The following is a 57,671-nucleotide window of genomic DNA, read 5'->3' as shown; positions in this document are numbered from 1 at the left end:
TTTCCTTCTTCGTGCAGTCGAACGTGGTTGCGATGCAGCTCAGCTGAAAGCTATTGGCGAGCAATTCGACCGCCCAATATGGTCCAGTGCAGCGGCCTTTCTAACTGAATATAGACAGGTTATGGCTCTTTCTGGCGCGCATGTGGTGAGTGCCGCTGAGCTTATGCATAAAGTGCTTGCCCACGATCTTTCCTCCACAGGCGTCAAAGTGCTGTTGGTTGATGATGCTCAGCATCTTGATCCGCAATCTGCCGCCTTTTTACAGGAATTACGCTTGCATACTCAGTTTTCTGTAATTGCAGGTAATCTTGAGCATTCCATTTATCATTTCCGCGGCGCCCGACCTGAGTTTTTGCAAGATTATCAGCCTGAGCACCAGCTGCATCTGACCCAATCATTCCGCAAGCCAACGAGCACAACGATTACGACGTTTTCGCGCGAGCAAGATCTTGCAGTTGGCGTCGCCGATGCTTTACGACGCGCTCACCTAGAACAATCTCTCCCGTGGAATCAAATGGCCGTATTGGTGCGCCACACCGGCCAGCGTGAGGAGATCCGGCGAGCCTTACTTGCCGCTGGAGTGCCAGTCACCACTGAAACAACTGCACGTGTGCTCCAAAATAATCACTTGGTTGAAGCGCTAATCACCGCGATTGAAAGTGCACGTCATGGCGGAAGTATAAGCCAGTTTGAGGCTCTCTGTATCAGCCCAATCGGTGGTGCTGATCCAGTGATTTTACGCAGGTTGTTACGAGGATTACGCCTTGCTGAATTGCGTCGAGTGCGTGCACATGGTGATGATACATCTGATGCACCACTACGTGTAGCACTTGAGGTGTTGGCGAGCTATGCGCGTGAAGCAACCATTGATTCTGAGCTGCAAGCTTTGTTGGAAGAAACCATCAGTGAACGTGAGTATCAGATTCTCGAGCGGATTCGCGCAGTTATCCAAGCAGCCCAAATTGAGGGCAGCGTGGAAGAAATCTTGTGGAATACCTGGGATGTAACTGGTCTGGGGAATCACCTCTTAGCCGTGAGCTTAAGAGGCGGATCAGCTGGTTCACAAGCAGATCATGATCTTGATGCCATGATGGCATTATTTGATGCTGCTGGTGATTACGCTGAGCGCCAGCCACATGCCGGTATTGATGCGTTTATTGAGCATATTCGCGCCCAAGAAATTGCCACCAATGTGCGTGATCGTCGACTTGTTGCGCCAGATGCCGTCACCTTAATAACTGCGCACAGCGCCAGTGGCTTGCAATGGGATACAGTAATTGTTGCTGGTGCCCAAGAAGGCCTGTGGCCTGATTTCCGTGAAACGGGCGATTTATTCCAACAAGAAGAATTATTGGAATATTTAGATGAACAGATTCCACCTGGCACCCCAGTTTCGCGTAACCACGAGCGTTTAGCAGAAGAACGACGACTGTTCCGGATGTGCTGTTCACGCGCAACCGGATCATTATCGGTAATGGTGGTTTCTGCACCAGATAGTGATGAAGCCATTGAGCCTTCTCGGTTTGTTCATGAATTGCAGGTCGCAATTACTCAAGCAGAACCAGAGGTAGAAGAAGCTCGCTTCGATGGCACTGTAGAAACACCTTCACTCCGGCTACTTGCGCCTGAGACGATCATTGCTGAGCTGCGTCGTGTTGTACAAGATCCGACACAAGATGCCACCACCCAAGAACAAGCGGCACGCCAACTTGCGCGCCTTGCGAATGCCGGTGTCCCAGGTGCACATGTTGAGCAGTGGTGGGGTTATGGTGGAGTTTCTACCGAAGAACCATTACAGGTACGTGCATTATCACCATCAAAAATTAACCAGGCTTTGCAGTGTCCACTACATGCCGTACTGGGGCAAGCGTTTGAAGAGTTTGAGGCATCAGATACATTACTGCGCGGTAGTTTATTGCATGCTGCGGCTGAAGCCTATGGCAATGGTGCAGATCCAGAGGTCGTGCGGCTCCTTGTTGCGCATACGTACCAGCGCTTATTCAATAATCCTGCATGGCAGCAAGATGCAAAATTTCAGGAGTTTATGCAAACCCTTGAGCAGTTGGAACAATGGGTAAAAGAGCGTGAGTCCTTCGATGCGGTTGCCAAAAACGAAATCATGCTAGATGTCAGCATTTCGGAGAAGGTGCACATTCAAGGCCGAATTGACAGGCTTGAGCAAAATAGCAACGGCAGTTGCCTTATCATTGATTTCAAAACTGGTAAGTCTGCCATAACCGCACCAAAAGCGGAAGAGCATAAGCAGCTATTGGCATATCAGTTGGCGCTCCACCACGGCCAGATGCGAGAACATGAAATTGTCACTGGTGAAGGGCTCAAAGTTGAAGCTGCTGAGTTAGTGTATCCAGAGATCCTGGTATACCGTGCCGTTAAGGTACTCAAGCAAAACGCGAAAACTCCTGCTGAACTTGCAGAATTTGCCGAATCTTTAGAACAACTATATGAGGACTTAACAGGTCCTACACTTCGGACACAACGATCAGAACTGTGCGACCACTGTACGTTGACCCATGTGTGCCCAACGCAACAAGGATTGCGATTAACGCCACTTCCAACCACTGAGGAGCAGCTATGAGCATGCGCGCTGAATCACCAGTCTCACCTGAAGAATTATCGCGATGGTTGGGGCAAAAATTTCCACCGACGCCGCAACAAGCATCAGTGATTGAACACCCACTGGAACCTTTATTGGTGGTTGCTGGTGCAGGTGCTGGCAAAACCGAAACAATGGCGGCAAGGGTCGTCTGGCAAGTCGCAAATGGCATGCTCGATCCTGATCGCGTCATCGGTCTCACCTTTACCAGAAAAGCTGCCCAACAATTGGCGCAACGTATGCGAACACGTTTAGTCCAACTTGCGGGTATTCCGCAATTGCAGCAGTTGGATCCAACTGGGCAATTAGCCCAACGATTACGTTCAAGTCAGCCGCAGGCGATGACCTATGACGCTTTTGCCGGTCAAATCGTTGCAGAATTTGGTCTCTTATTGCCGGTGGAACCGCAGTCACGCATTATTTCACAGACTGAGCTGTATATGATTGCCTCCGATGTGGTTCGGGAATATCAAGGCCCACTGCATTCGGATAAAGCATTCTCAACGGTAGTTGAGAGGTTAGTGGCGTTATCCTCTGAGATGGATAATCACATGGTTGATGCAGCCGATATTCTGGAAGAATCACGAGCATTCGTGGAATATATTGATGAGCGTCCACGTCGTTCAAACCAGGGTAAAAAGTTGAATGGTGACATGATGCAATATCGTACCGCTCAACTTGTACGTGCTGAATATCTACCATTGGTGAAGAAACTCAAAGAAACCTTGAGTGAACGTAATTTGATGACATTTGGCGAACAAATGAGCATTGCGGCACGGTTGGCTCAGGAACATCCGCTGGTGCGTAAGCATTTTAGGCAGCGCTATGATGCAATTTTCCTCGATGAATATCAAGATACTTCGCATGCACAGCGCATCTTATTATCGAGCTTATTTGCAGGTTGTGCGGTGACCGCAGTGGGCGATCCAATGCAATCTATTTATGGTTGGCGTGGTGCAACAGCGGCTAATCTTGATCGGTTTATGACTGACTTCGTCGCACCGTATGAGCCACCAGCGCAGAAAAAAGAATTGACCATGAGTTTCCGCAATCCATCTGCGGTATTGGAAATGGCAAATACCGTCGCTAATGCTGTTTTAGGGCCACCGACGGATAGCCGTCGACCAGTGCAACCTTTAGTGTCCGTGCCGAATCGCGAAGCAGGCACTGTGGAATTGGGATTCTATGCCACCAAAGAAGAAGAAATCGCTGCGGTGGCACAAAACGTAGCCAAGGTTTATCAGCAGCGTGATCGTACTGAGCCGTTTACTGCTGCAGTATTGGTGCGAAAAAATTATCATATGGCGCCGATAGCAGCGGCATTGCGGATGGCTGGTGTACCAGTGGAAATTGTGGGATCAGAAGCATTACTGGATATTCCAGAAATCGCTGATCTCGTGGCTATTGCTACGGTGCTGATCCGACCATATGATTCCCCTGCGGCTTTGCGTGTCCTCACCTCGCCAATGGTGGGATTAGGCATGGCAGATATTTTGCAGTTAGCCCGCCGCAGCAAGCAATTGAGCAGGCAGATGCAAGATCCGCATGATACCAACGGTGACACAGCGGATGTTGAATCGCTGAGCCCAGAAGATCAACTGCGCGCAAGCTTAGAAGCATTAATCCCAACCCGACCAGACTTGATGGTGGGATTAGGCGATGTACTAGCAGATCTTGGCGACGCCGCAGGGTATTCTCCTACAGGACTTGCACGTTTGCGGAAGTTAGGAAGCCAGTTACGCGAATTGCGTACCTACGCGTTGGGCTATAATTTGCCAGAATTATTTGTTGCCATTGAACAAGTCATGGGTATCCGCACGGAGATCCTGGCGCGCGAAAACCCTTATGCAGATGGAGCTGCCGGACTTTCCCATCTGGAACGCTTCTATGAAGAAGTTCAACAATTCGCTGCGATTCCGGGAGCCAGCCTGCCAAAATTCCTAGACTATCTCACACAAGCTCGCACGCACGATAAAGGCCTTTCCGCTGGCGAAGTACGCGTAAATGCTGAGCGAGTGCAGATTATGACGGTCCATAAAGCCAAAGGTTTGGAGTGGCAGTATGTCTATGTCGTGCATGCGGATAGCTCTACCTATGACAATAAAACTACGACATGGGTAAAAAATGAAGCCATACTACCGTCTACGTTGCGCGGCGATGCACGAGAAAATGATGAAGGTTTAGGTATGCCGGTATTTGAACCCGATGACGCTTGGGATCGCAAAGAGCTGGAAGTAGAATTAAAAGCGCATATGGCGGAGTTCAAAGAGGTTGCTGGAGAAGAAACCATCCGGCTGTTTTATGTTGCCCTAACGCGCGCGGAAACATATTTAAGTATTACTGGTTCGGCAGATCCGACGAAGTCAAGGACAGTGAAACCGTATCAGCAGTTGGAATTGCTCAAACAGCACTACCCAGCATCGGTAGTTGCGTGGGCAGAATCTGGCGCTGCATCAGACGATGTTGATGAAGCAGCTGCAGCATCGGCGAATAAATATTTCCCATCTAAGGGGCTTGAACTCGTCGCAAAGCGCCTTGCACCTGCGGTAACAAAGGTCAAGGCTGCGTATGAGCAACTGCCTGAATATCGAGATGAGAAAGAAATTTATCAGCTCTGGGAACGCGACGTGACGGCATTAATCGAAGAGCATGAACGCCACGCTGCCGCAACGGTGAATGTGCCTTTGTCGAACCAACTCACCGCGACTGATATTGTGGCATTCCAGACCAATCCAGAGCAGTTCGCCCGCCGACAACGTCGTCCAATTCCATTTAAGCCAAATGCATATGCCAAGCGTGGCACAGGTTTCCATGCGTGGTTGGAACATCGTTTCGCCGCACAGGATTTATTCGCCGACACCGTGGATGAGGCAGCAGTCGAAGATCCTATCTTGATTGAACTGCAGCAAAAGTTCCTCGCAAGCCCGTGGGCAGATCGCACGCCTACGTATGTGGAGCATCCATTTGAAGTGCTCATTGATGGCGTAATGATCCGCGGACGCATGGATGCGATTTTTGCGCAGCCTGATGGCAGTTGGCTGATTGTCGACTGGAAAACGGGTAAATCGCCAAATGCGCGAGAATTACATGATGTGCGAGTGCAGTTGGCCATGTATCGCATCGCGTGGGCAAAAATGCAGCAATGCGATCCTGCGAATGTGCAGTGTGCATTTTATTATGTGCGCGATGAGAAGTTGCTTGAGGTGGCGGATCTTCCTGATGAGGCAGAAATCGCCAAGCTGATGCGGCTGAAGGCAGAAGATTAGAGAGCCAGACTCATACGCCTAGGTTAGACTATCGTAAGAATACATATTTTCGGGTTGAAGGATCTTCATGCTACAGCGATTACCGGATCGGTTCCGTAACGATGCACCGCATATCGACATTCCGGATCATATTTTGTTAAATGTGATCCGAATGCCGACAAGCGAACAGGCGAGTCCAGTTCGTTTGATTGCGCGGCGCTTCGCCATAGCATTACTGCTGCTGCTGGGCGTGACGCTGTTGGCGTATTTAGACAAAGGCGGGTACTCCGAGCCTTTGACCTTCATCGATGCTTTGTATTATTCGGCAGTTTCGTTGTCTACCACAGGTTATGGCGATATCACTCCGGTGACTCAGTTCGCCCGCCTGGTCAATATTTTCATTGTGACCCCGCTGCGCATAGCATTCGTGATTTTGCTGGTCGGTACCACCTTATCGGTGCTGACAGAAGAATCACGTAAAGCATGGCAAATTCAACGTTGGAGGAAAAAATTGCGGAACCATACCATTGTGATTGGTTACGGCACCAAGGGGCGCTCTGCCGTGGCGGCATTGCTTGCCGACGGTGTCTCGCCGAAAGAAATTGTGGTTATTGACACCGATCGCTCGGCTTTAGATGTTGCAGAATCACAAGGTTTGGTAACGGTGATCGGTTCCGCAACTCGTTCTGATGTGCTGAAACTAGCAGGTGTTTCCAAAGCGAAAGCTATTGTCGTCGCTCCTTCGATTGACGATACAGCTGTGCTTGTGACCTTGTCAGTTCGTGAATTAGCACCTTCTGCTTGGATCGTTGCCAGTGTGCGCGAAAGTGAAAACCAGCACCTCTTAGAGCAATCTGGTGCCGATTCCGTGGTGATTTCCTCCGAAACAGCCGGTCGCATGTTAGGTCTGGCAACAGTAACACCATCAGTGGTGGAGATGATGGAAGATCTGCTTTCTCCAGACGAAGGTTTCTCGGTTGCCGAACGCCCAGTTGCTGAAGATGAAGTTGGTGCCAACCCACGTCACTTGGCCGATATTGTTCTCGGCGTTGTGCGTTCTGGAGAACTGTTCCGTATTGATTCTTTAGAAGCTGAAACCGTTGAACCTGGAGATCGTTTGCTCTATGTGCGTCGCGTGTTTAGCGAGGAATACAAAGAGCAAGCCTAAATGGCTGGTATCGGTGAGCAACGAGCAGTTGATATTCACCGAGTGAGAATACGCATGATGATCAGTGCCAATGAATACGTGCATGCACACTGAAGTAACGCTCTGGCATTGATCCTGCTGATTCAGCATGCGTATTAATCGTGTTCTGTGAGGTCAGCATTCGCATATACCACAAGCTCCTCGTGTATCTGATGCCACGATATTGTCAATTCTTGCAGCTTGTGGCATTGACGAGCGCATGGAACATAGTTGGCGTAGGCTCATAACTTTGAGATAGACGAGAAGGATATGGGAACCATGATTGATCTCAGCCACCTAGATGACGATCAGCGTCTGGCTGCAACCGCGCCACGCGGGCCAGTTGCGATCTTAGCTGGTGCAGGTACTGGTAAAACACGTACCATCACCTATCGTTTGGCCTATCTGATTGATCAGGGGTTCACCAGCCCACAGCGAGTCATGGCCGTAACATTTACCAAACGGGCTGCTGCTGAGATGGTTCAGCGTATTCGGCAGATGGGTATTGGTGGGGTACAGGCGCGAACATTCCACGCTGCTGCTTTTAAGCAGTTAAGCTATTTTTGGCCTAAAATTGCAGGCAATAATCTTCCGTGGCGATTAGTGGATAAAAAATTTCCGCTGATTCGCCAAGCCGCACACGAAGTGGGGATTCGTACCACACCGGAACACCTACGCGATTTACTCAGTGAAATTGAATGGGCCAAGTCTTCGCTTGTGCTTCCTGAAACATATGCGGAAAAAGCAAGTCATCGTAGCCTGCCGGATGATCCGGATACCATTGCGAAGGTCTTTCAACGCTATGAACAGCTCAAAACTACCCCTGAAGGCATGCTGCTGGATTATGATGACTTACTTATTCACGTTGCAGGGGCATTGACGCGCTCACCAGCAATCGCAGAGGAATTTCGAGAACAATATCGTACCTTTGTCGTTGATGAGTATCAGGACGTGACTCCACTGCAACAGCGCGTATTAGAGGCATGGCTTGGTGATCGCGATGATCTGACCGTTGTGGGAGATGCCAACCAGACCATTTATTCGTTCACCGGTGCAACTCCTGACTACCTGCTTAATTTCGAGCGCACCTATCCGCACGCCACCGTCGTCAAGCTGCAACGTGATTACCGTTCCACCCCGGAGGTCACAGAGCTGGCCAATACTGTGATCGATCAGGCAACTGGGCGCATGGCCAAAACGCGTTTGCGACTGCAAGGCATGCGTAAATCTGGACCGAAGCCGGTCTTTACTGCCTATGATGATGAATCTGCCGAAGCTCGCGGTGTGGCGCGTCGCATTCAGCAGCTGTTGCGCGATGGGGTGCCTGCCAGTGAAATCGCGATTTTGTACCGTATCAATGCTCAGTCGGCGGTATTCGAGCAAGCCTTGGAATCGGCAGGCATTATCTACCAGGTGCGCGGCGGCGAGGAATTTTTCCAACGCAGGGAAATCCAGCAGGCCATGACTGCGTTACGCAACCTTGCTCAGCGCGATGACCTGCCACCAGAAGCAGTTGGGCCAGAGATTCATCGCTTGGTGCGCGCTGCACTCGCGCCACTTGGGTTTGGTCCAGAAGAACCAACTGGTACTCAGGCACGCGAGCGTTGGCAATCGTTTCAAGCGTTAGTGTCATTAACGGAACAATTAGGCCATACCATTCCAGATCTGACTCTGCCTGGATTATTGCTCCAATTGCAGCAGCGTGCCGAAGCAAAACATCCACCTGTGATGAATGGTGTCACGCTTGCCTCATTGCATGCGGCAAAAGGTTTGGAATGGGATGCAGTATTTTTAGTGGGCTTAACTGAAGGATCGTTGCCAATTAGTCATGCGATTAAAGCAGGAGATGCTGCCATTGAGGAAGAACGTCGCCTGTTTTATGTTGGTGTGACGCGTGCGCGAGAGTACTTATTCCATTCGTGGGCGTTTGCGCGTCAAGAAGGTGGACGCAAAAGTCGCAAGCGCACGCGCTTTTTAGACACAATTGTGGCGGATCCGCCAACGCGCGAGATACCTGCGAAAGTCGTGCATGCGCACGTCTGCCAAGCATGCGGGCAAATGCTGACGACTCCTGCGCAACGTGTGGTGAAGCGCTGTGATGATTGTCCATCACCTGCACGTATGGATGTCTATGAAGCGTTGCGTCAATGGCGCAGTGCTACTGCACAGGAACAGAAAGTACCGGCTTATATTATTTTCACCGACGCTACCTTATTAGCGATCGCAGAACAGCTGCCAACAGATGAAGCGGGATTGTTGACTATCTCTGGGATTGGTCCGGTCAAAGTGGAACGCTTTGGTGCTGAACTGTTAGCAGTTATTGCAGCAACTACGTCAGTAAATGAGGCCGGATCGGATAGTTGAGACCAGGTGGCTCGTGGTGGTACGAATACAAGTGCTGGTGATTGTGCCACCACTTTCCTTGTACTTTTTCGCCGCTGAGTTTTAGGTTACGTTCTGGTTACTCCAGCAGAAATAGCACAAGGAGTGTTGCTGGACTATTTGTTCGTGTTCGTAGCCATAGAATGGTGAAAATTCTATTGTGCGTCCTATTAAGGCAGGACCTAGTTCTGCTGTGCTGAAGAATCGGAGCAGGGTACTGGCAATCGCATAGTCGAGTACTGGGTTTGGACTGTAATCGTCGGCTAGTGCGTATGCAGCTTGTCGCCAGTAGGGATCTTCATCGGTATGGTGCAGATGGCTGCATTGCAGGCATGACCCTTGATGCTCCCAACGCACGGGCCCTACTATGGCAGATGTTTGGAATCGGGATACGGGGATAACACATGGATGTTGGTAGCATTGTTGCAACGCGTGCGGCGAATAATTGATCCTTCCAACTGGTATCAGCACAGTTTGCGCATCGAGTGTATCGAAGAGCGCTGAGAATTGATGAAGCGTGGAGCATCGTTGCACCTGATGTCCGGCACACCGTAATGCTTGTGCCAAAAGATTCACTACTACACCGCGTCCGAGCAGTACAACCGAAAGGCGCTGCGCGGGGATAAGCACGCCGTGGTAGCGCAGATCGTCGAGAAGCAGTTGGGCGGTGGCTATCGGCATCCCAGCGGTGACTAATTGTTGATGAATGCTGCTTACAGTGCTCGAATCTGACAGCGTATTGAAGATTTCGCACACGCGGGTTTGCAAGGCTGGCGCAATCGGGAACACACCGTCTGTCGCGGCATTGACACCGCATTGGATCATATCTGCACCGCGCGGGATAAGCTGTGCCGTCGGCCGCAAGCGTACGAGAGTATGATCGCCGTTCATAGTTATATTTCAACACAGCTGGCCAAGCGTGTCATGTGAACTTGCAAAATTTTTTCCCCACACCGCCTATGATGAGGTGATATGAATATCGATGGCGTTGAGGTTCGCATTATTACCAGTGCCCGCCGACAGAAAACTGTGCAGGCACGGTGGGAGAATGGCGCAATCATCATCCGAATGCCAGCGCATCTTTCGAGTGCTCGGCAACATGAGATCGCCGCTGATATGGTGGCAAAACTGCGCAAGCGGCAAGATTCCACTCGACGCAGTGATGCAGATTTAGCCGAGCGCGCAGCACAGCTAAATGCGGAAGTATTAGAGTCAAAAGCACGCTTGACGACGATTCGGTGGGTGCATAATCAGACCACCCGTTGGGGATCCTGTACACCTGCAACCGGGGAGATTAGGATTTCTGATCGGCTCCAGGAAGTACCCGATTATGTCCTTGATGCAGTAATTGTGCATGAGCTGGTACATACGTTCATTCATTCGGGACATTCCGCAGAATTTTGGGAGTATGCGAATCGCGCAGCTCATGCACAACGTGCAGCAGGATTTTTAGAAGCGTGGGGAAGATTCCACTGATCTATTAAGTACTCATCGCAATGAGTTCTTCGACAAATCCTGGTGCCGGGTGGTTGAGAATATTTTCGGGAGTATCAAACTGTTGAACTTTGCCGTCGTGAAGCACTAATACTTTCGAACTCATCGAAAGTGCTTCGCGAATATCATGGGTGATAAACACAATGGTCAGGCCGAGTTGTTGCTGCCATTTCTTTAAGTCTTTTTGCAGCTGATAGCGCGTAATTGCATCAACTGCGCCAAAAGGCTCATCCATGAGTAGGCAGCCTGGTTTGGAGGCATAGGCGCGGGCGATGCCAACGCGTTGTGCTTGTCCACCAGAAATCTCATGTGGGAAACGGTCCACGATATCTGCTGATAACTGGAAGGTTTCGAGAAGTTCTTGAATGCGTGTGGCTTTTTGCTCCGCTGAATACTCCATGAGGTCGAGTACATAGGAAATATTTTCACCTACCGTGAGGTGCGGGAATAATACGTTTCCTTGAATGCTGTAGCCAATTTTGCGACGCAGCTTCACGGCGTCTTGCGATTGCACGGATTCACCCTCAACCAGCACGTCGCCAGAATTAGGGATGACCAGGCCGTTGATCATTTTCATGATTGTGGTTTTGCCAGATCCGGAGGAGCCGACGATGCTGATGAACTCACCGGAGTTGATTATCAGAGAAAAATCTTCGACAATTTTCGTCGCGCCGTAGGCGTGGGAAACGTGATCAAAACGAATGGTTGTCATTACTGAGCTCCTAGTGAAGTGTAAAATTCTGCAGCGACATCACTGGCGGTGCGTTTGTTGATCTCAACCTCGTAGTTCAATCGTGCCATGGTTGGCTCGTCGATAACGTCTTCGAGTTTCTTTAAGGCTTCAGCAACTTCTGGGTGCGTCATCCAAAACTCGGTGGTGCCAAGCAAACCAGCACGGTAGGAAGGATAGAATTCAAGATCGTCTTTTAAAACCACCAAGTTTGGATCACTCGTTTGGCCATCGGTGGTAAAGACCGTGATGACATCGATGCGATTATCCAGCAGTGCTTGATATTTCAACCCGTTATCCATATCCACACGCTTTGCGAAGTTCATGTGGTAGAAATCGGTCAAGGCACGGTAGCCGTCTTCACGCTCGAAGAAGTCATATTCAGCGCCAAAGGAAAGCTTGGAAGATACCTTCTGCAAATCACTGAAGGTGCGAAGGTTATAGCGCTCTGCGGTTTCGCGAGAAACGCCCAGTGCATAGGTGTTATTAAAGCCGAACATTGGGCCATAGGTTTGGCCGAATGCTGCATCTAACTCTGTATTAAGGGTATCGAAGCGATCTTCGGAATAGGCATCTTCACGCTTTAATACAACCTGCCAGGTGGTACCAGTGTATTCCGGATAGAGATCGAAATCGCCAGCCTGCATGCCCTTTTGAATATTTGAGGTACCGCCGCCAACGCCATCGGTCACATTTACGGTGTAGCCAGTATTCGATTCGATGGTGCGCTTGACCAGTTGTCCAAGAATGAGTCCTTCAGTCATTGGTTTGGTGGCCAATTCAATGGTCTTGGTCGATTCCGTTCGCAGTGCGCTGGCGCCGGTTGCGATGAGGCTAATAATTGCGACTACTGCCAGAATCTTTGACGTGCGACGACGACGCTGCGTGGTGGTCGTCAAGCCACGTTGCACGATCGCTAAAACCGCGTCAGCCAAAATTGCCAACAGCGCTACTAAAATGGAGCCAGTAATAATTAACTGCTGGTTACCAGTGGTAATGCCACGGTAAATGACAACACCTAAACCGCCAGCACCCACAAACGACGCAATACCGGTTAATGCGATGGTCATCGTGACGACCAATCGAGCAGAGGAAATAATCGCTGGTAATGCCAGTGGGAATGCCACCGTTCTAAAAACTTGGGAAGGTGTCGCACCCATGCCTTCGGCAGCTTCGATCAAGGCAGGATTAATTTCTCGCAAACTGGTATAAGTGGTGCGAACAATTGGCATTAAGCCATAGACGACCAGCGCGATCACCGCGGTGGTATTACCGATACCAGTGAGGGTAATCAAAACACCAAGTAAGGCGATTGATGGAATGGTATAGGCAATATTGACCAAGGAGATGACACCTTGTGCAAGTTTTGGACGGTGCGAAAGCCAAATACCAACTAAGATGCCCGCAACCGTCGCGATTGCGGCGGAACCCAGTGCAAGTATTAAGTGTTCGGCAACGAGATGAGCATAAAAATTCATCAACGTTCCTTTCTAGTTTTACGAATACTAGTTACTGCAACAGGCTTGATGCTGGAATAATTCCCAAACTGCAACGCCGGATGGGCGGAATTGCGAGAATCTTGCTTGGGTGCGTTGGTAGGCATGTAAGGGTTTTACGAGGTCAGTCGCAATATGGCATGTGTGCATGCGGCTGAGATTGGCATGCGTTTCAGACAGGGGAGTGTTGCTGCTGGGCAGTGATGAGCCTGGAACGGCGAATGCCAATGCTCCTGAAGTACAACTGTTCCTGCGGCGTTCCCTGCGTCGTTCATGTTTTTGTGCGGTAAGTGCTAGGAGATGGTGCTGCCGTAGCTGCAGATCCATTGCGCGCAATCGGATGTTATGGGGTGCTATGAGCTGGCCTGTGGAAGTGGAGTGTTCTCGATGGACGGGCGCATGAGATGCTATGAGCTGGTGTAACCGCGTGGGTACTGTGAAGTGTCTGCGAAGCTCTCACGTACTTGAGATGAGAAAAGGGATGCAGCCAAGAGCGTTTGTGCGGGAATACGCTGCTTGCCAACAGCAACGGTTGACAAGCACGAAACCACACGAACAGGCTGCATCCCTGTGTGTTTCAATTAGGTATTTGGCTGAGAATCGTCCTCAGATGAAGATGCATCAGTAGCATCTTGTGGATCAGCATCAGGATCGCTTGCTGAATCCGCGCTTGCGGATTCAGCCTCTGCTGCTTTCTTCGCCAATTCTTCCTCTAATGCGGCAATTTCGGCGATTGGGTCGAAATCACGAATACTTGCTTCATCCAGCAAGGAATCAATGAAATCAGCCGGATTGTCGAGATGTGCTGCTTGTGGAATGAAATCTGGGTGTGACCAAATCTGGTCACGACGTTGCACACCAACTGCTTGGGTAATGCGGCTCCAGAGTTCGCGAGCTGCTTCCACACGTGGTTCTTGCAATTTAATGCCAATCACCTCGGAGAACAGCTGCTTGGCGGATCCGCCAGTTTCGCGACGACGCGCCCAGGCACGTGCGAGTGTTGCGGTTGCTGGAACACGTGGTCCCATAGCTTCATCAACGACGAATTCAACCCAACCTTCGATGAGCGCCATTAATGTTTCGAGACGCTGTTCTGCATTGGTATTTAAGGTACTCACCTTTGGATGCAGATTCAGCTCCAGCATGTCATCCATAGCTTGTTTCATGGCGGCAGGGTCACCTGCAAATTCAGATAAACCGTCCATGGCTTGTTCGATATGGGAAATATCAACTTTCAAGCCAACAGAATATTCTTCGGCAGATGCCACAATGAGCTCGCCTAACCAAGGAATATTCTTGTAGAGGCGCTGACGAGCGGCTTCACGAGCTGCGAGATACACTAAGAAATCTTGTTCCGAAACCCCAATTTCTTCACTGAGATTGTGAATATTCGCTGGCAGAATTGCAGTCACGCCAGCAGGGGCGACGTTGAGACCAAAATCAGCGCCACTTAAGACTTCGTGCGCAGTAGTCGCCAAGCTCTTGGCGAGGTGAGAGGCATTATTGCTGGCATTAATCAGATTGATCATGCCCATCATATCGTCTGGTGGAACAGGATGACCACCGTCGATGGTTTCTCCTAATTGAGCAAAGTGCATATGCTTTGCAAAAGGTTCAACCGTACGTTTCCAAGCAGGTAAGGTTTGTTTGACCCAGTCTGCAGCATTCCACGTGACGACAGTATTTAAGGAAGCCGGAAGATCAGTGGCGTCGTCAAGCCATAATTCAACCAAACGGACTGCATCTGTAACGGCTGCATGATCTGATTCGGAAACAGACGTATCGCCCTTAGTGCTTTGCAAGGCGCGGAGGGCAGCTTTTTCTGCGAGACGATAATTGACATACTCTTGTCCTTCGGCGGGAGAAGCGAATGTATTGCCGATGTCGGAGAGCATAGAACCGAATTGGCCAAGAATTTTGCCAATGTCATTTGGCAGATCACCGTTATCATCGTCGTCGGGATTAAAACCGAATGAGAAACCAAAACCGTTATTATTCATATTTCTACGCTACCTATTTTCTCAGTTTCACGCCAGAGTCTTTCACACGCTGTGAGCGAACATGTAAGCTGGATCATCGTGAAACCACGTTTGCGCACTTTGACACTTGGCCTACTTCCGTCACTGATTCTCGGCGTTGTGATGATAAGTGACCATATTCCAGGTACAAATATCTCTCTGACCGTGCCTTATGCTGCAGAAGGGCAAGGGCCAACCTTTAATACCTTAGAGCGCATCGATGGTAAAGATGTTGTCGAAATTCACGCACCAGTTGTTGATCACACTCGGGGGCACTTGAATATGACCACGGTCAGTGTGCGCACCGATATGACTTTTGTACAGGCGTTAGGGCGGTGGCTGTTCTACGGCGACACTATTGTGCCAATTGAGCAAGTAATTCCTCAGAATAAGACGAAAGATGAGATTCACGATCTTAATCAGCAAGCATTTACATCGTCTGAATCTTTGGCAACAACTGCGGCATTGCACTATTTGCAGTTGCCGTTGGCTGTGGAAGTTGTAAGTGTGGTGCCAAGCAGCCCTGCTGAAAATATTCTTCGCGCAGAGGATCGGATTCTTACGGTCAATGACCAGCCGGTGACCACGAGCACGCAACTACGTGAGATGATCGTGGGCCTTGCGCCTGGAACAGATGTACATCTTAAGGTCACCCGTGGTGGCGCAGCACAAGACGTGGTGGTCACGCTTGGCAAGCACCCGCATGATGCCAACAAGGGGTTCTTGGGCATTAATATGTCCACAGTTCCAGCTGATGATATTGAAGTTAACTACAACCTTAAGGATATTGGTGGGCCTTCTGCCGGCATGATTTTTGCACTAGCAGTTATTGATAAATTATCGCCTGGCGAATTAAATCACGGAAAGTTCGTCGCTGGTACAGGCACGATTACCGATGTCGGTGAGGTTGGTGGCATCGGCGGTATTCGGCATAAAGCTGCCGCCGCCGCGGAGGCAGGGGCTGAACTATTTTTGGCGCCAACTGCAAATTGTCGAGAATTGGCAGGCCGTAGCTTTGGTGAGATGAAAATCGCGGCTGTGCGCACCCTTGATGATGCCGTGCGGGCCATGGATGAGTATGCCGCCGGTCAACAGCCACGGAGCTGTGAAGACGAGTCATAATCGCGCACTGGTAGTTGCGGAGTGATAGAAAACAGCTTCGCGGAACGCATACAATTTTTTGATGCGGCCGATAGTGAATACGTATCGCGCGCATGGAGAGAAGTAAGCAGCGTGGAGAAGCAAGCAGCGTTGAGATCTTGGGTGCTGCTTGCCATTGCTGCTTGAGTAAGCAGTGCTTATTCTTGCGGCTTCTTGGCTAGGCCGAGCTCGTAAATGCGCTGGGTCGGATTGATATCATCGGTCGAAACCAACTGCTGCAGTACTAGACCTTCATCATTATCCACCACGGTAATAATGGCGGTATTGCCAACTGTTGACCACCCAATCACAAAGCGTCCCGTGTCTTCAATCACGCGTGAGCTGCGCAGACCAGTCAAAATCTGCGTGGTAGACGCTGCTTTAGCATCGGATGCGAAGAATTGGAACTGCCCTACAACTGGCCCCGAACATGCCATCGACTCACCGACGCCGTTTGGCGCGCATGAATCGAATTGGCTAAATAATGAATCCGGCGCTAAAGATTGGAAGCGCTGCCGCGTTTTGAGCACGTGTTCATCGAGAATCGGCGCCGCTGAGGTTTCAGGTTTTGGCGCTGGATCGGTCTTGCTCATGCTTGTCGACGTGCTGGTTGGTGCAGCGGTAGTGCTCTGCGATGCCCTTGTGCTTGTCGACGCTTGCGTGCTTGCCGTCTGAGACGCTGGCATTGTGGTGGACGAAGTCGCAGTGGTACTCGTTGCGCTGGTGGTGACCGTCACTGGGGCAAGCTGCGAGGTTGGTGAAGAAGGCGTGGTGGATGCAGTGATCGTTGATGCGGTATCACTTGTTCCGCAAGCAGCCAAAAGTGTTGCGCCTGCGATAACGACAGGTACGAGGCGAAAAGGTGCACGGATCATGAGGGAGAAGCCTTCTTCATTACGGAAAACGTGGTCAAGATATTTATTCTACTGAAAAGCCAGCTCGGAGGGTAGCGATAACCCCTGGGGCAACACCTGGGCCACCGCGCAATTCCACTTTATCTTCTGCAAATGGGCCTTGTGCAGCTAATTCTTCCTCAGTTGGGCGCAGTTGCAATAACGTTTGCTCCGCATCACCGCGCAAAACACCAGAGAAAAGACGCGCTGCACGTGGCGTTGGATCAGCAGAAGACGCATCTTGGAACATGATTTCTTGTGCTAATACCGCACCAAGGATTTCTTCTGGCCACACAATGCGAGAAATATAGTCGCCAAGTTCTTCTGTTCCTGGCAGTACGTGATCTGGCAAGGTGTCTTGGACGACCAATGCTAATGGTGCATCGTCGGTTTCATCGAGGACATCATGCACAAGGCGAGCTGGTACGAGTGCGAAAAGAGTTGGCGGCGCATCCCAGCCTTCAGCGTGGATAAAGTCTACTGCCTCGAGCATTGCGCGATTGAGAGCCTGTTGGGAAAGCTCAACTGAGTTTGCCGAAAACGTTGTATCGTCCATAGCTATCCTTTTGTAGTAGTTGTCTGCGCCAAAACTGCGTAGACTAGTAGATTACCTCAGCGTCCCAACAATATTGTGAGAAGAAAAGAGGAGATGGCGTTGGCAAAAGACCTAACACCTCCAAGTCCACGTACGGGTCGACCACCAAAAATCTTATCCAATCTGGTGGTGATCGGCGTGATTGCAGGCACCCTGCTGCCAATGGTGATCGGTTTTTATACGGATTGGCTCTGGTTCGGAGAAGTCGACTATCGCAGCGTATTTAATACCGTGTTGCTTACCCGTATCGCGATATTTTTAGTGTTCGGGTTGCTTGGTGCACTGATCATTGGGCTTGCAGCCTGGGCTACCTATCGTGGAGGCCCAGCTGCACTTTCGGTCTTTGGTCTCGATGATGAAATGCTGCAGTATCGCCAGAAGATTGAACAGTCTATTCGCAAGATCATACTGTTTGTGCCGCTTTTTATGGGTGCTGCCGTAGGATTCTATGCTCAGCAGCAGTGGCGCGTGGTACAGCTGTTCTTGCATCGTCAATCGTTCGGTGTGAAAGATCAGCAATTTGGCATTGATTATGGCTTCTATGCTTTTAGTTTGCCAATGATCGAAATGGTGTTGGGCGTATTGTCAGCACTGTTGTTGTTTGCCGGTGCGCTGTCGGTGATTGGTAACTATTTCCTCGGCGGTATTCGGTCTGGAAATCCATCTACCGGTGAGAAAATGACCATCTCACATGCTGCGCGTGTGCAACTGGCCGTAATTGCCGGTTTCTGGATGTTAGTACAGGCAGTTGAGTTCTTCTTCGATCGCTACAGCCTGCTGAATAATGATCACCAGACCTTCACTGGTGCCTCGTACACCGATGTGCATGCGGTATTGCCAGCGAAGTTGATCTTGACGGTCATTGGTATTTTAGTGGCGGTCAGTTTCTTTTCCGTGGTGGTGCTCAAGGATCTGCGTATTCCTGCTTTGACCACCGGTTTGATGATACTTTCTTCTTTGGTTATTGGTAATGCTTGGCCAATCATGATGGAGAAGTTCTCTGTTACTCCAAACCGTGCGGAAAAAGAAGCACAGTTTATTTCACGCAATATTGAATCGACTCGGTATGCCTACGGTTTGACCGAGGACACCGTCACCTACAAATTAGATTGGGGCTCGGAAGGAGCTTCGAAAGAAGCTGTTGCCGCGGATGTGGCAACGGTGTCGAATATTCGCCTGTTGGACCCTGAGATTTTATCGCCAACCTTCACGCAAAATAAGCAGTTGAAGAACTTCTACGGCTTCCCGAAGTCATTGGCGATGGACCGTTATGTCATTGATGGGGAACTGCGTGATTTCGTCGTCGCAGCGCGTGAAATTAATCCAAACTCTTTAAGTGAAAACCAGAAGAACTGGATTAACCGCCATACCGTCTACACGCATGGCAATGGTTTTGTTGCAGCACAAGCCAACCAAGTTGATGAGGTGGCACGTGATGTGGGATCTGCTCGTGGCGGATATCCGGTGTATACCGTTTCTGACCTCCAGACCACCGATGCTGAGGCAAAGAAGCTGGGCATCGTTGTCGACGAACCGCGTGTGTATTTCGGCCCACTGATCGCCTCTGCGCGTGATGGTCGTGACTACGCAGTTGTTGGCGACGACGGCAGCGGACCAGTGGAATACGATACTGATTCCTCCTCTTATACCTATGCGGGTAAAGGTGGCGTTGACATTGGCAATGTTGTCAATCGTTTGGCTTTTGCGGTGCGCTATGGGGAAATGAATCTGATTTTGTCGGAGCGCGTGAACAAAAACTCCAAGATTCTGTTCGATCGTGATCCACGCCAGCGTGTGCATAAGGTGGCACCGTGGCTGAGCACTGATAATACTACGTATCCAGCTGTTATCGATGGCCGAATCAAGTGGATTGTTGATGGCTATACGACGCTGAAATCATTGCCATATGCTAAGCGCGTCTCCATGTCGGAAACCACTCAAGACACCACTGCCGGTGTGGGTTCGAATGCGCGTGTGATTGTCAATGATGAAGTTGGCTATATCCGTAACTCCGTGAAAGCCGTGGTGGATGCGTACGACGGTTCGGTGGAACTGTATGAGTTCGACGAGAACGATCCTGTTCTTCATGCATGGAAGGGAATCTTCCCAGGTACTGTGAAGCCGAAGTCTGAGATTTCACCAGAGTTGATGAATCACGTGCGCTTCCCGCAGGATCTGTTTAAGATTCAGCGTGCGATTTTATCGCGCTACCATGTGGATGAGGCACGCGACTTCTTTACCAATGACCGTTTCTGGTCGGTACCGGATGATCCATCTGTTGCTGATGGCGATAAGTCACAGCCACCATTCTATGTGGTTGCAGCCGACCCAGAAACTGGTAAGCCTTCCTTCCAGTTGATCACCCCATTCCGTGGTTTGAATCGTCAGTACTTGGCAGCGCATATGTCAGTGAACTCAGATCCAGATAACTATGGCCGGATTACGGTTCGTGTGTTGCCAACTAATACCCAAACACTTGGCCCACAGCAGGCACAGGATATTTTGATGTCGTCTGACCAAGTTGCACGAGATCAATCGCTGTGGAAAGAAACCACTGAGTTAAAGAATGGTAACTTGCTAACACTTCCAGTTGGCAAGGGAGAGATCTTGTACGTGGAGCCAATTTATGCACAGCGTAAGGGGCAGGATTCTGCCTTCCCGAAGCTCTTGCGTGTATTGGTCAGCTATAACGGTCAAGTTGGCTATGCCCCAACTGTGTCTGAAGCACTGGCACAAGTTGGCGTGGATCCACGCGCAGCCCAAGACTTGGATGAGGCGAAGGAATTACCTACCACGCCTACCACTGCACCAAGTACACCTGGTGCGCAAGACAAGGCAGAAGCTGCAGTACCTGAAACAAAGCCAGAAGCAGCACCCGCAAAAACTCCAGCAGAAGCAGTGGCAAAAATTCAAGATGCTCTCGCAGGTCTGGAGCGTGCTCGTGGTGGCAGTCACGAGGAATATGGCCGCGCACTTGATGCACTCGATCGTGCAGTTGCTGAGTATCAGCAGCAAACTCAGAATCAGTAAATGATTCTCACGGCAGTAATCTAAATACTAAATCCCCAGCTTAACAGCAATGTTGGTTGGGGATTTGGTTTTTTTCAGTCATATGTGTAAAGTAGATCCACGTTGCAAAGAATAGAAGTATTCAGTGCAAAGCGTCGCGGGGTGGAGCAGCTCGGTAGCTCGCTGGGCTCATAACCCAGAGGTCGCAGGTTCAAATCCTGTCCCCGCTACTAATAAAAATGCCCCTTCTTCGGAAGGGGCATTTTTGTATCTCCAGTGTTGAAAGCGGTTTCAAGAAGTCCTAGAAACGCGAAGGTGCACACGCATCGCTGCGTCGGCGCGCACGCACCACCGACGCACGCACCACCACCGACACACGACCGCCACCGACACCGCGACAGCGTTGCAAGTGTTCTTCTCCACGGCCCGAAAACACCATTGGTGTTACGACACTCTCATCTGTGATTCGCATATGCAGCCCATCACGCAAAGCGTCGTCAAGCACTCTGCCTTAGGTGTGTTAAAGATACTCGTATGCTGGGATGATTTTCACGATTCCGCGTCGAGCAGCGTCACCAAGGAGCTGCTGCAACAGGGCATCTCGGAACTTAATGAAATCGTAATACTTTCATGGCAGGAATCTCCAGAAATAACGGACAGATTCGTGGCATGATTAGCAGCAGGAAGATGATCTTCCGAAATATCACTGTGATGTTTGAGCAAAAACTGAAATGAGGCCCCAACGCTATGCGCTTGATACGCAAAACCCGCACGCTTGTGATGATGATGTGCGCAGGGCTTGCTTGGGGAAATATACCAAGTGTAGGGGCAGAAACTCTCCCCCCGACTGTGAGCGAAGCAATTGCTCGTACACAGCGCGATCTTGATCGAATCGGATTGCCGCAACTTGTGGTTGATCCACAGGTTGTTGCAGAAGCAGATGCTGCAATTGCGCGTATACATGCTGATCTTGATCGTGTGGCAGGAGACGTGGATTCCTATGTAGCTACTGTTCAGCAAGACTTGCAACGCGTGAGTCAAGAAGCTGAATATGCTGTTAAAGGGATAGTAAAGGGCATGCCAAAACCAGGTACGTCCGCTTCGACCAAGGTATCGGATTCTCCGGCTACCAACCCAACAGTTTCTAAAGACAAGCCGTTTGTCTTTGGAGATGAAGATTTCAAAAAAGTCGGCAAGGATTTCCAGCCGATTTATTCAGGTCCTTTTTATCACTGGCACACCGATGCATTGAGTAAGTTCTTGGCTGGTACAAACACTAAGGTGTTACACCGCGCGCCGGGGTCTTGGTTCGATGCACCGCGGGTACCTGCTGCATCGTTTGCAGCTGAACGGGAAGGATTTTCTCTCTACGGTCCATCAACCCCAATTTTGGTGGTTGAGGATGCAGAAATGTGTACCGTAGCTGCAACTGGCTTTGATAATAAAGGCCGTATGGTTGCAATCACTGCAGGTCACTGTGGTGAAATAGGCTCGAAGATCGTGAGCCTTGATTCTTGGCGCGTGGGTAAATCCGGCACATTGGTTGCACACGGCAGTCAAGGATTAGATTATTCGGTGATCGAGCTCGCGAAGAATGCGCAAGTAACCAAGAGCTATAACAACACCACCCTTGAGAAGATTGGCGGCGAGATTTCTGACCGCACCAAGGTTTGCAAGAGCGGTGTTGCAACTGGTACCACCTGCGGCTATTCGCTGTGGTCGACGCCGAAGATCAATATTGCGCAGGTCTGTGCCACGCGTGGTGATTCTGGAGCTCCATTGGTTGCCGATGGCCGTTGGGTCGGCGTTGTCACCCACGGTGTTGTGCCATCCTACGCGCTGGCGTGCAATACGCCACTGCAAGGGTGGTTGTTCCAGCCAACTCGTTCGTTGAAGACAGATGCGATCGTCAACGATCTCAACGCTCGCGGTGGAGTAGGGGCAGGTTTGCAGCTCCCAACCACATAACCTACTGTGCAAGAGCAATTCGGCCAGATGATGCTGCGTGTATCATCTGGCCGAATGTGTAGCTGGGGGGCGTCGAAAAGCAGTGCCGCAGTTCTACGAGCGGCGCAACTACCAAACGAGCGGTCGCACCCGCGAGACGCTGCTAGATCGCTGCTAGATGCTGCCGAACGACCGCTAGCAGTGCTCCAAAGCGTTCACGATTTCTGCCACAGCGGCTCGATTACCAGCGATCGACCACACCAAGCCACCTGCTGATACTTGCGCGGTTGCGCCTCCTGCGCCTTCGACTAGGGCTTTGCCAGGCAGCCAATCCCACTCAGCAACGCTATGCTGCATCCATGCGCCCAAGCTGCCATCGGCAACGGAAGCGAGATCAATACTTGCAGCGCCGAACATCCGAATCGTCGCACTTGCTGCTGCAACCTTTGACCACACTGCCAGGACCTGCGGATCGCTGAGATAAGTTGGGTGTAAATAGGTGCCGAGACTGATCTTCGACAAAGGAGCATCGCTAAGCGCGCGCACTGGTTGTCCATCGCGAGTCGTTGGCAGATCAGGGCCACCAAACCACGTATAGCCCATCGCAGGTCGGTGGACGGCCGCAAATTTCAGCTCATCGTGGGAGGTCACAGCAACAGCGGTACAAAAATAGTCTGATTGCGCGGCGAAATTATAGGTGCCGTCAACAGGATCGATACACCAGACCGTGCCGCTTTGCGACGCCTTGGCGCTGCCTTCTTCACCAACAATGCCGTCTTCAGGGCGCAAGATGGCAAGCGCTTGGGTAATAAAGGCCTCTGCAATCGTATCGGCTTCTGTCACAATATCGGAGACAGAGGTCTTTTCGGTGGTCGTGATGCCAGTTTCGCGCAGTCGCCACGCCATACGAGCGGCGTTATAGACCAAGGCCTGCGCTAAGGTTTCGTCAGAGTCTTGATCGTGGGCGATACAAAAGGTTTTCACGATCGCCGGAAGCATGTCGTGCAGCTGTGAAAGTTGATCCATGGTTTCTATTGTGCCTTGTTTATGTGAGCTGGGCTAGACTATGAGACTATGCGCCCTGAAGTTTCTGCAGAATTAGCAAGCATTGATACTACATTGACCACCATTGAAAAGGTGATGGATCCTGAAGCGATGGCTACGCGTATCCGCGAACTAGAAGCTCAAGCCTCTGATCCAAGCCTCTGGGACGATCAAGAACATGCCCAGAAAGTCACCTCGGAGCTTTCGTTGGTGCAAAGCCAGTTCAAGAAAATCACGGCGTTGCGGTCTCGGCTGGAAGATTTGCCGGTGATGTATGAATTAGCGGAAGAAGAAGGCGAAGACGTCGCTCTTGCCGATGAAGAATTGCGTGAACTGGCAGATGAGGTTGCCTCGTTAGAAGTCAAAACCATGCTTTCTGGTGAATACGATGCGCGTGAAGCCGTGATTAATATTCGCTCGGGTGCAGGTGGCGTTGATGCAGCTGACTGGGCAGAGATGCTGATGCGTATGTATGTTCGCTGGGCTGAGAAAAATGGCTACAAGGTCGATATTTACGATATTTCGTATGCCGAAGAAGCTGGTATTAAATCGGCGACCTTCGTGGTGCATGGGGAATATATGTATGGCACGTTGTCGGTGGAACAAGGTGCGCACCGATTGGTTCGTATTTCGCCGTTTGATAATCAGGCGCGTCGGCAAACGTCTTTTGCTGAGATCGAGGTTTTGCCGGTCGTAGAAACGACTGATCATATTGACATTCCAGATACTGATATTCGCGTTGATGTGTATCGTTCCTCTGGTCCTGGCGGGCAGTCGGTGAATACTACTGACTCGGCGGTTCGTTTGACGCATATTCCAACCGGCATTGTGGTGACCTGCCAGAATGAAAAGTCACAAATTCAAAATAAAGCATCCGCAATGCGCGTGTTGCAGGCGAAGCTCTTAGAGCGCAAGCGCCAGCAAGAACGTGCCGAAATGGATGCGCTGGGTGCAGGTGGCAATGCCTCGTGGGGTAATCAGATGCGTTCCTATGTGCTGCACCCATATCAAATGGTGAAAGATTTGCGAACCAACTTTGAAGTCAATGACCCTTCGAAGGTGCTTGATGGCGATATTGATAAGTTCTTAGAAGCTGGCATTCGTTGGCGGATGTCGAATCAAGAAACATAAGAAGCACGCCTGTGCGCAGCAGGGAAGACTCGGAGAGTAATCCTTGGTGCTAGCAGCTTTGCGACGATGCGGTCGCGCGCGGATCACCTTGGAAAATGCGGCGCTGGCGGCGTCGTCAAGCGGTATCGTGTGCATGTGTGCGTGAGCCAGTCGTGGAAACCAGGCAGGCTCTCTATCTGTCACAATTTTCACTTAACACTACTGTTTTCTCAGGTATTTCTGTAGGCTTGGATATGTGATTACCTTTGATAACGTCACCAAGCTGTACAAAACTTCAACGCGGCCTGCCTTGGATGCTGTTTCGTTCGAGATTGAAAAGGGAGATTTTGTCTTCCTTATCGGACCTTCTGGCTCAGGCAAGTCCACGTTGTTGCAATTGATGATTCGTGAAACCAATCTCACTAGTGGTGACATCCACCTTGATAGTTTTCATGTCAACAAGCTACGAGGTCGACAAATAAATAAACTCCGTCAAAATATCGGATACGTGTTCCAAGATTTCCGCCTCTTGCAGCAAAAATCAGTCTATGACAATGTTGCATTCGCGCTTGAGGTGATTGGTACCAAGCGGCAGCATATTGCGCGCATGGTGCCAGAAACCTTGGAGCTGGTGGGACTTGCTGGAAAAGCGGATCGTTTCCCAGCAGAGCTTTCCGGTGGTGAGCAGCAGCGAGTGGCAATTGCGCGCGCATTTGTGAATCGCCCGCTGGTGTTGCTTGCCGATGAGCCAACTGGCAACCTTGACCCAGAAACCGCCGATGACATTATGGTGCTGTTGAATCAGATTAATCAGACTGGAACCACAGTTGTGATGTCCACCCATAATGCGCGAGCGGTCAATGACATGCGCCGTCGTGTGATCGAGTTGAATTTAGGCAAGCTGGTTCGTGATGATGAACACGGCGTCTATGGTGAAGCGCAGTAAGGGAAAAATATGAGTATTCGATTTGTTCTACGAGAAGCCTTCCGAGGCTTGATGCGTAACTTCACGATGACAGTTGCGCTGATGATTACCACCGCGATTTCACTTGCGTTGCTGGCGACTGGTTTTTTGGTCACAAATATGACAGAGCGCACCAAAGAGATTTATCTTGACCGCGTGGAAGTCATGGTCCAGCTTGATGAGGAAACCTCTGCGAAAGATTCCGATTGTTCTTCTGCAGCATGTAAAGAAGTGCTACAGAAATTGCAGAACAAGCCTGGTATCGAGCATGTTGTGTTCCGGTCGCGGGAGGATTCTTATAAGCGCTATGTCGAATTGTTCCAAGATTCCGATCCGTTGCTGGTAGCCGAGACTTCACCGGATGCGCTGCCGGCAGCGTTGCATGTGCGATTGGTGGATCCACTTGATACTAAGCCGCTTGATCCGGTGCGCAATTTATCGCAGGTGCAAAGCGTGATTGATCAGGTTGATGATTTGCGTGGGGCGACCGACAACCTTGACTCGATTCGTAATTCCACCTTCTTCTTTGCTGGCATTCAGGCACTTGCCGCAATTTTCTTAATTGCAAATATGGTGCAGCTGGCGGCATTCCATCGTCGCGAAGAAATCTCGATTATGCGCATGGTTGGTGCATCCCGGTGGTACACGCAAATGCCGTTTATCCTCGAAGCGATGGTTGCGGTGGCCTTTGGCGCGGTCTTGAGTACAGGGGCGTTGTTCATCGGCAAAATCTGGGTTGTAGATCGCACCTTAGCGAATCTTTACGACGCACAACTGATCGCCCGTGTCACGAATGCTGATATTTGGATGGTTGCTCCGCTGGTGGGGCTTATTGGCGTGATCTTTGCAGCAATTACTGCACAAGTTACATTGCGGTGGTACGTCCGCCATTAAGGAATTTCTAGGTGCACACGCGCAAGCCACGAGGATTATGCTCGTGGCTTGTTGCGTTTTCGGCTAAGATAACAGCCTATGGCAAAGAAGAAAAAGAAAGCAGCGCACTTTAATCCAGTGATCGCCACGAATCGGAAGGCGCGGCATGATTACCACATTCTGGATTCCTTTGAATGTGGTGTAGTGCTGGTCGGCACTGAGGTGAAGTCTTTACGTGAAGGCAAAGCTTCGCTTGTTGATTCTTTTGCCACTATTGATGAAGGCGAAGTGTGGCTGCGGAACTTACATATTCCGGAATATTCAATGGGCCACTGGACCAATCACAGCCCGCGTCGGACTCGCAAACTCTTGCTGCATCGCCGCGAAATTGATTCCTTGATGGGTAAAGTGCGCGATGGCAATAAAACGCTGGTGCCACTGAGAATGTACTTCAAAGAGGGCCGGGTCAAACTGGAACTGGGCCTTGCACAAGGTAAACAAGCCTATGACAAGCGCCAAGATATTAAACGACGCACTGAGGAACGCGAAATTGTTCGTGATTTGGGACGTCGAATTAAAGGTTTGCGTGGATAGATAGACACAGCTTGTGTTTGTAGGCTAATCTTGAAGCACACTTGATGTTTAATGATGCACAGTCCCCTTAAATATCAAGATCACGGGGTCGATATGGTTTCGACTGCGTACATTACGCCAGGGGAAGCGTGCCGGTGCAGGCTAGAGACCACCGTAAGCGTCGTAGCACAATGATAAGCGCCGAGAATTCTCAGCGTGACTACGCCCTCGCTGCCTAATAAAGAATAGCCAGCGACCTGCGTGTCTGTCGGACTAGGAGTGTTCCTGACCTAGACCCCGGCATCGATTAAGGGACTTGCTTACTATTTGGGTTACCAGAGATAGTAGGGACTTTTACTGGTAACTGCGGCTCATCATCCGGGAGTGTTCGTCCAAGCCGGAGAGTCAGAGAAAAGATCCCTTGCGCGAACTGCGCACGGAGAAGCCCTGGCAAGATGACGTAGGACCCGGGTTCAATTCCCGGCGGCTCCACTGATAGAAAACCCAGTTACCTTGTGTAGCTGGGTTTTTGCTATCTACCTGGGGTTATGTGCGGGGTTGTAATGGTCAGGTGTGGTCGGATATGCCCCAAAAGGGTAACAAATTGCCCCAAAATTGCCCCGCTGGCCCCAAAATTGCCCCACAAACATTATGAATTTTGGAACTATCGAACACAGAAACGGCGGGAAATACCGAGCCCGCTACATGCATCGTGGCGACCGCTATACGGCGCCACACACGTTTAACACGAAACGACAAGCGACAGCGTGGCTTGCTGATGAAGAAAAATTGATACAGTTTGGCGACTGATCGCCCCTGATATCCGCACTGGAGCTGATGATCAAACTACTGCGCCTACTGTTGCAGAATGGCTGAACAACTTCCATGACTCATTCGCAACACAACTGCAACCATTGCGTGAATCAATACTGCAACAGTATCGCCGCGTAACTTTGAATAGGATCCTTGTGCCTTTGCCGCCTGGTGATGTGATTGACGACGTACCGAGATTACGGTCACTGAAAATAACTGAAGTGCACACCTAACGATGTGCACTTGTGGAGGGAAGCCATTATTCGCGCCTATGATTCCAAAACTACTAGCCAACATGCCTATAAGCGTTTGAAAGCTGCGTTTGCGTGCGTGGTGGAGCGTGAATTAATTGCTAAAAATCCTGTGGGAATAGAACTGCTCCCCACTATTCGGTATCTGATTTCTCAGTCCAACTAATGGGGAGCAGTTCATTTTGGGAGGCTTATTTTATTGTTTTATATCCGGTGCTGCGGTTGGGTTCTGCATGCCTGCTGGTGCTGCGGTTGGGTTCTGCATGTTTGCAGGTGTGGATGCTGCAGGATACATGTTTGCAGGTGCTGCGGTTGGGTTCTGCATGCCTGCTGGTGCGGAGGCTGCAGGATACATGTTTACAGGCATCTGTGCACTCGTCATACCTTGCGGAAGCCTCTGCGGTTCTGGCAATCTTTCTGCGATTTCGCATGACGCCCAAAGGATCGCGGAAAGCATCAGGACAGGCAGCGTGACCGCGACCGTGATGGCTCCAGAAACGTAATCAGAATAATGATCACTGCCGAGGTCGGCCAGGCCGGAGAGTATGCCTAGGATGCTGAGCACTCCGATCCCTAAAGCAAAGGGTTTCAAGTACTTGAGCAGGTTCAGCTCTTTTATCTTGTTCATGTTGGTTTCCTTTCGTAGATTCGTCTCCAATTGTGTACAGGTTGGCTGACTCCCTCGAGTTCGTGGGATATCGTTCCTGAGTGTTCTCTGTATAGACTCTCAGTTTCTGTATACGTTAGCAAAACTATTAGTAGCTTGGCAGTAAATGGGGCTGCGTGCCATTCCTGCGGGGTGTCAAAATACCCCCGTGGTGAGTTGAAATCCAGTACCGTGCCATCATTGTGTTCTGCAGCTTCTTGAGCAAGAGCTTTACGCTGCTTTGCCGCTAGGGTATCCGCAGGTGAATTATCCAGTAGGCCTAGTCGCCGTAATAGTTCGTCCGTTAACTCCTCGTTCGTGGCCTTTGCGAGGATGGTGAGGTTGCCATAATTGTTCATCCATTTTGAACTAATGAAACCTAGATCTATTAGGCAATGACGGGCGACTCATTATAGGCTTCTGCAATTTGGAGTATTAGATCAGCGCTTAATTCACCTGCATGTAATTGCCTACTGAGTGTTGCGTCTGAAATATTTGCAAGTTCGGCAGTGTCGTGATTTGAATCACTCCGCGTTATTCTCTTGAACCGAGATACGTGTGTTTCTCTAGATCTTTCAGAATCTTTTGTGTCATGACATTCTATATCCCTTTTATGTTCACGCTTATTCTAGTAGCGAAATACGCACGAATGTAAAGGGTTAATATGATCGCTCTTTCGTCATCTAGGCAGTGAAGCAACTTCGGGGATACAAGGTTCAAGCCGAAAGGCGCGAGTATGGTGAAAGAACCCCTCGTATGCAGAAAGTCCTCTCTCGAAGAAGCTAGCTTCACCACGCTCCCAGCACAACGGTTTTCATAACGTGGCTAACATCGTCTCGGTTGAGAAAGAGTCCCAAGTTAGTGAATGGTGGCTTGCGAACAAAGTTAGATCTGTAGCTGTTGTTATGCCCGTGACTCAACGCTCGTTCGCACACGATAAGTTGTGAAGAAACGGTGGGAGGAGCTGGCTACGCCTAATTTTCTTATCGACGAATATTGGACCGTTGATGTGAAGGTTTTACGGAGTTTCAAAAACTTGAGCTAAATATAAGGTCTGGTCTGTTGCAGGCAGGCACGAAGGTCATCGGCGAACGTGAAGTTGTTGTGAACGAAGCTCAGACTGTTTGCAAATCTGTATTCAATAATGGTCACCAAGTAGATAGTATTGTGGTGATAGGTAAAGAAAGCGTATTTTTCTGGGAAAGAGAGTCAAATGTCCGTTGATCCATGGGTGATCATTCGTAAGTTCTCCGGTGGCCGTGAATCTGCTGTAGCGCAGGCACGAAGTATAGTGCGTCAAGTGGCGAACGAGTCCGGCCTAGATCCATTTTGTATCGGCATTGTAGACCTCCACGAGGTCGATCGGGATGCGTACGGGGAATTTTTTGTTAGTGCTTCAAAGTCTACTCACGATCGAGAGGTAAAGTTACTTTCTTTGATTTTTGAGTCCATTGTTCGTGATACAGATTGGGATGTAGATCTCTGCTGGGGAGGTTTGGAAGACGAGCGGGAGGAGCTAGAGCTAGAACATATGCGTCGAGTTAATGGAGCAGATTCAGCGGAAGTTTTTGACCCATATGAGAGTTTTTTCGAAGATATCTATTGGTAGTAAAGCGTTGATTTGGTGATTTCGCCAGGTTTGATTCCCGGCAACGCACTCACACCAGCACACACCTACTGACCACACCCCAAGTACTCCACGCTCACCGCGCCAGTAGAAAACGTGCTACCGGCGCAAACGGCCAAAGCACTACTGGAAAAACTGCCTGTTATCCTGCAGTACTGAGATGAGTTTCTCTGTTCGTAAGTCGTCCGGTTTGCTCGCACTTCCATGGTAGATCTTCATGATTCGTGGCTTATGCACACCACAAACGTTTGCAACCGCGTTGACGATGGGATCACTCCCACGCTTTTGACCAGTAAGCCAATCGTAGGCATGGTTTCCGAGAGCAATGAGCAGCGGCGGGATGCCATGGTTGCCACGGGTGCAAATATCGAGCTCAGCTTCTAATAATTGAGCACATCTTTGTATGTGGTCATGCTGAGCGGCGTCATGGCTGATCTTCTTTTCAAGGCTCGAACCGTCAACAGTAGGGATAAGTTTAAAAACGTCTGTCATATATGGCGCAGGTGCCAGTATTTGAGGATCATGAGGGATGCACTCAAGCGCAGGCGGCAATGATTTTGATAATCGTTTGTCGCCTTTATGACGCTCAGTATGAAAATTCCGCCAGTCCGGAAGCTGATCAGCCGCTTTTGTCCCGCCCCAATTCACGCCGAGAAATACAACTGATGTTGTCAATGGTGCAAGCGTTTGAAATTCGACATGATTATCAGCAGTAATCGAAGTTAAATCATGTCGTGTCGCACCCCAGCGAGCCCATGATGCAGCCTGCCCCAAGCGAAACTGGCGGCTTGAAATATCATCATCAGGAATCGATGAATCGCTGATGTCTAAAGTCCGAAGTTCTTCGTAAATATCCCAGCTCACAGTACTTGCAACCATGATTTACCTCCACCTGTTCGTTCTCGTATGCCACCTGCTCACAACGATCCTCTGATTGCGTTGCGCAAGGCTTGATGTATTTAAGAATTTACACCTAGTCGTCGACAAGCATGTGCTCTATGCATAACGCCGCTGCTTTTCGACGCCATGATCGCCTTCCCAAGGTACAATCAATGAAAATCTGCATCCTACCGAGCAGTATCATCACTTTCGAGATAGAGGCACTATGAAGCTTTTGGCTATTCACTACGCACGCGATCATGCAGCAACTATTCGTTTTTACCAGGCATTAGGTCTTGAGTTGAACCAGGCTATCGATCCAATTTGGACTGAGATGGAGGCACAAGGGGCAACGCTAGCAGTGCACAGTTACGAATCTGCGAATACTCCTAAAGCGGGTCTCGAAGTGTGCATGGTTGCTGAGAAACCACTTGAAGATGTCCAGGCGGATCTTGTGGCAGCTGGTTTCGATGGCGGCCATATTGTTGCTGAAGATTTCGGGCGTTCGCTTCGAGTGATCGATCCAGATGGCAACGAATTGCAGATTAACGATCATTAATCGTTCGCCAGTTGGCATCGAAGGTTGGGCAGGGAAACTACTGCGAATATCACGGTATTTTGCTGATATTCACATGGTGGAACCTGCCCATTTTTTCATGCCTATGAGCATGGGGAAGTGGAGGGAGAAGGGGAGTGCCTGCTCTAAGGTTAAGAGCTTTGGTGTACTTGCCACTAGAGCTCTTTGTAAGGCAGCGGGTATGGCTAGGTTTTGTGTCAATGGGCATGCTGGTGGGTGCTGGGTATGGCACGGGCAGCGCCGGGCATGCACGGTTGGCACAAGGCGTGTCCAGATATCGCTGACACAACACAAAGCATTCCTAGATACCATCGGCTGAACTAAAACCTCGCACGTAACCACTATGCAAGGACGATACCTTGTCACCTCTCGTACTTACCTGTGAGATGCACACAGTCATGCATTATTGAAGTTCATATAGTGAACGCTATTCACAATTAAGTTAGGGCATGTTACCCTAATTGGGAATGTTGTTCATTTATGAAGGTTTTTGTTATGTCTAATCAAGAAAAGCCACAGTTGCGTACGCGTTCTGCAGCGGGTGCCAATGCGCAAAAATTGTCTATATCAGCGTATTTGCCGCTGCGCACTTCGTTATTTTCTTCGCAATCGGCATGCTCGGATTGTTCGACACACAATTTATGTTCATTGCTGCGCCACTGTCGTTCTTAATTCAAGGCACAGTGATCATTTTGATGTTGAGCAAAAGCAATCGGCACACTTTTTCGCCAACTTGCAGATAGCGGATGCATTGTCGTCGTGATCACTCACGATAAAGAACTCTTGGATGTCTGTGCTGATCGGATTCTTCACCTGAATGCCAACGGCATACTTCAGCAGGCTACACCTTCACACTAGGGAAGATTATTATGACTGAAACTCCTGAAATAAGTAATAAAGAAAAGGACAAGGCCGGAAAGCGAGCGTTTTACGATCTGCTGCAGCCAATCAGTGGTCGGATCATGCTGGCACGAATCTTAGCGATTACTTCAGCAATCCTTTCGGTTGGACCATATATCGTATTGGTGCAGCTGTCCGGAATCTTGCTGCAAGCATGGCAGCAGGATGTCGCTCCTAATCCAGAGGAAGTACGCAGTGCGCTTATGCTGCTGCTCTGGCTGTTTCTGAGTAAATTGGCACTGTATTTTATTGCACTTACTGTTACCCATTTTGCTGATATCCGGTTGCGCAGAATACTGCAAGAGCGTATCGCTGATCGAATTTCTAGGGCCCCGTTGTCTTGGTTCTCAAAAACCAATTCGGGTTTAGTGCGCAAAGCTATTCAGGATGATACAACCGATATCCATACAGTCGTCGCACATGCTCCGGTTGATAATACGGTTGCGATTATTAGTCCGTTGGCATTACTTGGCTACGCCTTTTATCTCAATTGGATTTTAGGGCTCATTGCCATTGCAACGCTTCCATTCTACCTGGGCGCGATGGGGTATATGGTGCGCGATATGGGCGAAAAAACTGCAGAGATGGATACCCGGTTAGGGTATGTTTCTGCCACTATGGTTGAGTTCATTACAGGTATCGCCGTCGTCAAAGCCTTTGGCAAAACAGGTCAAGCACATGAACGCTATCGCTGCGCAACCGAGGAATTCCATAAGTTTTATTTAGCGTGGTGCGGGCCGATGCTCCGGACCTCAGCGGTTGCCAATGCAACGATTTCGCCTTCGATCTTGCTGCTGACCAATCTTGGACTGGGAACGCTGGCGGTGCAATATGGCTATGCACAACCAACGGATGTTATCCCGACTGCCATTATTGCGCTGATGATCCCACAGTCGATCGAAATTTTAGCGAATATGACCTGGTCGATTCAGATGGCTGGAGCAGCAGCGTTGCGCATCCAGAACATACTGAATATTGACCAGATCAGTCACACCACTCAAGAGCACGTTCACACTCCTGATCTGTGTACTCCGCAATCAGTGGTGTTCGATCATGTTTCGTTTAGCTACGGCGACAACCAAGCCGTTGACGATATTTCCTTAACACTGCAACCAGGAACTGTCACTGCCTTGATCGGACCTTCCGGCGGCGGAAAATCAACATTGGCTACATTATTAGCTCGTTTTTCTGATCCTGATAGCGGAACAATCTCCATCGGCGGCACCGATATTCGCACCTGGCCAGATGATCAACTTTATCGATGCGTGAGCTTTGTGTTGCAAGATCCGCAGATCCTTCGGCTCTCGATTCGCGACAACGTGCGTTTGGGAAGCCCAGATGCCACCGATGAACAGATTTGGCAGGCCCTTCGGGATGCACAAATTGCGGATGAAATTGCAGCATTACCGCATGGTCTTGACACCGTTTATGGAGTTGATACGCATTTATCGGGCGGACAATGCCAGCGACTTTCGATTGCGCGCGCACTGTTGATTGATGCACCAATTCTTATCTTGGATGAAGCAACTGCGTTTACCGATCCAGAATCAGAGGCGTTGATTCAAACAGCGCTGACTCGCTTAATTAAAGCCGGTGACGAAGCCCGTAACAAAGCCGGTGACGAAGCCCGTAACAAAGCCGGTGACGAAGCCCGTAACAAAGCTGGCGACGAAGCCCGTAACAAGGCCGGTGACGAAGCCCGTAACAAGGCCGGCAATAAAGGGCGCACAGTTCTTGTCATCGCACATCGTCCGGCATCAGTGCTGGGAGTTGATCAGATTGCGATTTTAGAAAATGGAAAGCTGAGTGCATTAGGGAGCCCTCAAGAAGTGAGCAACCATCCGTTGTATGTAGCGTTATGGGAAGGGACACAAGCATGAACAAGACATCACGAGGAATTACCCAGCAAATTTTCCAGCTCTCGAGTGAGCAAGGGCAAAAATGGCTGCGGTTAACCATCATATTCTCGGTGATTGCTGGCATTATCCGTGGTTTAGCACTGACTGCTTTTTTGCCTGCCCTGACTGTGCTGGTGAAGAAACAAGATATATGGGGTCTTGGCATTGGCGGCTGGCTTGGCGTTTTACTGTGCTTAGGAGTAATCGCAGCTGGTGTTGAATATGTGCTGGCAATTATGAGTTATTCAGTTGCCTTAGATGCTATGGCAAGTTTCCATAAAAAGATTGGTGACCAAGCTGCGCGTCTACCATTAGGGTATTTCACGTCTGAAACTGCCGGCACGTTTTCCAGGCTGGTATCCAAACAAATGATTATGCTCGGTGAATCTTTTGCGCATATGTTAGCGCCGATGATCGCAAATACCTTCACTATGTTGATCTTGCTTGTGGGATGTTGGATATGGTCACCGAAAATGGGAATCCTGTTAACCATAAGCGTGCCAGTGATGTTTGTCGCCGTATGGGCAGCCAAGCGTTGTAAAGAGCAAGACGAAACAATCAATGCTGCACCATCCCAAGAACTATCCGCCCGACTGGTGGAATTTGCACAAAAACAGCCGATCTTGCGCGCATGTGGTCAGGCAAGTTCTTTCCAGCCACTTTTACAAGCCACACGGGATGCTGAAAAAGCAGGTATGAAAGGCTTGTGGTGGGGATTGCTTGGCAACGCTATCATCGGCACGGTTATCCAGTGGATCGCAGTATTTTCAATGATTATCGCGGTGAGCGCAACATTCGGATTTGATGATCCGATCGCAAGCATTGTGTTTATTGGAATTATGCTTCGCTTCACCTCGATGCTTTCTGAAATTGGCACCCTTGGCATGGGACTTGAAAGCTCACGGCCGCTGCTTGCACAAGTCAGCGAGATCCTGAACGAACCAGTATTGGTTGATCCAGTCTCATCGAAACCAATTACAGAACCAGGCGCGGTGGAACTTCGTGACGTCTCATTTGGCTATACCCCAGATACACTGGTGCTGCAGAAGGTAAACATGCGATGCGAGCCGAACTCCTTTACCGCAATTGTTGGACCATCTGGCTCTGGAAAGACCACCTTAGCGCGCCTGATTGCTCGATTCTATGAGGTCGATCAAGGTAGTGTGCTCGTCGGTGGTGTCGCAGTCAAAGACCAGCGTGTTGCTGATGTTATGAAACAAATCGCCTGGATTTTCCAAGATGTTTATTTATACGACGACACGCTAGAGGCCAATATTCGGGTAGGAAATCCCGATGCAACCGATGAGCAAATCCGCCAAGCTGCAGAGCTGGCCGGAGTGACCGAAATCGTGCGACGTCTGCCTGATGGCTGGAATACCAAAGTTGGCGAAGGCGGCCGAGCCCTTTCCGGTGGTGAGCGCCAACGCGTGTCGATTGCCCGAGCAATTCTCAAGCAAGCAGCAATTGTGCTTGTCGACGAGGCGACCAGTGCATTAGATCCGGCGAATGAAAAACATATCGTTGAATCATTGGAGTATTTGCGGCAACGTTCGACACTTATTGTCATTGCGCATAAACTATCAACTATTCAATCAGCAGATCATATCGTTGTTTTGGATTCACACGGTCATGTTGTTCAACAAGGAACACATGAAGAATTGCTTGAAACTGGCGGAAAGTATCGTGAATTTTGGCAACTCCGCCAAGCTGCTAAAGGATGGTCGTTGACATAATGCACATGCGCCTGGGACGTAAAACTGGTCCGAAACCTAAATTCACTGCACAACAAGTCATTGATGCAGTGTTACAAATTGGGTTAGATACCTTCACGATGTCCCAGGTCGCCGCATCTCTTGGCGTAGGAGCGCCGAGTTTGTATCGGCTCTATAACTCGCGCGACGATTTGGTGGCCGCCTGCCTGGAAGACATTGCGCGTCGTCAGCCCTGGGTGTCTCCGCAAAGCTCCTGGCCAGATATGCTGCATGCATGGGCGCGCTACTGTTGGCAATTATGTGAGGCATTTCCTGGATTTGCGCTGACGCTGTATACCTATCCGTTTCCGCAAGTCAATTTTATGAAAGCCTCCGCAACGATCGTGGAAGATTTCACCGCCACTGGCTTGGATAAAAACCTTGTGCTGTTTGCGCTAGATTTTATTGGCGATACCGTGATTTCAACTCACTTGGGAATCGGCACATATCGAGTTGATTCCACCGACCATGCACGAAACGAACTCATTAAACGCAATCTTGAACTTTCCAATGAGCAGTTAGGAACGGATCTGTCAGCTTTTGTGTATAGCCGCGATCCTTATCGAGACTTCGTTGAGCCGAAAGTGGCATTTATTATCGCAGCATTAGAGGCCGGAATACGACCACCTGCGCATGGCCTGGGGCATGTGGCGCAAGTTTTTACTCATGAGTAGTGCGGTAACAGTGGCACGTGTTTTCTGCCCGCAATGTTGATGGCGCGTTTTAGCATAGTTGCCCGCGCATGAGAGAGTTTTCCTGCAGTGGGGAAGTGATGCATGCCGTGGCTTTTAACCGACCACGGTTTACTGCTTAGTAGTACTGCGATCCTCGCTGCGCGCCTGAGGCGTTTTCGTGTTGATCGCCCAACATCAAGCATTGCCTGTTTCGCAGTAATGCAGTACTCATGCAGCTTTTCGACGACAACAGCGTGAACCGATAGGGGATTGAAGTTCATCGTTCCTGGATTTCATGAGTACGCCTTGTCTCGTGCCAAGTTCAAGCCAAGGTATCTGAGATGCGTGGTACTTGAGATGAACAAGGGAAAGGGTCGCTCGTGAATTTCAACGAGCGACCCTTTTGAGGATTAAGCAGAAGTATTACTGCAGGGAGAATGTCTTTGTGAGCTTCGTGTTAAACGAGGAATCTGGTGTGTCCCTGATTTCAATTTCAACATGAACGTCGGAGCTTTCGTCATTGAGTAGAAACGGAACTGTGACCGTTTTTGTTTCGCCAGGAAACTCACCCGATATTGCAGACATTGCGTCATAACCTTCTGGATTCTGGCTGAATAACACAAGTCTGTTCAGTTCTTTACCATTTTGAAACGCTTTTGCCTCCACGCGATAGACTGAATAATCCCTTTCAATATCCTCAGACTCCTCTAGCGGAGAGTTATATTTTGTGGTGTATGTGAGGATAACTGCAGGGTTTCCTTCGAAATCAGGAACTGGAGCAAAAAGTGTTTCGATGACGATTTCACGTTCGTCAGTCTTATACTCGGTAAGCTCTTCTGTTACCTCACTGTCAGCGCCTTTGCCGTCCCACTGCCTGCTTCGATGAAAAATTAGCAACTATGACGTTACGAGCATCATGCAATGAGGGACTCAGATATGCTTTTCGCTGATCTGAGTATTGCCTCGGTGATGTTCGCGCGTGCAAGCATGAACATCACCGAAACAATCGCAAACTCAGTGATCTTCGCTTAGCCCCATTGTGCCTGTTGTGGATCAACTCCATGATGTGCAGCATTCGCATTGATAGCTGCCACGAGCCAAGTAGGAAGATCTGGATGCCGCTTGGTGTAGTACGCTTTGAACCTTTCATCGGCGAGATATCCGCGCGCGATAATTACGTGTTTCGCGTGTGTAACATCAAAAAATGTGCTGAGCACGTGCCGATGTTCTTCAGCTAACTCAATTCCGCGGGCACTGGTTGGATCAACACCTGCATTGATCCCCTCGACCATTGCTGCTTCCACCTGCGCCGTCGAGGCTTGAAGCCTTTGCCAATCTTGAGCCGACATGGCAGCTTGTCGTTGATAGGAAACCTTCCAGTCTTGCGTGTCTCCCCAGCGCTCTTCAGCCTCGGCTTCCCATTCAGGATTCCATTCCTTCCCTAAGATCTCGGCTTTTTCATGCATCGATAATGGCGTATCGCTCATCGTATCCTCCAAAAGTCTCTCAACAGCACACAGCTTTTGTGCTATTTGATTTTGTTGAGTAAGTAGTAATTCGCGCTGCGCGATCAGGTGTTCTCGCCTTGATTTCCCAGAGTCAAGAATGTCCTTAATAGCAGCCAACGACATCCCTGTTTCGCGGTAGAGCAGTGCTTGCTGAAGCCTTTCGACGGCAGCAGCGTCGTATAAACGATAACCACCAAAGGAACGGTCGGATGCAGGTGCTAAGCCGAGGCTATCCCAGTGATGAAGTTGACGGATGCTGATTCCGAGCAGTTCTGCAATTTCACCGACGGTGTACTGAGGTTCATCGTTCATGAGTTTTATTCTTGTGCCTCACATTGTGTCAGACTCAAGGCGAGTATCTGTGATATGGATTACTTGGAGTGATGAGAAAAGGGCCGTTCGCGAATCATGACAAACGGCCCTTTTGAGATTATGCAAATATATTACTGCAGTGAGAATGTCTTTGCGAGCTTAATAGTGGATATGAGCTCTTGAGTCTCTGAGTTTCTAATTTCAGCTTCAATTTCAATTCGAACGTCAGAGGTTTCATCATCGAGCAAGAAAGGTAATGTGACCGTTCTGGGTTCGTCAAAAGAACCCTGGAATGCAGATCTTGCGTCATAACCTTCTGGATCATAACGGAATAACACAAATCGTTTCAGTTCTTTACCATTTTGAAAAGCTCTTGCGTTTATCGGGTGCGGTGATAGGTAGGCATCTCCAATGCGCTCGCGTACGGTGCAGCTGAGGATAACTGCAGGGTTTCCTTCGAAATCAGGTACCGGCGCGGATAGCGTGTCGATGGAAATATGGCCACTAGGATCTACGCTCTGATCAGCGCGTTCTTCCGTCCCACTGCCGACAGCTGTCACATGTAGCTTCGCCAATGTATTTTCGATATCTGCTTTATAGACCGTTTGTGCGCCGATAACTCCAAAAAGTGCGAGTAGAGAAAAGATTGTGCCGACGATTGCGAAGAAGAAGCCACGTGGTTTTGGTTGTTGCTTTTGGATCGTAATCATCGCGGTGGTTCCCAACGCGAAGGATATAAGGCCAAGTACGAACATAAACAGATTCACCACAGGAATCCAGCACGTGAGAAGCGCAATGGTGCCAAGCACGAAGCTTGAAACTGCTAGTTTACTGATAGGCGGTTTGGAATCTTGTGGTATTCCACTCACAAACTCAGGGATCGTCATACTGTGCTTCCTTAATGGGGAATAGGTCAAGCTTTTTCGCGTGCGCCAGTTTCGAGTCGACTAAAATTTGTAAAAATTTTATAGGACAAGCATTAATATTGTCAAAAAGTTACGCGCGTATTAATAAATAATCAACTTATTTTATATTCGTTGAAATAAAAAACAGGCCACGGTTTATTAAGCGTAAATATTTTCACGTTTATAATGTTGTCCGCCGTAACGTATTACGTGTCTCCCCAGCGCTCTTTTCCCTCGACCTCCCGTTCTAGATTCCGTTCCTTCCCTAAACTTTCGGCTTTTCGCGTAGTGATGCTGCTCTATCGCTCACTGCAGTTCCCACCAGCACATGGTTGTGAGCAATTTAATTGTGGTGAGCGCGCAATAATTCCCACTGTTAATAATTCCCGCTCCGCGATGCGACGTTCTCGCCTTGATTGCCGAGAGCCAAGAAGCAACCAAAAACATCCCCGTTTTACGGCAGAGAAGTGCTTGCTGAAGCTTTTCGACGGCAACAGTGGCGTACAAACGACAATTATAAAAAGGATCGGTCGGAATCAAGTGTGAAGCCGAGGCTATCCCCGCGATGAAATCGCTGGATACTAATTTTGAGCAGTTCTGCTATTTCACTGACGTTGTGCTGAGATGTTGCACTGAGACGGTTTCCTGAGGCTCATTATTCCTTGGTTTGAGAAGTATGCCTTGTCTCGTAGCAGATTCAAAGCAAGTATCTGAGCTGCATGGTACTTGAGGGGAATAGAGAAAGGGCCGCTCGTGCATTATAACGAGCGACCCTTTGGGTGATTCAGTAGGTGTACTACTGCAGTGAGAATGTCTTTGTTATCTTCGTATCGGATATGAAATCAAAAGAGTTCTCAATTTCAACGTCGAGGTCGGAGGTTTCATCACTGAGCATGAAGGCCTCTGTAACGGTTGCCGTTCCGCCTGGTTGAATCTCTTGCAGTGAGGATTCCGGATTGTATCCTTCTGGGTTGTCCGTAAAGAAAACTGTCCCTTCTAGCGAAACACCATTCTGGAAAGCCTTTGTGTTAAGGGATATGACAGAGAAGTTCTCGTCCGTGTTGTTTGTCACGGTGTAGGTGAGGATAACCGCAGGTTTTCCTTCATAATTAGGAACTGGGCTAGAAAGACTCTCAATCGAGATTTGAATATCGTCTTTCTCATTCTCCGTAGTTGCTTTATCTTTCGCCTTGTCACCGGAAGCATCTGAAATCGATGGTGATCCCGCTTCGGAAAGTGCTTCTTCAAGTGCGCTTGAATATAAATGTTGCGTTCCGAGCACGCCGACAATCGCGAGTATGGAAAGAATCGTTCCGGCAATCGCGAATGCGAATCCGCGGCGCTTGGTGTGCTTCTTCTTCGTGACTATGACTGCTGCGATTCCGAGCCCAAGAGAAACGAGGGCGAGAATGAAAATGAGATTATTGACAATAGGAATCCAGAACGTTGAAAGAGCGATGATGCCAATGACAAAACTTGCAATCGCTAATGCGCTGAGCGGAAGTGAAGATTGCTGCGATTCTTCGTTAACGGATTCTAGCGGGGGGGGGGTAGCCATAATACGCTTCCTTATAATTGAAATCGATCGAGTTTTCTCGACTTTGCCGATGTTGGAATTACAAAAAATTCACACAGATTTTATAGTGTAAGCATTGAAAATGTCAAAAAATGATGAGCGTATTACATGGATAATAACTCATTTTGGATCCGGTAAAAAAGAACGGACCAACGCATATTAATTGTAAATAACTTAAGGATTATATTTATTGATCGTTATCAAATATTGAATGGAATTGCTGCCAGCAGCAGTCAAAGATGAGTTTGATTGGATTGGCGAGTATGAAGGCAAAAGCAATGCCTTGTGTTTTGCTTACATGGTCCTCTGTTTGATCGGTAGCCGTAGAGTGCGGTGCGATTCGATGGCGTAACAGAAGTGCGCCTTTATGGCTTCGAGATAATCCTATCTACCTTGCGCGCATACCATTGATCTGCATAGTGATACTGAAAAGAGAATCGATCGCTTCGATAACGCCAACGATCTAAAGTTCTGCTCTATATCTGGTGCCGCTGTCTGCTTCAGCGGGGTCCAAAGCATAGGTATAAGGTGTGTACGTGGGATCGATCAATCAGCTGGAAAGCACTATTAGTGCCGAACAGTGGTTGTATTTTCTGTGCGATTTCGTAGACCAGGTGGTGTATTTCCACTTAGGCCGCGGTCCAGAAAACATCGAGCGACAAAGCTTCTTTGCTCTTGACGACGCCGAGCGCCGCCGTGGACTACGAGTGTTAGAATTGCCGCAAAATAACGATATCGGCAAGATCCATACCAAAAAGCAACTGCTTCTCGACGCAGGTATCTCCTTGCTCAATCTCAATTTTCCCTATACCGGCCATGAAGTTTTCAAGAATCTTTGTCCGATCTACCAGCTGGCACAACAACTGCGTTCACAGGCGTGAACGGCGCAGGGGGGGGGGCAATATTGCCACGATTGCCCTGTGATCTGATTGCTCGAGAATCGGAGAAATGATTCAGATGTAATGAAGAAATCAATACAGCGATCTTGCTCTAGAACTGGCTAACTCTACCCTGTAAGATTGAAAAAATGTGAGTATCGCATAAGCAATATGTTAAACCCAATAAGCAATGGGTGAAACTAACTGTACTAAATACGTCCATTAAAACTTCAGTAAACGCTGAAGATTGTCCACTATCGAATGAGTGAAAAATGACCGAAATATTACAAAAAATTCCACACACGACGCCAGACTTCACCAGCGACGCGGCAGCAAAGCTTGCTGATCTGTTTCCTGAAGCAATAGCTGATGGAAAGATCAATCTTGACATCATTAAAACTATTCTTGGCAGTGACGTCGAAGATACTAAGGAGCGGTTCGGGCTCACTTGGCAGGGTAAAGCCCAAGCTATTCGCGCTGCTCAAAGTCCGACAACAGCCACTCTCGCACCGGACTATGAAAATTCTGTTGATTGGGATACTACGCAAAACGTCTTCATTGAGGGTGACAATCTCGAAGTATTGAAGATCTTGCAAAAGCATTACTACGGGCAGATCAAGATGATTTACATTGACCCGCCCTATAACACCGGTAACGACTTTGTTTATCAAGATGATTACAAGGATGGCATTGGTGCTTACTTGGAAATGACAGGGCAAGCCGATGAAAGTGGAAGGCTCTCAACGAATCAGGAATCAGCTGGGCGTTTCCATTCTAATTGGCTCAATATGATGTATCCGCGTCTGAAACTTGCACGAAACCTACTACGTGAAGATGGGGTAATCTTTATTTCGATTGATAATCATGAGCTGACAAATCTGACTTCATTGTGTAACCAAATTTTTGGAGAGTCGAATCATCTCAATACTTTTACTTGGGTTTCGAATCTCAAAGGTCGACAAATTTCTAAATCTGGGGCGGCTGTAACTAAGGAATATATCCTGTGTTATGCGCGATCTGCACAATTCGTACCTGAGTTTAAGGCGTCGAGTGAGGAACTTAAACGGCTTATGCCAGATACATATAAGGGCTTCAACTATGAAATTCTAAAAGATGCGAAAAGCCCCTTTGTTATCAAGAACGAGTTATACAATACCAATCCCGCATTTAATGAAGAAACTCGACCGAATCTCGTTTTTGATATCTACTTCAACCCCGAAACTGGTGAAGTAAAAACCGAAGAAGTATCTGACAGCCACCTTCATGCAGATTTCGTAAAGATCTCTCCGCACACTAATAGTAATGGCAAGCACAAATACCATGCTTTCCGATGGAGTAGAGAGAAGATTGCGCGTGAGACTGACGACTTATATTTCGTTCGAAAGTCTGAAAGCTGGAAAGTGTACACCAAGGTAAGAGACATAGACGGGACCATTGTTAAAGATTTGATCACTGGTCTTTCTACGAGCACTGGTAGTACAGACATTACGAAACTAGGAATGGCATCATCACTGTTTGACTATCCGAAACCAGTTGCTCTTATTAAACTCCTAGTATCGTTGATCGCTACCGATCATGACATAGTTTTGGACTTCTTCGCGGGCTCGGGTACCACTGCACACGCGGTTATGCAATTGAACGCTGAAGATGGTGGTACTCGTCGATGCATTTCGGTGCAATTACCTGAATCTACACCTGAGAAGTCTGAAGCACGTAAGGCTGGATTCGAGACAATTTCAGAGATTACTCGTGAGCGTATTCGTCGTGCGGGCAAGAAGATTCTCGAAGATGAATCCAGCAAGTTGGATGGGCGTGCAGATTCCCTCGATGTGGGTTTCCGTGCGTACAAACTTGTAGATACGAATTTCACAAAGTGGAAAGCAGATTCCACGCTCTCAGAAAACGAACTTGTCGATTTATTTGCGAAGTTGGGTGACTCAGCTGACGATAATGCCCGTCCAGAGGCACTGTTGACTGAGCTTTTATTAAAGCTTGGCTTCTCCTTGTCAGAGAAGATCGATACCGTTGAGATCGCAGGTCTGAATGTGTTCAAGATTGCTGATAACTCGGTAATTGCATATATGGATGAGCATACTAAGCCAACCTTGGATCAGATGCGTGCGCTGGTGGCATGTGAGCCCGTATGGTTAGTGATCCTCGAGGATTGCTTCTCTGGCGATGATGAGCTGAAGACCAATCTGAAACAAGAATGTGATACTCACGATGTCAAGTTGCGGACAGCGTAAGGCAGGATCAACATAATGCGTTTCCAATTTGACCCGAGTCAGCCTTACCAAACCAATGCTATTGCGGCTGTAACAGATTTATTTGATGGTCAGCCAGCTGATACAAACCAGCTAGTGACCACGTTGTCGCAAGTTGATGTGAACTCATCACTTGTGTTCCCGAATTTTGACGATGGATTGGACATCTCTATCGAGATGGGTGTGTATGAGAACAAGTTAATTCTCAACGAAGACACCATCTTGAACAATCTACGTCGTATTCAAGATCGAAACGGTCTTGAAATTAACGATACTCTCGTTGATGGTCTGCAGTTCGATATCGAAATGGAGACAGGTACCGGCAAAACCTATGTGTACCTGCGTACTGCCTTTGAACTAGCTGCGAAGTACAAGTTCAATAAGTTCATCATTTTGGTTCCGTCAGTTGCGATTAGAGAAGGCGTCAAAACTAGCATTCAGCTGATGCAACAACATTTCCGTCAGCTATACCCAGAGATCAACATGGACTATACCGTCTACTCTGGTGATAGAGCTGAGGAAGTACGGGATTTCGCGACGGCGACGTCCTTGCAGTTTATGGTGATGACTATTGATGCGATCAGAGGTGATAAAAACACCCGCATTATGTACCAGCAACGAGATTCGCTTTCCGGGTTACGTCCGTTGGATTTGCTTCAAGCTACGCGGCCGATTGTAATCATGGACGAACCACAGAATATGGAATCGTTACTCGCGAAGTCTGCTGTGTCCGAACTGCGCCCGATGTGTACTTTGAGATACTCGGCTACGCATCGCACAAAGCGTAACGTTGTCTATCGCCTTGATCCGCTTGATGCGCACCGCCTTGGACTTGTAAAAAAGATTGTCGTTTCAGATATCCAAGAGATTGGTGGCGCAGCTAAGCCGTATGTGAAACTTCTTGAAGTCAAGCGTGACTCAACTTTTAAAGCACGCCTAGAGTTGATGTGCCGTAAGAAAGATGGTTCGTACATCAAGCGGAAAGTTAATGCAACGCAGGGCGCGGATTTGGAAAAACTTTCTGGTGGTAACCCAGCATATGCGGGTAACTGGAGAATTAACGAAATTAGCGTGCTACCTGAGCAGATCGAGTTGAACAATTATGGAATCTTGCGGGTAGGGGAAGTAGTCGGTGGAAATCAAGATGCTATTTTCGAGGCAATGATCCGCGAGACTATACGTGAGCACATTCGTAAAGAAACACAAGTCCATTCCCAAGGAATTAAGGTTTTGTCGTTGTTCTTCATCGATAAGGTGAGCTCTTACCTAGGTGAGGGAATGAACAATCTAGATGCAAACGGTAATTTTGCAACCTGGTTTGACACTATTTATCAAGAAGAACGAGCGAAACAACCTGACTCACACACCTTCTTACCTGTGAATCCGATTGAAGCGCGCTCCGGCTACTTCGCTCAGATGAAGAGCGGAAAAGGCAAAGCTGCGCAGCTTACATTCAAGGACTCTTCGGGCAAAACAAAAGCTGATGATGATGCCTATGAATTAATTATGAAGGATAAGGCCCGATTGTTGAGTATGGATGAGCCAGTGCGGTTCATCTTCTCTCACTCAGCGCTTCGCGAAGGGTGGGATAACCCGAATGTGTTCCAGATCTGCCCTTTGCGAGAAATGTCTACAGATACAGAACGCCGTCAGACGATCGGGCGCGGTTTGCGGCTACCTGTCAACCAAAAGGGTGAACGTCTCAAAGATGCGGGGCTTGCACAGTTAACAGTTGTGTCGTCAGAATCGTATGCGGCATTCGCCGCTGCACTCCAAGAAGAATATAGAAGTGCCGGTGTCATCATTGGGCGTGTACGTAAAACTGAGTTCGCTGAATTGTCCTTTATCGAAGATGGTAAAGAAACCTGTTTAGGTACGAGTCGTTCCGTAGAAATCTGGGAATCGTTATATACGAGAGGTTATATCAACGAAGACGGTGAAGTTTTGGGCACCTGGAAACCGAATCAAATCGGTTTTACGCTCGGATTGCCTGAACAGTATGCAAACTATGAACAAGCAGTAATTGATAAGGTGGAGCATTGCAAGAATACATCAATCACCAAAAATAAAGGTGCGCGTGTATCTCCAGCCCTCAACAAGCAGATGTATATAACCCCTGAGTTTGAGAAGTTCTGGGAAAAGATCACCGCGCGTACAACCTATCATGTGAGCTTTGATCGTACTGATTTGGTACAGCGGTGTGTGACGCGCATCAAGGAAGCTCCATCAATTGAGCCGATTCGCATCCAGCTTACTCGCACAGGATTGGATTTCACACGTGGTGGTTCGAAAGATTCTGTTCTGGGGTTACGGGATGAGAAACTTAATGAATCCTTTCCGCTGCCCGATATTATCGTACAACTCCAGGAGTCAACCAAGCTTACCCGTAAAACGATTATCGAGATTCTACTAAAGTCGAATCGTTTAGGTGACTTCCTTAAAAATCCAAATGACTACATCAAGATGGTCACCGAATCCATCCAAAATGAGCTTGCATATACCATCATCGATGGGATCCAATATGAGCCGATTGGCGGTAGTATTTACGAGCTTCGTGAGCTAAAAAACGATACGGACACGAAGAAGGACTATTTTAGCGATCAACTCTATGAGGTGACCAATACGGAAAAGACCGATTTCGATCGTGTGTGTTGCGAATCTGATGTGGAAAAACAATTTGCTGCTTATCTCGATAGCCGTGAGGATATCAAACTCTTCATGAAACTGCCCGATAAGTTCCTTATTCCTACTCCCGTTGGGAACTACAACCCAGACTGGGCTATTGTCAAAAATGAAGACGGTATTGAATCCCTATATTTGGTGCGTGAGACGAAGTCCACCCAAGACCCTTCAAAGCGCCGTCCAAAAGAGAACGCGAAGATCAAGTCAGCGATAAAACACTTCGAAGCGATTGGACTGGACTATAAAGTGTCTACGCCGGACCGATGGGAACTCTGAGAGAAGTATCTAAGATGCAGTACATCAATGATTATCAAGCCAAACTTTATGCTCATGAACTTGAACGTTCCTACGCATCTGATCACGTAGGTAAGCTAGCAGGATTGCTCTTCGACGCTCAGGTTGAACCTAAACCGCACCAGATTGATGCAGCATTATTCGCACTGCAGACTCCATTTTTGGATGGCGTAATCCTTGCTGATGAAGTTGGATTGGGTAAAACTATTGAGGCTGGAATCGTCATCTCCCAGTATTGGGCGCAAAGAAACCGGAAGATACTGATCATTGCACCATCTTCATTGCGTCAGCAATGGAAGCAAGAACTCGATGAGAAGTTTGCCTTGCCTTCAGAGCTTTTGGATCGGACAAATATTGAAGATTTGACAGGTTCCACTGCGAAAGATCAGATTTTGATTTGTTCTTATGAGTTCGCTAACTCACAAACCGCAAAGCTGACTCGCTCTTGGGATCTTGTGGTATGCGATGAAGCTCATCGATTGCGTTCCTATTGGACAGGGCAAGCGAAAATTGCGGCCAACGTGGCACGTATTTGTAAGGGATCGTCAAAAACGGTGATGCTTACTGCAACACCGTTACAAAATCGCCTTGAAGAACTCTACGGGCTCGTGAGTGTGTTTTCGCCAGATTATTTTCACTCGATTGAGGCTTTCAAAGAACGCTACCTTGATAACGCTGAGGGGATTGGTAACGATGATCTCAGTCAACGTGTTGCGCTGATTGCGAAGCGGACGTTACGCAAAGATGCACACAAGTATATTCGTTTTACCGAGCGTATGCCGCTGACGATAGCGTTCACTCCGAGCGCGGACGAAACTGAGCTGTATGAGAAGATTAATGAGTATTTGCAACGGCCATTTTTATGGGCATTCGCTAAGTCTCAACGACATCTCTCTGCGCTGGTTATGCGCAAACGTTTAGGCTCCTCATCCTATGCGATTGCATCTACTCTCGAAAAAACTGCTGACCGTCTTGACGTCGAAATACAGGCAGGACATCGGCGTAATGATGCAGGTAGTATTATTGCTGATCTTGACGTAACCAGCGAAGTTAAAGAGGAAGCAGAAAACACTCCTGTTGCAGCGGAAGCTCTCCGCTCAGGACAAAAACAAGCCATGCTTGACGAAGTTAAGGAATTACGTGAGTATGCTCGTTTTGCGCGATCCATTACTGTAAACCAGAAAGCCTTGAAGCTTATCGATGCGCTCGAACAAGGGTTCGCGAAACTTCGTGAAATTGGAGCACGTGAAAAAGCGATTATCTTCACCGACTCCACTGTTACACAGGAATACCTTGCGCGCACACTAACAGAGGCTGGTTGGGGAGAAGGGCTTGTGCTCTTCAATGGCACAAACACCAGTGCTGATGCTACTGCGATTTACAAAAAGTGGCTGAAAGACAATAAGGGTGGAGACATCATAACCGGTATTCAGGCAGCTGATCGTCGTAAAGCTCTTGTAGATGAATTCCGTGAACGTGGACGTGTCATGATCGCCACTGAAGCTGCAGCTGAAGGTATTAACCTGCAATTCTGTTCGATGCTTATCAACTACGATCTGCCGTGGAATCCACAACGTATTGAACAGCGAATTGGACGAGTTCATCGCTTTGGACAAAAACACAATGTGATCGTGGTGAACTTCTCGAATAAAGGTAATCTCGCAGAAGAACGCATCTTGGAACTGCTGACCGAAAAGTTCCAGCTGTTCACATCTGTGTTCGGTGCATCGGATGAGGTACTTGGCCAGATTGAAGACGGCTTAGATTTTGAGAGGATGATTGCGAGCATCTTAGATAACTGCAAGACAGCTGCTGAGATAGATGCTGCTTTCAATGAGCTTGAAGCGAAATATGCGAAACAGATCGATCGAGAAATGAAGAAAACTCGAGCCAAAGTCTTCGACAATCTCGATCCGAAGGTGCGCGATAAACTCAAATCCTATGACGCGCAAACCGGTGTTGTGCTTAACGCCTTTGAACGACTCCTGATTAATGTTACGCGCCATGAACTTGCGTCTCACGCCAGCTTTAATGCCTCTGGTACACAGTTCACGTTACATGAGTCGCCCGCGAGTGGTATTCCTACAGGAGATTATTATTTCAAGTCTGAATCTCGTAAAAGCGCTCATCAATATCGCTATGCAAGTGATCTCTGTACGTGGGTGATTGCCAATGCAAAGAACCATCAAACACCTCCTGCGCGAATTGTATTCGACGTGAATCATGCCGAACGAGCTACTGCTGTGGTGAAAAAGCTCCGACGGAAAAAGGGGAGGGTTCGGATCGAAGAAGTCACGTTCCAAATGCGAGTTGGTAAACAAAATCTCCAAGAATCGTATTTGTTGACTGCTGGTTTTCTTGATGATGGTACTCCAATGGATCAAGAACAAATTCGTGATCTTTTCGATCTTAACAGTGTCACCATCACACCAGACTTGGTTGATGATACTGGATTCGAAGCTGCTATTATCTCCCAACTTGAGCAGATTAATGAGGAAGTTACGAACCGCAACTCTGCTTTCTTGCTCCAACAAGAAGCTCTTATCGACGCTGCTCGGCTTGACCTTAGAGCGAAGTTTGATGCCAAGATTCGTGAATATCAAGCAAAAGAAGTTGCTGCAAACAAAGCTGCTCGAAAGGCCATGAGCGCCGTGGAAGAAATTAAACTCAAGCAGGAAGCACGGCAATGGCGACGTAAAATCGATGATGCTGAAGACGAGTTCCGTAGCGAACGTAACCGTCTTCGTGATGAATCCGAGCAATATCTAGACAGCGCTTACAATGCCGCCAAGGCTATTGAAAAACGTCGAGAGATCTTCACTATTAACTGGGAATTAAACTGAGGATATACGTTACCGCGTAAGACGTAACAAATGACTAGCGCCAGAATTAGCACAAGAAATTTTGTGTTTATTCTGGCGCTACGATGTTTACTGTGGAAAATCGCTTAGCGAAACAAGAAAACTAATTTTCAGAAATGTTTTTTCCAAACATTCAGGAACACTTCTCTACTCTGAGCCCATGAGGTATTGGATACCAGGCGTCTACTCTAGGCCAATGCATAAATGAAAAGAGCATTCACATCGTATTGTTGCCCACCATACGATGCGATGATGGTGTGAGCAGCTTTTGATATTGGGCATAAGCAGTGCAACATCAGGCTGTGAGTACAATTTTGGCGAATTACGATCACCAACAAAGTTTCACCAACCGGAGCCACACAAACGCGCGAAGAACTCAATCAATAGAATGAAAGTAATTCATACCTATTACTTATATAATCAATGATATGTTTTTCGGGGGTATGGAAAACACATCACCTTGTAACCCATCTACAGCTTAGGCTATCTTTAGTGATGTAAGTTAAGGCAAGCCTTATTTTCTGATGAGGTTTAAGGCTTCGTTACACACATTACATAGTTCACCTAAAACCACTTCCAAGAAGAAATCCATTGGAGATTTTTGCTATGAACAAGAAGTATCGTATTCCTGTCCTGATGCTCACCACCGCACTGGCGTTTTCTGGTGCAGCAGTTGTATCCCCAATTGCACCAATTACCGGTTTTCTAGCTGTGTCGTCTGCGGCAACGGCTGCTGAAATTCCAGCAGACAAGTTGCTGCTCGGTGCGCCTGATGATGCACAGCAGTGGGCTGGGCAGTATCAGTCGTTGTCACGTATCGAGCGAGTTCGTCACTATTATGCGTTGGCTGGTGCAGCTGGAGTCAATGCGATCGATGCCTCTAGCTATCCATATGGTTGGGCAGGTCGCTCCCTTGCTGAACAAGCACAATACTTGGCACAAGCGCGTGTTGCAGTAACGCTTCTGCAAGCATCCAACTATCCAAATGCACGTGCTATTGATGTGGAACAAGTAGGTGTGACTCCAGAAGCCTCCGCTGCTGCAAAGGAATTATTCGCAGCAGCAACAGCAACTCTGCAAGAGCGTGCTACAGCTGAACAGGATTCTGCTGTTCGTAGTAAGTTGAATGATTTCAAAGACTATATTTGGTATGCCAATAGTGGTATTAATGCTGCGATCGCAGGTACGAAGCCATACGATTCATCGCCGTTCGCTGTGCTGAACTATGGCATTACAAACGAAACCTACCTCAATAAAAACCGCGGCGAATCTGGCGTCACCGATGAAGACCTGAACAATGTGGTGATTACGAATGTCGAATTTAGTCGAGATGCAGTAGCTGACAAGGTTGCAGAAGCAGCTCAACAGGCAGCTACGAACAGCACTGAAACGAAAGCGAAGCTTGCTGAGGCATTCGGTAATGTGAACCAGAAGGATGCAGCTCCTGCTGGCCCAACCCCTGAAGAGCTGAATGCTGCATATAACGAAGCATACGCTGCGATTTCTAGTGCTGAAGATATTGTCACGAACTATGAAGGTCGTGCTGACAGTGCAGATTTGCAAGAACTCGCTAAAATTCGTGAAGCTGCAGCTAACTTGACCAATCAGATCCGCGAGCTGAAAGAGGCTGGTAACCTCGCTGAACTTCAAGCAAAGAAAGCTGAAGCAGAGGCATTGAAGACTCGTGCTGAGGCTATCAAGACCAAGATCGATAATAAGCCAGATGTTGCTCCGGTGATCGAGCGTCTTGATGCTGTATTGGCAAAGCAACAGGAAGCACTGAAGATTGCTGAAACAAAAGATCCAGCTGCTGCAGCGGAACTGAAGAAGAAGCTGCTAACTTTGACTGATCGCGTTGCTGCAGTCAAGGCTACTTTGCAACGGATCACGACCAACCAGCAGCTGAGTGTGATTGTTCCAAACGTTGCCACAATCGAGAGCGAAGTTGCTGATTGGAAGGCTAAAGTTGAAGCTTTGGCGGATAAGACCGAAGAAACCACTACTTCTCAAACTTCCACGCCTTCTGAACCAAGCAAGACCAGCGAGCCATCGAAGCCTTCTGAACCAAGCAAGACGAGCACGCCAGTAAAGCCTACTGAACCAAGCAAGCCAGTATACCCAGTTGAAGATGCTCGTACCTTCCGCATCGCAACTGTGATTGTGCTGCTGTTCTCCTTGCTCTCACAACTGCTCGGTTTTGCATACTTGTTCAAGCATGTACCACCAATGCTGCGTCGATAAGCCTGTAGCATAAACTGCGTAGAGCCCTCCTGTAATTTTTCATTGCAGGAGGGCTGTTCTATGCGCAAGAATATTGCCATCCTCAATCAATGTTTGTCACAATAGACGAATGGATGATATTGATCGCGCAATTATTCGTGAATTGCAAAAAGATGGCCGTTTGAGTAATCAAGAGCTAGCGAAGCTTGTCAATCTCACACCCGCGCCCTGTTTGCGCCGAGTGCGTCGGCTTGAGGAAGCCGGTGTGATTAAGGGCTATCGCGCGGTAGTCGACCCCAAGCTACTAGGGGAAGGCTTTGAGGTGATCGTCCATGCTGATGTGGGCAAAAACGATGGTCCGGCGATTGCTGATTTTGAATGTCGCGTGGCAGCGATGCCGGAAGTGATTGAACTTCGTCGCATGTTTTCGCGTCCGGATTATTTTATTCGAGTTCGTGTTCGCGATGCTGCCGCTTATGAGCAATGGTTAACGCAAACGCTGCTGGGTAATCAAGGCGTGGTGCGAGTGGATTCTCGCATTACGATGAAAGTCATTAAGGCACTCGATTAGACGACGGCAGGGGAGTAGTGGGCTTGACGTGCTGGAACCTACCAGCTTGAACCTGCCGCACCTCAAGCAGTCGCTTGCCGCATCCTACCCGCGCGCCGCTGCATCAATGACATGCAGATCATCCGGGAGTTGTACAAAGACTTGGCTGCCTACTTCATATGCTGGGGCACCCAATACACGCGCTTGCAATTGCGTGTTATCGGTGCAGGTCACCGAGTAAATCGTGGAATGTCCAAGATATTCTCGCGCTGTCACCGTTGCCGGCATTGCAGTCGGGGTAGAAATAAGCTGCACATGCTCAGGGCGCACCACCGTCCCATCTGCCAAAATCGCACATTCGCCTAAAAATTTTGCGACCCACGCCGTTGCCGGAGCATTGTACACCTGGGTTGGCGTGCCTATTTGTTCTAAAACTCCATCGTGCAACAGCGCCACCTGATCCGCGATCGACAACGCTTCGTCTTGATCGTGGGTCACTAACACTGCCGTTGTGCACGCCTTTTGCAAAATTTCTGTCAGATCTGCCCGAACTTGGCTGCGCAAGCCTGCATCAAGGGCTGAAAACGGCTCGTCGAGAAGCACGAGGTTCGGACTCGGCGCTAATGCTCGAGCCAGAGCCACGCGCTGAGCCTGCCCGCCAGAAAGCTCGGATGGTTTGCGGTCGGCAAAGTCTTCAAGCTGCACCAATTTCAACATTTCGGCAACTCTTTCGCGCCGATGAGCGTGACGATGCAGCCCAAATCCTATATTCCCGGCCACCGTCAAATGCGGAAATAGTGCAGCATCTTGCGGCACCAATCCAATATGCCGTTTTTCTGGCGGAACATGCACACCGGCTGTGGCAATCACAGTTCCATCAACTTCAATGGTGCCACTGGTAGCCTGCTTTAAACCCGCCAGGATTCTCAGAAGCGTGGTTTTTCCGCAACCGCTCGGCCCAACAACCGCTAACAACTCGCCGCGAGTAACAGCAAGCGAAATATTCTGCAGCACTGGCCGGCGCTCATCTGCATAGTGAGCGACAAGATCTGTAATACGCAATGCATCATTCACGGCATTAACCTTCCGAGCTAGGAGTTTGTGCTAGCAGCAGTGCTGGAATAGCGGCAACGCCAATTAACATCAATGAATAAGGAGCCGCTGCACCATAGGCATTGATGTCATTGAGTTGCCACAAGCGAGTTGCCAGGGTATCGACGCCAATCGGGCGCAACATTAATGTTGCGGGCAATTCTTTCATAACGGTAACCGCTACGATAAGTGTGCCGGCTGCAATGCCCGGCCACGAAAGATGCGCAGTTACTCGCCACCACACAGAAAGTGGTGAAGCGCCAAGACTACGCGCAGCGTCATGCAAACTGGCTGGGACCTGCGCTAATGCAGTACGAGTACTGCCTACCGCCTTGGCACAAAACATTAAGGAATACGCGATCACCAGCAACGGCAATGTTTGATACAACCCTGGTACAAATTTCAGTGCCATATAAACCATCGCCAAGCCCACCACAATGCCTGGTAGCCCATGACCTAAATAGGTAAAAGTTTCGAGTGTGCGCAATAGTTTCGTTGATCTCTGCGATAGAAGAATACTAATCGGTAATGCCAGCAGCAGCGCACCAAAAGCTGCGCACAACCCTAAGCCTAGCGTCACACCTGCTGCTGTAAGCATCCGTAAATATTCAGCATGTGGTTCGGCAAGACTTGCCGTAAAACGCATCAAGATATCAACCACAGGCAGACCAACGCTGAGTCCAAAAACAACTGCCAACCAGAATATGGCACTTACGGTGACGAATCTGGAGCGTACTGGTGGAGCTGTGGCAACATGGATACGAAAGCGCTGCGTTGGTGCGCGAAGGACTCGTTCAACACCAATAATAAGCAATGCGAATACCGCTAAAATTGCGGACAATACAATTGCAAGAGAGCGATTAAAACTGCCAGAAAAAGCTGCTTGCACACCAATGGTGAGTGTTTGGTAGCGCATGATCGAAACCACGCCATATTCGGCAACACAGTAGAGGGCGACGAGTAGGGCTCCCGAAGCAGCAGCTGGAATAACTTGTGGCAGCGTGGCGGTGCAAAACGCGCGAAACCGACCGTATCCTAGGCATCGTGCAACGTCCTCGAGGCTGGGATCACTGCGTCGTAAAGCTGCAACGGTAGGAAGCGTAATATATGGCGCGGTTGATAGCACGAGAACCACCCAGGAACCTGAAAGTCCGCGCAGGTCAGTAAGGGTAACCCAGGATAATCCTGCAACAAATGAGGGAATCGCCAGCGGTAATGTGGCAGCGATCCACCAAAATTTCATCAGCGGTAGTCGGATGCGCGTGAGTATAAGCGCGGTGGTCAGGCCCAGAAGGAGACTGCCGACGGTGACAGTCAACACCAAAATGGCGGTGTTGGAGAGAACTACGAGTGTTTGCGGCCGTTGAAACACTCGCGTGATGGATTCGATCGGCGCAGAAAGCAGCTCCACGCCCAAAAAGGCCAGCGGCGCTGCTGCAATGCATGCAACAACACCCGCTAGCCCTATGAGTGCAGTGTGTGGTTTCAACACGAATGATTACTTCGTGTAGGTCAAGCCAACTTCGTCGATCATCGCAGCAGACTCGTCAATGGATGACAACTTTGCCAAATCGAAATCTGGGTTCGCAGACGGATCCAATGCAGGAATACCCTCTGGACCCTCAACACCCTCGACCAATGGGAACTCGAACGTCTTGGTTGCGAAGTAGTTTTGCGCGGTTGGCGAAAGCAGGAACTTCACGAAGCTCAAAGCCTGTGGATCCTTCTCAGCATTCTTCAACACGCCAACACCGGTAACATTTACCAATGCTGCCAAGTCGCCTGGCTTGCCGTACTTCAGCTGAGCTTGCAGATTCTCGCCGCCCTTTTCAGCAGCTGCGCTGAACCAGTAGTAGTGGTTGATCAGGCCGACTGAAATTTCGCCCTTTTCAACAGCTTCCAAAATAGGAGTGTTCTTGGCGTAAGTCTTGGCACCATTATCGACCAGCTTCTGCAGCCAGTTACGGGTGTAATCATCGCCCTTTTCCACGCGCATTGCCGTCACGAAGGAAATAAACGACGCATTCGTTGGTGCAACACCGATCTTGCCGGCCCACTTTGGATCGACCATAGCCTCGATCGTATCCGGAGCGTCAGCCTCGGTGACCTGCTCCTTGTTATAAGCAACCACGCGTGCGCGACCAGTGACGCCGACCCACTTTTGCTCAGCAGAACTATATTGCTTTGCGACGCTACCAAAAACCTCTGCAGGAAGTGGTGCAAGCAAATCCTTCTCAGCAACCAATCCGAGCGCACCAGCTTCTTGTGAGAAGAAAACCTCAGCTGGAGAGTTTTCGCCCTCGGTCAGCAGCAACTGAGCTTGCTCGGCAGTCTTGCCATAGCGAACCTCTGTCTTAATGCCGGTTTCTTTTTCAAACATCTCGATAAGTGGTGCAACAAGATCCTCGCTGCGACCAGAGTAGATGACAAGAGTGTCATCGCTGGTGTCCTTCATCGCTTCAGCTTGGGTGGATGATGCTGCTTCAGGGCTGGTCATAGCTGCTTCTGTATCGCTACTCGAAGAGCACGCAACCAATGCCGCACCAGTGGTAGTCAGTGCTAAGGCGATTGCTGGGAGGCGCATTGAAAAGCGTTTCATATCAAGATTCCTTCATATAGATAGGGTTGCCGCAATTATTAAGCGTGCCTAGCCTAACATCAATCACGAATGTGTACAACTTTTGGATGATGTGATAATCATGAAATTGTTTCGCACCTTTGTGGTGATGGTGGGGTGGTGGTTAGGGTTGTAAGGCGGTTGGAGTTGTTCGTAACTCCTTACTTGTTTAATCGTGCGACTTTAAACGGTTGCAGCTGTTGTGCTGTGGTGTGTTACGTAAATCAAACTTGTGACAAATACACTGCACATTCTTTCCTTAAAATTGTGCGCTCACCTGCAGGTTTGTGTTGTGTGTGGTGACTGTGTAAATTAGTTCGAGTCGCCGCGGCCAACGGTTGTGAGTGACAATGATGAAACAGTGTTGATTTGACATGTTGTTCATGTTCGGTTAATGTTTCATTTCACTGCCTTGTTCAGCCTGATACGGAATGTGTTTGGTTGGCGGGTATGTGAATGTTGTTTGAGAACTCAATAGTGTGCCAATGTACTTTTTATTTTTTTCAAAGTGTTATTGGGATTGTTTTACTGTTATGTGCTTTTGATTGTGGCCGGCAAGTTTTTGCTTGGCTTGTAAAATCTT

Annotated in this window: 42 protein-coding genes, 1 tRNA gene and 1 other RNA gene (1 of these 44 running past the window's edge); 26 read left to right on the top strand and 18 right to left on the bottom strand. The window is 48.9% G+C overall.

Features of this window, described 5'->3' with window-relative positions; genetic code table 11:
- The 4 genes from NXS99_RS05610 to NXS99_RS05595 form a co-directional block, all read left to right on the top strand.
- Positions 1 to 2,596 carry the 3' portion of an ATP-dependent DNA helicase gene (locus NXS99_RS05610; RefSeq protein ID WP_259287678.1) on the top strand. 587 nt of this gene lie to the left of the window's left edge, so the window shows 2,596 of its 3,183 coding nt (coding positions 588-3,183); the start codon falls outside the window, past its left edge; the stop codon is at positions 2,594 to 2,596.
- A complete protein-coding gene (locus NXS99_RS05605) occupies positions 2,593 to 5,880 on the top strand; it encodes a DEAD/DEAH box helicase (protein ID WP_259287677.1) in 3,288 nt (1,095 codons plus the stop codon). Before NXS99_RS05610 ends, NXS99_RS05605 begins: the two co-directional genes overlap by 4 nt.
- 67 nt (positions 5,881 to 5,947) lie before the next feature.
- Entirely contained in the window at positions 5,948 to 7,027 is a 1,080-nt protein-coding gene (locus NXS99_RS05600) for a TrkA family potassium uptake protein (RefSeq protein WP_259287676.1), read from the top strand.
- Between the two features lie 297 nt (positions 7,028 to 7,324).
- The gene (locus tag NXS99_RS05595) at positions 7,325 to 9,409 is read left to right on the top strand and encodes an ATP-dependent DNA helicase UvrD2 (protein WP_259287675.1); all 2,085 of its coding nucleotides are present in this window, start codon (positions 7,325 to 7,327) and stop codon (positions 9,407 to 9,409) included.
- 81 nt (positions 9,410 to 9,490) lie between these two features.
- Here NXS99_RS05595 and NXS99_RS05590 read toward each other — a convergent pair whose 3' ends face one another.
- On the bottom strand, positions 9,491 to 10,318 hold the full coding sequence (locus tag NXS99_RS05590; protein WP_259287674.1) for a hypothetical protein: 828 nt from the start codon (positions 10,316 to 10,318) through the stop codon (positions 9,491 to 9,493).
- Positions 10,319 to 10,399: 81 nt separating this feature from the next.
- Between NXS99_RS05590 and NXS99_RS05585 the strand changes: the two genes are divergently transcribed.
- On the top strand, positions 10,400 to 10,903 hold the full coding sequence (locus NXS99_RS05585; protein WP_259287673.1) for a M48 family metallopeptidase: 504 nt from the start codon (positions 10,400 to 10,402) through the stop codon (positions 10,901 to 10,903).
- Between the two features lie 4 nt (positions 10,904 to 10,907).
- Here the strand turns inward: NXS99_RS05585 and NXS99_RS05580 are convergent, their stop codons facing one another.
- The 3 genes from NXS99_RS05580 to NXS99_RS05570 form a co-directional block, all read right to left on the bottom strand.
- Positions 10,908 to 11,633 (bottom strand): ABC transporter ATP-binding protein, encoded by a 726-nt coding sequence (locus tag NXS99_RS05580; protein ID WP_259287672.1) that lies wholly within the window; start codon positions 11,631 to 11,633, stop codon positions 10,908 to 10,910.
- Positions 11,633 to 13,129 (bottom strand): ABC transporter permease/substrate-binding protein, encoded by a 1,497-nt coding sequence (locus NXS99_RS05575; RefSeq protein WP_259287671.1) that lies wholly within the window; start codon positions 13,127 to 13,129, stop codon positions 11,633 to 11,635. The genes NXS99_RS05580 and NXS99_RS05575 overlap by 1 nt, the downstream gene beginning before the upstream one ends.
- A 599-nt stretch (positions 13,130 to 13,728) precedes the next feature.
- Positions 13,729 to 15,147 carry a zinc-dependent metalloprotease gene (locus tag NXS99_RS05570; RefSeq protein WP_259287670.1) on the bottom strand — a complete coding sequence of 473 codons (1,419 nt, stop codon included), beginning with the start codon at positions 15,145 to 15,147 and terminating at the stop codon, positions 13,729 to 13,731.
- A gap of 78 nt (positions 15,148 to 15,225) precedes the next feature.
- On the opposite strand from NXS99_RS05570, the gene NXS99_RS05565 reads away from it, so the two are divergent.
- Entirely contained in the window at positions 15,226 to 16,287 is a 1,062-nt protein-coding gene (locus NXS99_RS05565; RefSeq protein ID WP_259287764.1) for a PDZ domain-containing protein, read from the top strand.
- A 176-nt stretch (positions 16,288 to 16,463) separates the two neighbouring features.
- Here the strand turns inward: NXS99_RS05565 and NXS99_RS05560 are convergent, their stop codons facing one another.
- Entirely contained in the window at positions 16,464 to 17,180 is a 717-nt protein-coding gene (locus NXS99_RS05560) for a hypothetical protein (protein WP_259287669.1), read from the bottom strand.
- 43 nt (positions 17,181 to 17,223) lie between these two features.
- Positions 17,224 to 17,754: a PPA1309 family protein gene (locus NXS99_RS05555; protein ID WP_259287668.1), complete on the bottom strand. Its 531-nt coding sequence runs from the start codon at positions 17,752 to 17,754 to the stop codon at positions 17,224 to 17,226.
- Positions 17,755 to 17,853: 99 nt separating this feature from the next.
- Here NXS99_RS05555 and NXS99_RS05550 point away from each other — a divergent pair, with 99 nt between their 5' ends.
- Positions 17,854 to 20,823: a UPF0182 family protein gene (locus NXS99_RS05550; RefSeq protein WP_396124827.1), complete on the top strand. Its 2,970-nt coding sequence runs from the start codon at positions 17,854 to 17,856 to the stop codon at positions 20,821 to 20,823.
- A 135-nt stretch (positions 20,824 to 20,958) separates the two neighbouring features.
- A tRNA-Met gene (locus NXS99_RS05545) sits at positions 20,959 to 21,032 on the top strand.
- A gap of 71 nt (positions 21,033 to 21,103) precedes the next feature.
- Here NXS99_RS05545 and NXS99_RS05540 read toward each other — a convergent pair.
- A complete protein-coding gene (locus NXS99_RS05540; protein ID WP_259287667.1) occupies positions 21,104 to 21,307 on the bottom strand; it encodes a hypothetical protein in 204 nt (67 codons plus the stop codon).
- A gap of 344 nt (positions 21,308 to 21,651) precedes the next feature.
- On the opposite strand from NXS99_RS05540, the gene NXS99_RS05535 reads away from it, so the two are divergent.
- On the top strand, positions 21,652 to 22,770 hold the full coding sequence (locus NXS99_RS05535) for a S1 family peptidase (RefSeq protein ID WP_259287666.1): 1,119 nt from the start codon (positions 21,652 to 21,654) through the stop codon (positions 22,768 to 22,770).
- A 174-nt stretch (positions 22,771 to 22,944) separates the two neighbouring features.
- On the opposite strand, the gene NXS99_RS05530 is transcribed toward NXS99_RS05535, so the two are convergent.
- The gene (locus NXS99_RS05530; RefSeq protein ID WP_259287665.1) at positions 22,945 to 23,775 is read right to left on the bottom strand and encodes an inositol monophosphatase family protein; all 831 of its coding nucleotides are present in this window, start codon (positions 23,773 to 23,775) and stop codon (positions 22,945 to 22,947) included.
- Positions 23,776 to 23,823: 48 nt separating this feature from the next.
- On the opposite strand from NXS99_RS05530, the gene prfB reads away from it, so the two are divergent.
- The 5 genes from prfB to ssrA all read left to right on the top strand — a co-directional run bounded on the left by prfB (position 23,824) and on the right by ssrA (position 27,808).
- Positions 23,824 to 24,924 (top strand): peptide chain release factor 2, encoded by a 1,101-nt coding sequence (gene prfB, locus NXS99_RS05525; protein ID WP_259287664.1) that lies wholly within the window; start codon positions 23,824 to 23,826, stop codon positions 24,922 to 24,924.
- A 235-nt stretch (positions 24,925 to 25,159) separates the two neighbouring features.
- Positions 25,160 to 25,849: a cell division ATP-binding protein FtsE gene (gene ftsE / locus NXS99_RS05520; protein ID WP_259287663.1), complete on the top strand. Its 690-nt coding sequence runs from the start codon at positions 25,160 to 25,162 to the stop codon at positions 25,847 to 25,849.
- A gap of 9 nt (positions 25,850 to 25,858) precedes the next feature.
- Positions 25,859 to 26,761: a permease-like cell division protein FtsX gene (gene ftsX, locus NXS99_RS05515; protein WP_259287662.1), complete on the top strand. Its 903-nt coding sequence runs from the start codon at positions 25,859 to 25,861 to the stop codon at positions 26,759 to 26,761.
- A gap of 78 nt (positions 26,762 to 26,839) precedes the next feature.
- Complete coding sequence (gene smpB / locus NXS99_RS05510) at positions 26,840 to 27,334, top strand: SsrA-binding protein SmpB (protein ID WP_259287661.1); 495 nt, start codon at positions 26,840 to 26,842, stop codon at positions 27,332 to 27,334.
- An 84-nt stretch (positions 27,335 to 27,418) separates the two neighbouring features.
- Positions 27,419 to 27,808, top strand: a transfer-messenger RNA (tmRNA) gene (gene ssrA, locus NXS99_RS05505).
- 360 nt (positions 27,809 to 28,168) lie between these two features.
- Here ssrA and NXS99_RS05500 read toward each other — a convergent pair.
- Positions 28,169 to 28,333: a hypothetical protein gene (locus NXS99_RS05500; RefSeq protein ID WP_259287660.1), complete on the bottom strand. Its 165-nt coding sequence runs from the start codon at positions 28,331 to 28,333 to the stop codon at positions 28,169 to 28,171.
- Positions 28,334 to 28,573: 240 nt separating this feature from the next.
- Complete coding sequence (locus tag NXS99_RS05495) at positions 28,574 to 29,005, bottom strand: hypothetical protein (RefSeq protein ID WP_259287659.1); 432 nt, start codon at positions 29,003 to 29,005, stop codon at positions 28,574 to 28,576.
- Between the two features lie 1,231 nt (positions 29,006 to 30,236).
- Here NXS99_RS05495 and NXS99_RS05490 point away from each other — a divergent pair.
- Positions 30,237 to 30,632 (top strand): hypothetical protein, encoded by a 396-nt coding sequence (locus tag NXS99_RS05490; RefSeq protein ID WP_259287658.1) that lies wholly within the window; start codon positions 30,237 to 30,239, stop codon positions 30,630 to 30,632.
- A 141-nt stretch (positions 30,633 to 30,773) separates the two neighbouring features.
- Here NXS99_RS05490 and NXS99_RS05485 read toward each other — a convergent pair whose 3' ends face one another.
- Complete coding sequence (locus tag NXS99_RS05485; RefSeq protein WP_259287657.1) at positions 30,774 to 31,514, bottom strand: uracil-DNA glycosylase family protein; 741 nt, start codon at positions 31,512 to 31,514, stop codon at positions 30,774 to 30,776.
- A 241-nt stretch (positions 31,515 to 31,755) separates the two neighbouring features.
- On the opposite strand from NXS99_RS05485, the gene NXS99_RS05480 reads away from it, so the two are divergent.
- From NXS99_RS05480 to NXS99_RS05465, 5 genes are all read left to right on the top strand, one after another.
- Positions 31,756 to 32,088, top strand: a complete 333-nt coding sequence (locus NXS99_RS05480) for a VOC family protein (RefSeq protein WP_259287656.1) — start codon at positions 31,756 to 31,758, stop codon at positions 32,086 to 32,088.
- A 575-nt stretch (positions 32,089 to 32,663) separates the two neighbouring features.
- The gene (locus tag NXS99_RS09180) at positions 32,664 to 32,849 is read left to right on the top strand and encodes an MptD family putative ECF transporter S component (protein WP_396124826.1); all 186 of its coding nucleotides are present in this window, start codon (positions 32,664 to 32,666) and stop codon (positions 32,847 to 32,849) included.
- Positions 32,850 to 32,975: 126 nt separating this feature from the next.
- A complete protein-coding gene (locus NXS99_RS05475; protein WP_259287655.1) occupies positions 32,976 to 34,886 on the top strand; it encodes an ABC transporter ATP-binding protein in 1,911 nt (636 codons plus the stop codon).
- Positions 34,883 to 36,637 carry an ABC transporter ATP-binding protein gene (locus NXS99_RS05470; RefSeq protein ID WP_259287654.1) on the top strand — a complete coding sequence of 585 codons (1,755 nt, stop codon included), beginning with the start codon at positions 34,883 to 34,885 and terminating at the stop codon, positions 36,635 to 36,637. Before NXS99_RS05475 ends, NXS99_RS05470 begins: the two co-directional genes overlap by 4 nt.
- A complete protein-coding gene (locus NXS99_RS05465) occupies positions 36,637 to 37,329 on the top strand; it encodes a TetR/AcrR family transcriptional regulator (RefSeq protein ID WP_259287653.1) in 693 nt (230 codons plus the stop codon). The genes NXS99_RS05470 and NXS99_RS05465 overlap by 1 nt, the downstream gene beginning before the upstream one ends.
- A 423-nt stretch (positions 37,330 to 37,752) precedes the next feature.
- Here NXS99_RS05465 and NXS99_RS05460 read toward each other — a convergent pair whose 3' ends face one another.
- The 4 genes from NXS99_RS05460 to NXS99_RS05445 form a co-directional block, all read right to left on the bottom strand.
- Positions 37,753 to 38,226, bottom strand: coding sequence for a DUF5067 domain-containing protein (locus tag NXS99_RS05460; protein ID WP_259287652.1), 474 nt, complete (start codon positions 38,224 to 38,226; stop codon positions 37,753 to 37,755).
- 131 nt (positions 38,227 to 38,357) lie between these two features.
- Complete coding sequence (locus NXS99_RS05455; protein ID WP_259287651.1) at positions 38,358 to 39,149, bottom strand: MerR family transcriptional regulator; 792 nt, start codon at positions 39,147 to 39,149, stop codon at positions 38,358 to 38,360.
- Positions 39,150 to 39,280: 131 nt separating this feature from the next.
- Complete coding sequence (locus tag NXS99_RS05450) at positions 39,281 to 40,036, bottom strand: DUF5067 domain-containing protein (RefSeq protein WP_259287650.1); 756 nt, start codon at positions 40,034 to 40,036, stop codon at positions 39,281 to 39,283.
- Positions 40,037 to 40,850: 814 nt separating this feature from the next.
- Positions 40,851 to 41,612: a DUF5067 domain-containing protein gene (locus NXS99_RS05445; RefSeq protein WP_259287649.1), complete on the bottom strand. Its 762-nt coding sequence runs from the start codon at positions 41,610 to 41,612 to the stop codon at positions 40,851 to 40,853.
- Positions 41,613 to 42,166: 554 nt separating this feature from the next.
- On the opposite strand from NXS99_RS05445, the gene NXS99_RS05440 reads away from it, so the two are divergent.
- The 6 genes from NXS99_RS05440 to NXS99_RS05415 all read left to right on the top strand — a co-directional run bounded on the left by NXS99_RS05440 (position 42,167) and on the right by NXS99_RS05415 (position 53,400).
- Positions 42,167 to 42,511 carry a hypothetical protein gene (locus NXS99_RS05440; protein ID WP_259287648.1) on the top strand — a complete coding sequence of 115 codons (345 nt, stop codon included), beginning with the start codon at positions 42,167 to 42,169 and terminating at the stop codon, positions 42,509 to 42,511.
- A 269-nt stretch (positions 42,512 to 42,780) separates the two neighbouring features.
- Complete coding sequence (locus NXS99_RS05435) at positions 42,781 to 44,754, top strand: site-specific DNA-methyltransferase (RefSeq protein WP_259287647.1); 1,974 nt, start codon at positions 42,781 to 42,783, stop codon at positions 44,752 to 44,754.
- Between the two features lie 15 nt (positions 44,755 to 44,769).
- Complete coding sequence (locus tag NXS99_RS05430) at positions 44,770 to 47,730, top strand: DEAD/DEAH box helicase family protein (RefSeq protein WP_259287646.1); 2,961 nt, start codon at positions 44,770 to 44,772, stop codon at positions 47,728 to 47,730.
- A complete protein-coding gene (locus NXS99_RS05425; RefSeq protein ID WP_259287645.1) occupies positions 47,718 to 50,591 on the top strand; it encodes a DEAD/DEAH box helicase in 2,874 nt (957 codons plus the stop codon). The genes NXS99_RS05430 and NXS99_RS05425 overlap by 13 nt, the downstream gene beginning before the upstream one ends.
- A 624-nt stretch (positions 50,592 to 51,215) precedes the next feature.
- On the top strand, positions 51,216 to 52,850 hold the full coding sequence (locus NXS99_RS05420; RefSeq protein ID WP_259287644.1) for a hypothetical protein: 1,635 nt from the start codon (positions 51,216 to 51,218) through the stop codon (positions 52,848 to 52,850).
- A gap of 109 nt (positions 52,851 to 52,959) precedes the next feature.
- Positions 52,960 to 53,400: an Lrp/AsnC family transcriptional regulator gene (locus NXS99_RS05415; RefSeq protein WP_259287643.1), complete on the top strand. Its 441-nt coding sequence runs from the start codon at positions 52,960 to 52,962 to the stop codon at positions 53,398 to 53,400.
- Positions 53,401 to 53,484: 84 nt separating this feature from the next.
- On the opposite strand, the gene NXS99_RS05410 is transcribed toward NXS99_RS05415, so the two are convergent.
- Genes NXS99_RS05410 through NXS99_RS05400 form a run of 3 tightly spaced genes read right to left on the bottom strand, consistent with a single transcriptional unit; the run spans position 53,485 to position 57,070 of the window.
- Positions 53,485 to 54,453 (bottom strand): ABC transporter ATP-binding protein, encoded by a 969-nt coding sequence (locus NXS99_RS05410; RefSeq protein WP_259287642.1) that lies wholly within the window; start codon positions 54,451 to 54,453, stop codon positions 53,485 to 53,487.
- Between the two features lie 4 nt (positions 54,454 to 54,457).
- Positions 54,458 to 55,963 carry an iron ABC transporter permease gene (locus NXS99_RS05405; protein WP_259287641.1) on the bottom strand — a complete coding sequence of 502 codons (1,506 nt, stop codon included), beginning with the start codon at positions 55,961 to 55,963 and terminating at the stop codon, positions 54,458 to 54,460.
- 6 nt (positions 55,964 to 55,969) lie between these two features.
- On the bottom strand, positions 55,970 to 57,070 hold the full coding sequence (locus NXS99_RS05400) for an iron ABC transporter substrate-binding protein (RefSeq protein WP_259287640.1): 1,101 nt from the start codon (positions 57,068 to 57,070) through the stop codon (positions 55,970 to 55,972).
- Positions 57,071 to 57,671: the final 601 nt, after the last annotated feature.

This window comes from Corynebacterium sp. HS2168-gen11 (genome assembly GCF_024834075.1).
In the GTDB taxonomy this organism is placed as follows: domain Bacteria; phylum Actinomycetota; class Actinomycetes; order Mycobacteriales; family Mycobacteriaceae; genus Corynebacterium.
Note: the sequence above shows the minus strand (reverse complement) of the source record. Positions and strands in the feature narration are given on the sequence as shown.

What these genes read in the sequence shown, in the direction of transcription:
- NXS99_RS05605 (WP_259287677.1), top strand. Translation starts at nt 2,593, where the DNA reads ATGAGCATGCGCGCTGAATCACCAGTCTCACCTGAAGAATTATCGCGA.
- NXS99_RS05600 (WP_259287676.1), top strand. Translation starts at nt 5,948, where the DNA reads ATGCTACAGCGATTACCGGATCGGTTCCGTAACGATGCACCGCATATC.
- NXS99_RS05595 (WP_259287675.1), top strand. Translation starts at nt 7,325, where the DNA reads ATGATTGATCTCAGCCACCTAGATGACGATCAGCGTCTGGCTGCAACC.
- NXS99_RS05590 (WP_259287674.1), bottom strand. Translation starts at nt 10,318, where the DNA reads ATGAACGGCGATCATACTCTCGTACGCTTGCGGCCGACGGCACAGCTT.
- NXS99_RS05585 (WP_259287673.1), top strand. Translation starts at nt 10,400, where the DNA reads ATGAATATCGATGGCGTTGAGGTTCGCATTATTACCAGTGCCCGCCGA.
- NXS99_RS05580 (WP_259287672.1), bottom strand. Translation starts at nt 11,633, where the DNA reads ATGACAACCATTCGTTTTGATCACGTTTCCCACGCCTACGGCGCGACG.
- NXS99_RS05575 (WP_259287671.1), bottom strand. Translation starts at nt 13,129, where the DNA reads ATGAATTTTTATGCTCATCTCGTTGCCGAACACTTAATACTTGCACTG.
- NXS99_RS05570 (WP_259287670.1), bottom strand. Translation starts at nt 15,147, where the DNA reads ATGAATAATAACGGTTTTGGTTTCTCATTCGGTTTTAATCCCGACGAC.
- NXS99_RS05560 (WP_259287669.1), bottom strand. Translation starts at nt 17,180, where the DNA reads ATGATCCGTGCACCTTTTCGCCTCGTACCTGTCGTTATCGCAGGCGCA.
- NXS99_RS05555 (WP_259287668.1), bottom strand. Translation starts at nt 17,754, where the DNA reads ATGGACGATACAACGTTTTCGGCAAACTCAGTTGAGCTTTCCCAACAG.
- NXS99_RS05530 (WP_259287665.1), bottom strand. Translation starts at nt 23,775, where the DNA reads ATGGATCAACTTTCACAGCTGCACGACATGCTTCCGGCGATCGTGAAA.
- prfB (WP_259287664.1), top strand. Translation starts at nt 23,824, where the DNA reads ATGCGCCCTGAAGTTTCTGCAGAATTAGCAAGCATTGATACTACATTG.
- ftsX (WP_259287662.1), top strand. Translation starts at nt 25,859, where the DNA reads ATGAGTATTCGATTTGTTCTACGAGAAGCCTTCCGAGGCTTGATGCGT.
- smpB (WP_259287661.1), top strand. Translation starts at nt 26,840, where the DNA reads ATGGCAAAGAAGAAAAAGAAAGCAGCGCACTTTAATCCAGTGATCGCC.
- NXS99_RS05495 (WP_259287659.1), bottom strand. Translation starts at nt 29,005, where the DNA reads ATGAACAAGATAAAAGAGCTGAACCTGCTCAAGTACTTGAAACCCTTT.
- NXS99_RS05490 (WP_259287658.1), top strand. Translation starts at nt 30,237, where the DNA reads ATGTCCGTTGATCCATGGGTGATCATTCGTAAGTTCTCCGGTGGCCGT.
- NXS99_RS05480 (WP_259287656.1), top strand. Translation starts at nt 31,756, where the DNA reads ATGAAGCTTTTGGCTATTCACTACGCACGCGATCATGCAGCAACTATT.
- NXS99_RS05475 (WP_259287655.1), top strand. Translation starts at nt 32,976, where the DNA reads ATGACTGAAACTCCTGAAATAAGTAATAAAGAAAAGGACAAGGCCGGA.
- NXS99_RS05470 (WP_259287654.1), top strand. Translation starts at nt 34,883, where the DNA reads ATGAACAAGACATCACGAGGAATTACCCAGCAAATTTTCCAGCTCTCG.
- NXS99_RS05465 (WP_259287653.1), top strand. Translation starts at nt 36,637, where the DNA reads ATGCACATGCGCCTGGGACGTAAAACTGGTCCGAAACCTAAATTCACT.
- NXS99_RS05455 (WP_259287651.1), bottom strand. Translation starts at nt 39,149, where the DNA reads ATGAACGATGAACCTCAGTACACCGTCGGTGAAATTGCAGAACTGCTC.
- NXS99_RS05450 (WP_259287650.1), bottom strand. Translation starts at nt 40,036, where the DNA reads ATGACGATCCCTGAGTTTGTGAGTGGAATACCACAAGATTCCAAACCG.
- NXS99_RS05445 (WP_259287649.1), bottom strand. Translation starts at nt 41,612, where the DNA reads ATGGCTACCCCCCCCCCGCTAGAATCCGTTAACGAAGAATCGCAGCAA.
- NXS99_RS05435 (WP_259287647.1), top strand. Translation starts at nt 42,781, where the DNA reads ATGACCGAAATATTACAAAAAATTCCACACACGACGCCAGACTTCACC.
- NXS99_RS05430 (WP_259287646.1), top strand. Translation starts at nt 44,770, where the DNA reads ATGCGTTTCCAATTTGACCCGAGTCAGCCTTACCAAACCAATGCTATT.
- NXS99_RS05425 (WP_259287645.1), top strand. Translation starts at nt 47,718, where the DNA reads ATGGGAACTCTGAGAGAAGTATCTAAGATGCAGTACATCAATGATTAT.
- NXS99_RS05420 (WP_259287644.1), top strand. Translation starts at nt 51,216, where the DNA reads ATGAACAAGAAGTATCGTATTCCTGTCCTGATGCTCACCACCGCACTG.
- NXS99_RS05415 (WP_259287643.1), top strand. Translation starts at nt 52,960, where the DNA reads ATGGATGATATTGATCGCGCAATTATTCGTGAATTGCAAAAAGATGGC.
- NXS99_RS05400 (WP_259287640.1), bottom strand. Translation starts at nt 57,070, where the DNA reads ATGAAACGCTTTTCAATGCGCCTCCCAGCAATCGCCTTAGCACTGACT.